Origin of the sequence: Enterobacter cloacae complex sp. IR5412 (genome assembly GCF_049237385.1) — a bacterium.
GTDB lineage: Bacteria > Pseudomonadota > Gammaproteobacteria > Enterobacterales > Enterobacteriaceae > Enterobacter > Enterobacter intestinihominis.
The window spans coordinates 321,948-377,832 of sequence record NZ_JBMKHQ010000003.1; the positions used below are offsets into that span (position 1 = coordinate 321,948).

Annotated in this window: 56 protein-coding genes and 1 pseudogene (1 of these 57 running past the window's edge); 16 read left to right on the plus strand and 41 right to left on the minus strand. The window is 55.1% G+C overall.

Annotated elements, in window-relative coordinates; genetic code table 11:
* Nucleotides 1-235: 235 nt before the first annotated feature.
* The gene (locus ACOTX2_RS07810) at nt 236-994 is read right to left on the minus strand and encodes a DeoR/GlpR family DNA-binding transcription regulator (RefSeq protein WP_063147324.1); all 759 of its coding nucleotides are present in this window, start codon (nt 992-994) and stop codon (nt 236-238) included.
* A gap of 86 nt (nt 995-1,080) precedes the next feature.
* On the opposite strand from ACOTX2_RS07810, the gene ACOTX2_RS07815 reads away from it, so the two are divergent.
* Complete coding sequence (locus ACOTX2_RS07815) at nt 1,081-1,665, plus strand: NUDIX domain-containing protein (RefSeq protein WP_063147325.1); 585 nt, start codon at nt 1,081-1,083, stop codon at nt 1,663-1,665.
* An 84-nt stretch (nt 1,666-1,749) separates the two neighbouring features.
* Complete coding sequence (gene tam / locus ACOTX2_RS07820) at nt 1,750-2,508, plus strand: trans-aconitate 2-methyltransferase (RefSeq protein ID WP_032624253.1); 759 nt, start codon at nt 1,750-1,752, stop codon at nt 2,506-2,508.
* A 6-nt stretch (nt 2,509-2,514) separates the two neighbouring features.
* Here tam and ACOTX2_RS07825 read toward each other — a convergent pair whose 3' ends face one another.
* From ACOTX2_RS07825 to ACOTX2_RS07860, 8 genes and pseudogenes are all read right to left on the minus strand, one after another.
* The gene (locus ACOTX2_RS07825; protein ID WP_063147326.1) at nt 2,515-3,705 is read right to left on the minus strand and encodes a cytochrome c biogenesis protein/redoxin; all 1,191 of its coding nucleotides are present in this window, start codon (nt 3,703-3,705) and stop codon (nt 2,515-2,517) included.
* 135 nt (nt 3,706-3,840) lie between these two features.
* Nucleotides 3,841-5,136: an ATP-binding protein gene (locus ACOTX2_RS07830; protein WP_032624255.1), complete on the minus strand. Its 1,296-nt coding sequence runs from the start codon at nt 5,134-5,136 to the stop codon at nt 3,841-3,843.
* Nucleotides 5,133-5,871 (minus strand): annotated as a pseudogene (locus ACOTX2_RS07835) (response regulator). The gene ACOTX2_RS07830 and the pseudogene ACOTX2_RS07835 overlap by 4 nt, the downstream one beginning before the upstream one ends.
* 44 nt (nt 5,872-5,915) lie before the next feature.
* The gene (locus ACOTX2_RS07840; protein ID WP_063147327.1) at nt 5,916-6,911 is read right to left on the minus strand and encodes an alpha/beta fold hydrolase; all 996 of its coding nucleotides are present in this window, start codon (nt 6,909-6,911) and stop codon (nt 5,916-5,918) included.
* A 145-nt stretch (nt 6,912-7,056) separates the two neighbouring features.
* Nucleotides 7,057-7,284 (minus strand): GNAT family N-acetyltransferase, encoded by a 228-nt coding sequence (locus ACOTX2_RS07845; RefSeq protein ID WP_257393663.1) that lies wholly within the window; start codon nt 7,282-7,284, stop codon nt 7,057-7,059.
* Nucleotides 7,285-7,295: 11 nt separating this feature from the next.
* Nucleotides 7,296-9,503: a peptidase domain-containing ABC transporter gene (locus tag ACOTX2_RS07850; RefSeq protein WP_017382355.1), complete on the minus strand. Its 2,208-nt coding sequence runs from the start codon at nt 9,501-9,503 to the stop codon at nt 7,296-7,298.
* The gene (locus tag ACOTX2_RS07855; protein ID WP_232944530.1) at nt 9,503-10,495 is read right to left on the minus strand and encodes an HlyD family secretion protein; all 993 of its coding nucleotides are present in this window, start codon (nt 10,493-10,495) and stop codon (nt 9,503-9,505) included. The genes ACOTX2_RS07850 and ACOTX2_RS07855 overlap by 1 nt, the downstream gene beginning before the upstream one ends.
* A 666-nt stretch (nt 10,496-11,161) precedes the next feature.
* Nucleotides 11,162-11,494, minus strand: a complete 333-nt coding sequence (locus ACOTX2_RS07860) for a hypothetical protein (protein WP_023300105.1) — start codon at nt 11,492-11,494, stop codon at nt 11,162-11,164.
* Between the two features lie 444 nt (nt 11,495-11,938).
* On the opposite strand from ACOTX2_RS07860, the gene ACOTX2_RS07865 reads away from it, so the two are divergent.
* The gene (locus ACOTX2_RS07865) at nt 11,939-12,487 is read left to right on the plus strand and encodes a GNAT family N-acetyltransferase (protein WP_063147328.1); all 549 of its coding nucleotides are present in this window, start codon (nt 11,939-11,941) and stop codon (nt 12,485-12,487) included.
* Here ACOTX2_RS07865 and ACOTX2_RS07870 read toward each other — a convergent pair.
* The 8 genes from ACOTX2_RS07870 to sad form a co-directional block, all read right to left on the minus strand.
* On the minus strand, nt 12,475-13,389 hold the full coding sequence (locus tag ACOTX2_RS07870) for a bestrophin family protein (protein WP_063147329.1): 915 nt from the start codon (nt 13,387-13,389) through the stop codon (nt 12,475-12,477). The two genes, ACOTX2_RS07865 and ACOTX2_RS07870, sit on opposite strands and share 13 nt — an antisense overlap.
* Before the next feature lie 201 nt (nt 13,390-13,590).
* The gene (locus ACOTX2_RS07875; protein ID WP_045308111.1) at nt 13,591-15,042 is read right to left on the minus strand and encodes a tagaturonate reductase; all 1,452 of its coding nucleotides are present in this window, start codon (nt 15,040-15,042) and stop codon (nt 13,591-13,593) included.
* 116 nt (nt 15,043-15,158) lie between these two features.
* A complete protein-coding gene (locus ACOTX2_RS07880; protein ID WP_032624259.1) occupies nt 15,159-15,686 on the minus strand; it encodes a GNAT family N-acetyltransferase in 528 nt (175 codons plus the stop codon).
* An 82-nt stretch (nt 15,687-15,768) separates the two neighbouring features.
* Nucleotides 15,769-16,734, minus strand: a complete 966-nt coding sequence (locus ACOTX2_RS07885) for a sensor domain-containing diguanylate cyclase (RefSeq protein WP_063147330.1) — start codon at nt 16,732-16,734, stop codon at nt 15,769-15,771.
* A 58-nt stretch (nt 16,735-16,792) separates the two neighbouring features.
* The gene (locus tag ACOTX2_RS07890) at nt 16,793-17,155 is read right to left on the minus strand and encodes a DUF4186 domain-containing protein (protein ID WP_022648114.1); all 363 of its coding nucleotides are present in this window, start codon (nt 17,153-17,155) and stop codon (nt 16,793-16,795) included.
* Nucleotides 17,155-18,081, minus strand: a complete 927-nt coding sequence (gene glsB, locus ACOTX2_RS07895) for a glutaminase B (RefSeq protein WP_063147331.1) — start codon at nt 18,079-18,081, stop codon at nt 17,155-17,157. Before glsB ends, ACOTX2_RS07890 begins: the two co-directional genes overlap by 1 nt.
* 62 nt (nt 18,082-18,143) lie before the next feature.
* A complete protein-coding gene (locus ACOTX2_RS07900; protein ID WP_045308108.1) occupies nt 18,144-19,733 on the minus strand; it encodes a methyl-accepting chemotaxis protein in 1,590 nt (529 codons plus the stop codon).
* 127 nt (nt 19,734-19,860) lie between these two features.
* Nucleotides 19,861-21,243, minus strand: a complete 1,383-nt coding sequence (gene sad / locus ACOTX2_RS07905) for a succinate-semialdehyde dehydrogenase (protein WP_063147333.1) — start codon at nt 21,241-21,243, stop codon at nt 19,861-19,863.
* A gap of 99 nt (nt 21,244-21,342) precedes the next feature.
* Here sad and ptrR point away from each other — a divergent pair, with 99 nt between their 5' ends.
* Nucleotides 21,343-22,221, plus strand: a complete 879-nt coding sequence (gene ptrR / locus ACOTX2_RS07910; RefSeq protein WP_022648110.1) for a putrescine utilization regulator PtrR — start codon at nt 21,343-21,345, stop codon at nt 22,219-22,221.
* Here the strand turns inward: ptrR and ACOTX2_RS07915 are convergent.
* The 3 genes from ACOTX2_RS07915 to ACOTX2_RS07925 all read right to left on the minus strand — a co-directional run bounded on the left by ACOTX2_RS07915 (nt 22,175) and on the right by ACOTX2_RS07925 (nt 24,343).
* Nucleotides 22,175-22,657, minus strand: coding sequence for a GNAT family N-acetyltransferase (locus ACOTX2_RS07915; RefSeq protein WP_032622224.1), 483 nt, complete (start codon nt 22,655-22,657; stop codon nt 22,175-22,177). The two genes, ptrR and ACOTX2_RS07915, sit on opposite strands and share 47 nt — an antisense overlap.
* A gap of 62 nt (nt 22,658-22,719) precedes the next feature.
* Nucleotides 22,720-23,532, minus strand: a complete 813-nt coding sequence (locus ACOTX2_RS07920; RefSeq protein ID WP_063147334.1) for a PhzF family phenazine biosynthesis protein — start codon at nt 23,530-23,532, stop codon at nt 22,720-22,722.
* A gap of 22 nt (nt 23,533-23,554) precedes the next feature.
* Nucleotides 23,555-24,343: a PhzF family phenazine biosynthesis protein gene (locus tag ACOTX2_RS07925; RefSeq protein ID WP_063147335.1), complete on the minus strand. Its 789-nt coding sequence runs from the start codon at nt 24,341-24,343 to the stop codon at nt 23,555-23,557.
* 176 nt (nt 24,344-24,519) lie between these two features.
* Here ACOTX2_RS07925 and ACOTX2_RS07930 point away from each other — a divergent pair, with 176 nt between their 5' ends.
* Nucleotides 24,520-25,716, plus strand: coding sequence for a sugar transporter (locus ACOTX2_RS07930; protein ID WP_022648106.1), 1,197 nt, complete (start codon nt 24,520-24,522; stop codon nt 25,714-25,716).
* A 48-nt stretch (nt 25,717-25,764) separates the two neighbouring features.
* Here the strand turns inward: ACOTX2_RS07930 and ACOTX2_RS07935 are convergent, their stop codons facing one another.
* Both ACOTX2_RS07935 and ACOTX2_RS07940 read right to left on the minus strand, forming a co-directional pair.
* On the minus strand, nt 25,765-26,607 hold the full coding sequence (locus ACOTX2_RS07935) for a lysozyme inhibitor LprI family protein (RefSeq protein WP_063137743.1): 843 nt from the start codon (nt 26,605-26,607) through the stop codon (nt 25,765-25,767).
* A 176-nt stretch (nt 26,608-26,783) separates the two neighbouring features.
* Nucleotides 26,784-27,449, minus strand: coding sequence for a MarC family NAAT transporter (locus tag ACOTX2_RS07940; RefSeq protein ID WP_022648105.1), 666 nt, complete (start codon nt 27,447-27,449; stop codon nt 26,784-26,786).
* Between the two features lie 256 nt (nt 27,450-27,705).
* Between ACOTX2_RS07940 and marR the strand changes: the two genes are divergently transcribed.
* The 3 genes from marR to marB are packed head-to-tail and all read left to right on the plus strand — an operon-like array spanning nt 27,706 to nt 28,789.
* Nucleotides 27,706-28,140, plus strand: a complete 435-nt coding sequence (gene marR, locus ACOTX2_RS07945; RefSeq protein WP_020884159.1) for a multiple antibiotic resistance transcriptional regulator MarR — start codon at nt 27,706-27,708, stop codon at nt 28,138-28,140.
* 20 nt (nt 28,141-28,160) lie between these two features.
* A complete protein-coding gene (marA, locus tag ACOTX2_RS07950) occupies nt 28,161-28,541 on the plus strand; it encodes an MDR efflux pump AcrAB transcriptional activator MarA (protein WP_001303241.1) in 381 nt (126 codons plus the stop codon).
* A gap of 32 nt (nt 28,542-28,573) precedes the next feature.
* Nucleotides 28,574-28,789, plus strand: a complete 216-nt coding sequence (gene marB, locus ACOTX2_RS07955) for a multiple antibiotic resistance protein MarB (RefSeq protein ID WP_023300098.1) — start codon at nt 28,574-28,576, stop codon at nt 28,787-28,789.
* Between the two features lie 38 nt (nt 28,790-28,827).
* On the opposite strand, the gene eamA is transcribed toward marB, so the two are convergent.
* On the minus strand, nt 28,828-29,727 hold the full coding sequence (gene eamA / locus ACOTX2_RS07960; RefSeq protein ID WP_023300097.1) for an O-acetylserine/cysteine exporter: 900 nt from the start codon (nt 29,725-29,727) through the stop codon (nt 28,828-28,830).
* A 193-nt stretch (nt 29,728-29,920) separates the two neighbouring features.
* Between eamA and ydeE the strand changes: the two genes are divergently transcribed.
* On the plus strand, nt 29,921-31,138 hold the full coding sequence (ydeE, locus tag ACOTX2_RS07965) for an efflux MFS transporter YdeE (protein WP_022648102.1): 1,218 nt from the start codon (nt 29,921-29,923) through the stop codon (nt 31,136-31,138).
* Between the two features lie 46 nt (nt 31,139-31,184).
* Here ydeE and zinT read toward each other — a convergent pair whose 3' ends face one another.
* The 8 genes from zinT to ACOTX2_RS08005 form a co-directional block, all read right to left on the minus strand.
* Nucleotides 31,185-31,823 carry a metal-binding protein ZinT gene (gene zinT / locus ACOTX2_RS07970; protein WP_023306187.1) on the minus strand — a complete coding sequence of 213 codons (639 nt, stop codon included), beginning with the start codon at nt 31,821-31,823 and terminating at the stop codon, nt 31,185-31,187.
* 52 nt (nt 31,824-31,875) lie between these two features.
* Entirely contained in the window at nt 31,876-32,574 is a 699-nt protein-coding gene (gene urtE, locus ACOTX2_RS07975; protein WP_023300094.1) for an urea ABC transporter ATP-binding subunit UrtE, read from the minus strand.
* 9 nt (nt 32,575-32,583) lie between these two features.
* Nucleotides 32,584-33,381: an urea ABC transporter ATP-binding protein UrtD gene (gene urtD, locus ACOTX2_RS07980; protein ID WP_421625900.1), complete on the minus strand. Its 798-nt coding sequence runs from the start codon at nt 33,379-33,381 to the stop codon at nt 32,584-32,586.
* A complete protein-coding gene (gene urtC, locus ACOTX2_RS07985) occupies nt 33,381-34,454 on the minus strand; it encodes an urea ABC transporter permease subunit UrtC (protein ID WP_063147336.1) in 1,074 nt (357 codons plus the stop codon). Before urtC ends, urtD begins: the two co-directional genes overlap by 1 nt.
* Entirely contained in the window at nt 34,454-36,028 is a 1,575-nt protein-coding gene (gene urtB, locus ACOTX2_RS07990) for an urea ABC transporter permease subunit UrtB (protein ID WP_063147337.1), read from the minus strand. Before urtB ends, urtC begins: the two co-directional genes overlap by 1 nt.
* A gap of 22 nt (nt 36,029-36,050) precedes the next feature.
* Nucleotides 36,051-37,322, minus strand: coding sequence for an urea ABC transporter substrate-binding protein (urtA, locus tag ACOTX2_RS07995; protein WP_063147338.1), 1,272 nt, complete (start codon nt 37,320-37,322; stop codon nt 36,051-36,053).
* 197 nt (nt 37,323-37,519) lie between these two features.
* Nucleotides 37,520-38,623 (minus strand): cobalamin-independent methionine synthase II family protein, encoded by a 1,104-nt coding sequence (locus ACOTX2_RS08000; protein ID WP_063147339.1) that lies wholly within the window; start codon nt 38,621-38,623, stop codon nt 37,520-37,522.
* Between the two features lie 156 nt (nt 38,624-38,779).
* A complete protein-coding gene (locus ACOTX2_RS08005; protein ID WP_023306182.1) occupies nt 38,780-39,190 on the minus strand; it encodes a rhodanese-like domain-containing protein in 411 nt (136 codons plus the stop codon).
* Between the two features lie 73 nt (nt 39,191-39,263).
* Between ACOTX2_RS08005 and ftrA the strand changes: the two genes are divergently transcribed.
* On the plus strand, nt 39,264-40,262 hold the full coding sequence (ftrA, locus tag ACOTX2_RS08010) for a transcriptional regulator FtrA (protein WP_032624271.1): 999 nt from the start codon (nt 39,264-39,266) through the stop codon (nt 40,260-40,262).
* Nucleotides 40,263-40,410: 148 nt separating this feature from the next.
* On the opposite strand, the gene ACOTX2_RS08015 is transcribed toward ftrA, so the two are convergent.
* Entirely contained in the window at nt 40,411-40,773 is a 363-nt protein-coding gene (locus ACOTX2_RS08015; protein ID WP_063147340.1) for a hypothetical protein, read from the minus strand.
* A gap of 242 nt (nt 40,774-41,015) precedes the next feature.
* Between ACOTX2_RS08015 and ACOTX2_RS08020 the strand changes: the two genes are divergently transcribed.
* A complete protein-coding gene (locus tag ACOTX2_RS08020; RefSeq protein WP_023300086.1) occupies nt 41,016-41,249 on the plus strand; it encodes a DUF2554 family protein in 234 nt (77 codons plus the stop codon).
* Here ACOTX2_RS08020 and ACOTX2_RS08025 read toward each other — a convergent pair.
* On the minus strand, nt 41,246-43,210 hold the full coding sequence (locus ACOTX2_RS08025; protein WP_045622761.1) for a peptidase U32 family protein: 1,965 nt from the start codon (nt 43,208-43,210) through the stop codon (nt 41,246-41,248). The two genes, ACOTX2_RS08020 and ACOTX2_RS08025, sit on opposite strands and share 4 nt — an antisense overlap.
* 80 nt (nt 43,211-43,290) lie before the next feature.
* Nucleotides 43,291-43,818 carry a helix-turn-helix domain-containing protein gene (locus ACOTX2_RS08030; RefSeq protein WP_032624275.1) on the minus strand — a complete coding sequence of 176 codons (528 nt, stop codon included), beginning with the start codon at nt 43,816-43,818 and terminating at the stop codon, nt 43,291-43,293.
* A 92-nt stretch (nt 43,819-43,910) separates the two neighbouring features.
* Here ACOTX2_RS08030 and ACOTX2_RS08035 point away from each other — a divergent pair, with 92 nt between their 5' ends.
* Complete coding sequence (locus ACOTX2_RS08035) at nt 43,911-45,077, plus strand: benzoate/H(+) symporter BenE family transporter (protein WP_063147341.1); 1,167 nt, start codon at nt 43,911-43,913, stop codon at nt 45,075-45,077.
* Here ACOTX2_RS08035 and ACOTX2_RS08040 read toward each other — a convergent pair.
* Entirely contained in the window at nt 45,057-45,929 is an 873-nt protein-coding gene (locus tag ACOTX2_RS08040) for a helix-turn-helix domain-containing protein (protein ID WP_023300082.1), read from the minus strand. The genes ACOTX2_RS08035 and ACOTX2_RS08040 overlap by 21 nt on opposite strands.
* A 174-nt stretch (nt 45,930-46,103) precedes the next feature.
* Here ACOTX2_RS08040 and ACOTX2_RS08045 point away from each other — a divergent pair, with 174 nt between their 5' ends.
* Entirely contained in the window at nt 46,104-47,000 is an 897-nt protein-coding gene (locus ACOTX2_RS08045) for a DMT family transporter (RefSeq protein WP_063147342.1), read from the plus strand.
* Nucleotides 47,001-47,034: 34 nt separating this feature from the next.
* Here the strand turns inward: ACOTX2_RS08045 and ACOTX2_RS08050 are convergent, their stop codons facing one another.
* Both ACOTX2_RS08050 and ACOTX2_RS08055 read right to left on the minus strand, forming a co-directional pair.
* Nucleotides 47,035-47,709, minus strand: coding sequence for a DUF3313 domain-containing protein (locus tag ACOTX2_RS08050; RefSeq protein ID WP_022648086.1), 675 nt, complete (start codon nt 47,707-47,709; stop codon nt 47,035-47,037).
* A 135-nt stretch (nt 47,710-47,844) separates the two neighbouring features.
* Nucleotides 47,845-49,440, minus strand: a complete 1,596-nt coding sequence (locus ACOTX2_RS08055) for an ABC transporter substrate-binding protein (protein WP_022648085.1) — start codon at nt 49,438-49,440, stop codon at nt 47,845-47,847.
* A gap of 111 nt (nt 49,441-49,551) precedes the next feature.
* Here ACOTX2_RS08055 and pepT point away from each other — a divergent pair, with 111 nt between their 5' ends.
* Nucleotides 49,552-50,781, plus strand: coding sequence for a peptidase T (gene pepT, locus ACOTX2_RS08060; RefSeq protein ID WP_023306176.1), 1,230 nt, complete (start codon nt 49,552-49,554; stop codon nt 50,779-50,781).
* On the opposite strand, the gene tehB is transcribed toward pepT, so the two are convergent.
* Nucleotides 50,778-51,371, minus strand: coding sequence for a tellurite resistance methyltransferase TehB (tehB, locus tag ACOTX2_RS08065; RefSeq protein WP_063147343.1), 594 nt, complete (start codon nt 51,369-51,371; stop codon nt 50,778-50,780). The two genes, pepT and tehB, sit on opposite strands and share 4 nt — an antisense overlap.
* Nucleotides 51,371-52,366 (minus strand): dicarboxylate transporter/tellurite-resistance protein TehA, encoded by a 996-nt coding sequence (gene tehA, locus ACOTX2_RS08070; RefSeq protein ID WP_063147344.1) that lies wholly within the window; start codon nt 52,364-52,366, stop codon nt 51,371-51,373. Before tehA ends, tehB begins: the two co-directional genes overlap by 1 nt.
* A 121-nt stretch (nt 52,367-52,487) precedes the next feature.
* Between tehA and ydcK the strand changes: the two genes are divergently transcribed.
* Nucleotides 52,488-53,468, plus strand: a complete 981-nt coding sequence (gene ydcK / locus ACOTX2_RS08075; protein WP_421625901.1) for a YdcK family protein — start codon at nt 52,488-52,490, stop codon at nt 53,466-53,468.
* Here the strand turns inward: ydcK and rimL are convergent.
* Entirely contained in the window at nt 53,463-54,002 is a 540-nt protein-coding gene (rimL, locus tag ACOTX2_RS08080) for a 50S ribosomal protein L7/L12-serine acetyltransferase (protein WP_022648080.1), read from the minus strand. The two genes, ydcK and rimL, sit on opposite strands and share 6 nt — an antisense overlap.
* A 105-nt stretch (nt 54,003-54,107) precedes the next feature.
* Nucleotides 54,108-55,763 (minus strand): glucan biosynthesis protein D, encoded by a 1,656-nt coding sequence (locus tag ACOTX2_RS08085; protein WP_032622222.1) that lies wholly within the window; start codon nt 55,761-55,763, stop codon nt 54,108-54,110.
* Between the two features lie 30 nt (nt 55,764-55,793).
* Between ACOTX2_RS08085 and ACOTX2_RS08090 the strand changes: the two genes are divergently transcribed.
* Nucleotides 55,794-55,885: the beginning of a hypothetical protein gene (locus tag ACOTX2_RS08090; protein ID WP_074136297.1), read on the plus strand. The gene runs 154 nt beyond the window's last position; 92 of the gene's 246 nt are visible here — the first part of the coding sequence; the start codon lies at nt 55,794-55,796; its stop codon lies off the right edge, out of view.

The window sequence follows — 55,885 nt, forward strand, 5'->3', positions numbered from 1 at the left end:
AGAAAACGGCCTTGCGGAATAACGATGACATCGTTCTGTTGAGCACTATTTATGGCCTGCTGAATGGCGGATGTTGCCAGGCGTTGCGCGGTTGGGTCCGCGCCATACGCCAGAATGGAGATCGCTTTCATGGCTTTTCCTTAAACAGATGAAAGCCTTAGTCTAGGAATCCGCGTGATGGATAACCTTTGTCTGTTTGACAGCCACGCAGTCAGGCTGGCAAAAAAGCGGATATTTACTGGCTGGCGATCACCGCAACGCCCTTTTCTTTCATAGCGTTGACCCAGCGTTTATCCGTTGTGTTTTCAACAACGAGCGTATTCACCAGCGACAAATCGCCAATCACAAACGCCGAGGCCGTATTGATCTTTTCCGGTGAGGCCAATACCACCGTTTCCGCCGCTCTGCCGGAAAATGCACGTTTGATGCATGCTTCTTCATAATCTCCGGTGGTCAGCCCGGCCTCAGGATGCACGCCGGTGACACCCATGAAAAACAGATCCGCATGAATATTGTTGATGCCTTCAATAGCGGCCGCGCCGACCGTGACGATGGAGTGTTTATACAAACGACCGCCAATCAGGATCACCTCTATGCACGGATGGTTGACCAGCCCCAATGCAATACCCGGGCTGTGCGTCACCACGGTTACCCGCAAATCTGGCGGCAAGAAGGTAATAAGTTCTGAGGTGGTCGTCCCGCCATCAATGATCACCACCTGCCCCGGTGAAATGAGCTGCGCGCCCCGACGTGCCACGCGTTTTTTTGCATCCATTTTAACGGACTGACGCTCGGCAAAAGGCGCAATCGCTGAAGATGCCGGAAGCGCGCCGCCGTGGACACGCTGCAAACGCCCTTCTGCCGCCAGTTCACGTAGATCCCGGCGGATAGTGTCCTCAGACACCGAGAAAAAGAGGCTGAGCGCAGTTGACTGGACCTGGCCTTCCGCCTCCAGCTTTTCCAGAATCAACTGTTTACGCTGACTTGTGAGCATGAATTATTCCTGATGTTGCACGATAATTATTGTAATTACACGAAAATGCTGTTTATGATGCATACTCTACGAGAGGAGAGCCAAACGTGCAATCAAAACGTGCAGATATACGCATCATCAACAGCGAAACGTTGTCCGACAACTGGTATAACCTGAAAAAATACACTTTTGACCTCCAGCGCAGGGATGGTGACTGGCAGCGGCAAGAGCGTGAAGTGTATGACCGCGGGAATGGCGCGACGATCCTGCTCTATAATCGCGACAGCAAAACAGTCATTCTTACACGTCAGTTTCGTTTCCCTGTGTTTATCAATGGTCACGAAGAGGATCTCATTGAGGCGGCTGCCGGGTTGCTCGATAACCTTGACCCGGAAAGCCGGATTAAGGCCGAAGCGGAAGAGGAAACCGGGTATAAGGTGACGCGCGTAGAGAAAATTTTTGAGGCCTATATGAGCCCGGGCTCCGTTACCGAAAAACTCTACTTCTATCTGGCGGAATATCACCCGCAGGATCGGACCAGCGCGGGCGGCGGCGTTAAAGCAGAGGGGGAAGATATCGACGTGCTGGAAATGACGCTGGACGACGCGCTTCGTGGCATCGAGAATGGCCAGATCGTCGACGGTAAAACCATCATGCTGCTTTATCACGTGGCCCTGAAAGGCATTTTATAATATCACGTTTATCCGGATACCTGCCCCTGCGCAGGTATTTGCCTGTGCTATTCTTGCTGAACACCTCAACATGGAGATGCGAAAATGGCCGACTGGGATCCTTCTCTATATCTACAATACAGCGCAGAACGCACACGTCCCGCCGCTGAGTTACTGGCCCGGGTGCCGCTTGCTGACATAACCTCTGGCGTGGATTTGGGCTGCGGGCCAGGCAACAGCACCGCGCTGCTGAAACAACGCTGGCCTTCAGCGCAGATAGCCGGTGTGGATAACTCCCCGGCGATGCTGGAGGAAGCCCGACAGGCCCTGCCAGACTGCCACTTTGTTGAATCGGATATCCGTCACTACAAACCTGACCAGCCTCTCAGCCTGATCTACGCCAACGCTTCCCTGCAATGGATCCCGGACCATTACCACCTTCTGCCGCATCTGGTTTCACTGCTCCAGTTAAACGGCGTGCTGGCGATACAAATGCCTGACAACTGGCTTGAGCCGACGCACGCCCTGATGCGTGAAGTTGCCTGGGAACAGGGCTACCCCGATCGTGGCCGCGAGCAGCTGCCGGGTATTCATGCCTACTATGATATTCTGACGGACGCGGGATGCGACGTGGATATCTGGCGCACCACCTACTTTCATCAGATGAGTTCTCATCAGGCGATTATTGACTGGGTCAGCGCGACGGGGTTACGGCCGTGGCTACAGGATCTCAACGAGAGCGAGCAGCAAAACTTTCTGAAACGCTACCTCGAGCTGCTGGAAGAGCAGTATCCGCTCCAGGAGAACGGGCAGATACTGCTGGCTTTTCCGCGCCTGTTTATGGTTGCTCAGCGGGTTCCGTAAGCCGAATCAGGAACGCGCTTCCTTGAGCAAATGCTGAATTACAGCCTCCTGCTTGTCGTATTTGCCTTCGCCAAACGAGGTGTAACGCAGTTGCCCTTTCGCATCGAAATAGTAATGTGCTGGCCAGTACTGATTACCGAACGCGCTCCAGATTTTGTAGTTATTATCCGTCACTACGCGGTACGGCAACTGCCATTCGTTGATCGCGTTTTTCACCGATGATAACGGCTTTTCCCAGGGGTATTCAGGGGTGTGGACGCCAATCACCACCAGACCTTGTGACTCATATTTCTTCGCCCAGTCTCGAACATGCGGAAGGGTATGCTGGCAGTTGATACAGTCCCAGGTCCAGAAATCGATAAGCACAACTTTCCCCCGCAAGGCCTTAGACGTGACAGGGTCACCGTTTACCCAGCCCGTACCGCCGCTTAATGTCGGTAGCTGGCTGCTCGGCATTGCGTCAGCGATCGGTCGCAGTTTCACCTGCGTGGAGGTTGGTTGCGCAAGGCTCAAGAGAGCGTTTTCCAGCTGGTCGGTAATACCGCTGGCGCCTTTCAGGACCGACGTCATTCCTGAGGCGTTGAAAGCCACGGCGGCTAACATCATCACCCCTGCGCCCTGACGCAGACGCTCCATCAATGCGGATTTGGCTCTCAGAGGGGTTATCAGCTTACGGCCCCCCGCGACAAGCAGCCCCAGCATCAACGCGCACCCACTGCCGTAAGCGGCTAACAGCGCTCCGGTTGCGATGGCCGAGTGGCCAGTAATGTTAATGCCGAAGATCGCCCCGAGAATCGGTCCTGCACAGGGGGACCACAGAAGTCCAACGGCCAGCCCTGCCAGAAAAGCCGAAACCAGGCCGCGTCGCTGAACGCTGTGGGTGTTGAGAACGTTTCCCGCACTGACCGCCGGACGGGCAATGCGCTGAGCAAACTGCGGGAAGATCAGAGCCAGGGCGGCAATGCTCAGTACCAGCAGCGCAATCCAGCGACCGATAACGGTGGCGTCAGCGATCCACTCGCTGGCAACCGTTACTACCATCGCCACCAACGTGAACATCACAATCATTCCCGCCAGAAGCGCCAGCATGTGTTTGCGCTGCCCCTGAAAGCCGGCGAACAGCAGAGGAATAACGGGAAGCGTGCACGGACTGAGCAGGCTAATCATGCCGCCTAAAAAAGCGATTATCAGAAACATAACGACCTCACGATACAGTTGCTGCGAAGGTGCAGTGAGGTCATTTCACCCTGCGAATGTGTTCAGGCCGTGTGCAAAAAACTGAATTTTGTCTGCCTTCGTATCCGCACGGCGCGCAGATACACAGGCGTACAATTAAACGCGCGGAAGAGTCACGCTTACGGCCAGCCCGCCCTCTGCCCGGTTTGCAAGATGTAATTTCCCGTCAAGCTGGGCGGTGAGCTGCGCGGCAATGGCGAGGCCTAACCCGGTGCCGCCCGTTTCGCGGTTGCGCGACGTTTCAACCCGGTAGAAAGGCTGTAACACCGCCCCCAGTTCTGCCTCCGGGATGCCGGGGCCGTTATCCATAATGCGGATCGCTACCTGCCTTTCATCTTCATCAATCTCTATTACCGCGCTATGGCCAAACTTGAGCGCATTATCCAGCAGATTGGTCATTACCCGGCGCAATGCCTGGGGGCGGGTGACGATCGGCAGACGTGTACTGCGTGCATGAAACTGCACGTTTTTACCAATGTCCTGATAATCACTGGCGATGCTGTTAACCCACGCGTTTAGCTCCAGCTTAAGCGTGGTCTCTTTCAGTGATTCTGATGACCGGGCATAGGCAATACCTTCTCGTACCAGGCGCGACATATTATCCAGGTCGCTCAACAACTTATCGTGGAGTTCGGGCTGATCCGCCATTTCGACCCGCAGCTTCATACGCGTGATGGGCGTCTGAAGATCGTGAGAAATGGACGCCAGAATCTGCGCGCGTTCACGCAGATAAGTTTGTATCCGCGACTGCATCTCATTAAAAGCCTGCGCCGCCTGTCGCACCTCAACCGGACCTTTTTCAGTCATAGGAGAATGGGCCGCAGGATCGAGGGAATCAACCGCGCGCGTGAATTGCAGGAAAGGCCGGACAACCTGGCGCACGGCAATCCAGGAGCAGAGCGCGACAAGTAACAACTGAAGAACCAGCACCACGGGTAACCAGCTGGCGACTGGCGGCATGCGCGGGATCAGATCGATAGTGAGCGGTGCGCCGTCGCGGAGCGTCAGATGGGCCTGAATGTGGGAAACAGGCCCCGGCACTGCCGTAAACTGGAGCGGATATTGAACTGAAAGCGTCTCTTTCAGGGTGCGAATCGCATCCCGCGAGCGCTTGTCCGTTGGCGCAGCGCCTGCCTCGCCGGGACCAAGGATATAACGATAATTACCGCGACCGAGCCGTTCCAGCCACTCTGGCCGCTCTTTGGCCGGAAGCCGGTCGAGAATGGCCACGCTGGTCGCCACGTCATTCTCAAGATTGCCCAGCATAACCGTGCGCGCGCTGTGCATTCGCTCAACCATGACCAGCGTCAGGCTGAGCGCGTTAGCCAGCAAGAGTCCAAGCAGCACAATGATCAGCAGCCGGGCCAGTAAGGTGCGGGGCCACAGCGTCATTCATTGGCCTCGACGATGGTCACCGGCATAGTAAAAACGTAGCCTTCGCTGCGAACGGTTTTAATGTAGGCTGGCGAGCGGGCATCTTCATTCAGGCGCTGTCGCACGCGGCTCACCAGGAGATCAATCGAACGCTCAAACAGCTCGGCATCACGTCCCTGCGTCAGGTTCAGCAGTTGATCGCGGGTCAGCACCCGTTGAGGATGATCGAGAAATACACGCAGAAGGCGATATTCCGCCCCGCTGAGCGCCACAACCATCCCCTCGTTATCAATCAGATGACGCGCCACGGTATCCAGCTGCCATTCACCGAACACCACCAGGCGCCCTGCCTCGGTCACCTGAAGATTAGGCGGCATAGTACGAAAACGGCGCAGGATAGTTTTGATACGCGCCAGCAGTTCGCGGGCCACAAACGGTTTTACCACATAATCGTCGGCGCCCATCTCCAGTCCCAGGATCCGGTCCATGTCCTCGTTGCGCGCGGTGAGCATCAGGATCGGCAGATCCTTATGCCTGCTGCTGCGCAGCTGTCGACACACCGTCAGGCCATCATCCCCGCATCATCACGTCCAGCACCACCAGGTCGATATGCTGTTTGTCGAGCACTACGCGCATCTCTTTCCCGTTCGCCGCGCCAGAGGCGTGGTAGCCGGATTTCACGAGGTAATCGACAATCAGTTCACGAATATCCCTGTCGTCATCGACGACAAGGATGTGATCAATATGCTCCACCGCAGGCTCCTGATTAAGAGGTAACGGATTGAAAATAGCACATATCAGAGCTTATCCGCGTCGACAACGGCTTTAACAAAGTCCTGCGGATCTTCCTGCGGCGGGTTGTGGCCAACCGTTGCGCCGAAAGTACGGTGCTCATATTTTCCGGTGAATTTCCCCGCATAGGCTGCGGGTGCAGGATGTGGTGCTCCGTTGTTACCACCCTCGATGGTGATGGTCGGCACCGTAATATTCGGCAGCGTAGCCAGCTTTTGTTCGTAGGCGTCATATTTCTGCTCACCCTTCTCCAGCCCCAGACGCCAGCGGTAATTACTGAGCGTGACGGCAACGTGGTCTGGGTTATCGAGGGATTTGGCGCTGGCATTGAAGGTGGCATCGCTGAATTTCCAGTCAGGCGAAGCCTGGGACCAAATTAACCGGGCAAAATCGTGCGTATTTTTAGCATAGCCCTCCGCCCCGCGCGGCGTGGCGAAATAGAACTGATACCACCACTGTACCTCTGCCTTCGGCGGTAAAGGCTGTTTGCCAATCGCCTGGCTGCTGATCAGGTAGCCACTTACCGAGACCAGCGATTTCACCCGTTCCGGCCAGAGCGCCGCAACGATATCCGCCGTACGTGCACCCCAGTCATAACCGGCAAACACCGCCTGTTTGATATCCAGGGCGTCCATCAGGTTGACGATGTCTTTCGCCATTGCCGAAGGCTGGCCGTTTCGCGGCGTTTTATCAGAAATAAAGCGCGTGGTGCCGTACCCGCGCAGGGATGGCACAATGACACGATACCCCTTCGCGGCCAGCGCGGGGGCAACTTCCGCGTAGCTGTGAATATCGTACGGCCAGCCATGCAGCAGGATCACTGGTTGCCCGTCTTTCGGCCCGATATCGACATAACCGACGTTCAGATCGCCGGCGTTAATTTGTTTTACCTGGTTAAAAGCCGACGAGTAACCCTTACCCATCGCTTCTGCCTGACAGGACATTAAGGTGCCAAGCGAAACGGTCAATGCGACTGCTGAATATGCGAGTTTGTTAAACATGATGTTATCTCCGGGTGAGTTCAGTTGACGGAGATATAACACCATGGGTTTGTATAGGGGATGTGTGCGGAGGCGGTTTTATTGCATACCTGTGTATGTATCACAGAGGCAGATACAGTGTGATACAAACCCAGGTATTAAACGACTAAAGCGAGATTCGGTACCGGACGTAATCGTCGGCTTCACCATAGTGATCATACAGCTTACGCGCCGGATTGTTCATGCGGGTTACCCAGTAGAGTTTTGACCACCCTTCCCGCTTGCCTTCATCGATCAGGGCGTCGATAAGCGCTTTACCCGCCCCTGCGCCACGTTCGGCAGCGTCAACAAATAGATCTTCCAGATAGGGGTAAGTTTGGATATCGAAAATTATGTACGTTAAGGTTAATTTTTTGCCATCACGTCATTAGTATATTCACAAACAGACTCGCCATTATTGACTGTATGCTGGAGATTCAGCTCCGTTAAGTAGCCGTCTGCCAGATACAAAACCCGGTCTGCAGAGGCTATGGTTTCCGGGCGATGGGCTATCAGCAGAACAGGAAGCCCCAGTTGACGTAAGGTCTGGCTTATCCGGATTTCACTCTCAACATCAAGGTGGCTGGTCGCTTCATCCAGTAACAGGAATCCCGGTTTCTTGTACAACGCCCTTGCCAGCAGAATGCGTTGTTTTTGTCCTCCGGAAAGCCCTCCGCCGGTTTCACCAATCAGCGTCTGATACCCCATCGGCATTGCCATAACATCGCTGTCGATAAGTGCCAGTCTTGCGCACTGGATCATTCGTTCATAATTTCGGTCATCACTGAAAAAAATAATGTTATCTGCTACAGAACCTTTGAAAAGATGGTCATCCTGCAGTACGGTACCGATACGCTGACGAACCTGAAAATAATCCGGATGCGTATGCAATATGCCAAATGCCCTGATCCTGCCCTCATCAGGGATGTGGATCCCAAGGATAAGCTTCACCAGTGTCGTTTTCCCGCATCCGGATTTACCTGTAATGGCAACGACTTCTCCGGGATTGAGTGTCAGCGACACCCCGCCGATTATCGGATTTTCCCCTCCCTTGTGGCTGAAGATGATGTGCTCAAGTACTAGAGGAGCATGAGCATATTCATCCATCTCCCTGCGGGATACAGAAGGAATGTGCGAAGCGTTGTTATGCTCACGAAAAGGCTGTTGCTGAAGGCCTTCTGTCGGGGTCAGTACAATATCAGCCAGTCGTTCGTTGTAAACATCGAGCATACGCCAGGAAAAAAACTTATCAGTCAGGCTACTGATACTGGAAGAAAAACGCGTCTGATAGGATAAATAAGCAACCAGCATGCCGACGGTGAAGGTACCATTCAATACCTCCCCGGCGCCTTTCCACAAAATGATTGCTGATACCACGCTGCCGGTAAGAGTGTGAGCAATGTCATAGCACATCAGCAGACGGCTCTGACGCAACTGCGTATTTCTGCGGGCAACGTTGAGATTCAGCCAGGCGGCCTCACGATGTGCCGTCACACCGTTAATTCTCAGGCTGAGGATCCCGTTGAGTGTTTCAAGAAAATGCCCGGACTCCTTGGCACCTGCATCCCAGGCATCTTCTGCCGACTGTCGAAGGGACGGATACCACAGTGCCCTCAACACACCATAGAAAATGGCTGCAAGTACGGCGATCAATGTCATTTCAGGACTGTACAGCAGCATCATGCAAAGCGCAGTCACCACGAGCAACACATCCAGAATACCTTCCAGCACTTGCGTAGTCAGCGCCTGCTGGATGGTATCTACCGCCTCAAAACGAGCATTAATACTCCCCTTACTGCGTGCATCAAACCAGGCCAGAGGAAGATGGACCAGATGATGGAAAACCCGTGCTGTCCACTGCATGTTAAAATTGACGGACAGTGTAATACTCGCCCACTGGCGGGCCAGTGACAGCAGCATCTGGGTCAGTGACATCAGCAGAAGCGCAATAATAATGACGGTCAACAAACTCTGGTCGGCAGCCACCAGGACTTCATCAATCACCAGCTGGTTGAGAAGCGGGCTTCCCAGTGTCAGGATTTCGAGTGCCACGGCAAAAACGATAATTCGCGACATTGCCGACAACAGACCCGGTGTTTTACCTGTCAGTTGGCGCAGATGGATTTTTTTCCTTTCATCCCGAGCGGTAAAATCACTGGCTGGCATCAGCTCCAGCGCGACGCCGGTGAAATGTTTTCCAGCATCCTGTAGGGAGAGCGTTACTTTTCCCTTTTCCGGATCATGAATAACCAGCCTGCTTCCGCGAACTTTATGTAGCACAACAAAATGATTCATGTTCCAGTGGAGAATACACGGGAGAGAAAGGGATCTTAGGTCCTCAAGCTCCAGCCGAACTGCCCGGCTGGATAATCCGATACCGGCCGCACATTCAGTCAGTCTCTGCAGGGTCATCCCTTGTGAGCTGATACTGAAACGTTCGCGCAGTGTGGGTAAGTCTGTTTGCAGACCATGCCAGCAGGCCATCATGACCAGGCATGCCAGACCACATTCCGCTGACTCTGTCTGTCGGGTGAGAGGAAGCTGTTTTCTCCCGGTCCATTTGAGTGTATCCATCACAGCTTTCCTTTCAGGCTCCAGAGCGGCTCAGTCAGCCACTCCCACAAATTGCGGGTATCCAGGCTGACATCCCCCTCAAGAACCATGCCGGGGCGCAGGGCTTCCTGTTTCCCATAAGCCAGAATAAAAGTATTTTCAGGTTCAACGATGACGCGGTAATGACCTTCATTCTCCTTCCAGGTCACAGGAGATACGGAGAGTAAATCAGAAGATGTCAGCGTTGTATGGCTTATTTCACGGATAGTCCCGTACTGCACACCAAACTTCTGATAGGGGAAGGCAGAGAACCGCAGGGCAACACGCTGCCCCGCCTGAATAAAGCCAGCATTCTGACTGGTAGCATAGAGTTCTATCTGCAAACGGGCATTGTCGGGAATGAGGGTCATGACAGGTTCAGATGCCCTGACAGACTGTCCCTGTCTGACCAGCACGGCAGCAACGGTTCCGGATACCGGTGAAGTCAGCGTGAAATTTTCCTTACCTGCCAGTTCGTCCTGCTGTTGCCTGATAACCTGCAACTGCCTGTCCTTTTCAGCCTTCCGGCTTTCACCCTGAACGATGAGATGGTCAAGGTCGTCTTTAGCAGCCTCCATCGCGGTGTGCAGTTGCAGAAGCCCCTGACGCTGATCCTCAACGTTTTGCTGTGACGTTGAAACGTCAATCTGCTTCTGCTGGTATTCGATATCTGATACGTAATGCGTATCAGCAAGTTTCTTATAGCGCTCCATAACAGACACGGCCAGCGCAGCCTGATGCACGGCAAGTGACAGACGCTTTTCTGCACTTTTAACCTGAGGTTTCAGGGAAACTATTCGCTGTTGTATGGCATGCTGCTGCTGACTGTTGTCACGCAATTCCAGGGTCTGTTGAGAAGTCAGCATTGTAAACTGAGTTTGTAGGGAAAGTCTTATAGCAGCGAGTGTACCTGCCCCCTGTTCGTTGAAATGTTCAAACTTCCTTAAGTAAAAAAATATACAAGAAAAATGCAATTGAAAATTCCGCAATAAACAATAAGAAAAATGACACATCGAGAGTAAGATAGCGGAGGGTTATGGATGGCGATAACGTAATTATTATTGAGATAACAGACGCAATAAAAAGAACAATTACGTTTTTCTTACTATAAATGAATGGATAGACATGCCTAAAGATTATCATGTTCAACCTATTATTAATTCATATTTTATATAAGAATCAACAAATATGGTTATGATATCGTAATCATTTTTTGATATCATGCACTTTAACTTCAGTGAACATTTGTAATGATTCCATTCTGCAACACAACAATTTTTATCGGAGTGTACTTTATTTACTTTTAAACCTATTCATCAAGTTAACGCCCCATCGAGTTACTGCTATTAATACAATCAACGCAATAAGAAACCTTGATATAATCCCTGGCCGTGATACTTCGTCAAACTCAAGAACTTCAGCGTATTTCAAAAGGGTAAATGCGATAATGAAAAAAAATAAGTAAATTAGGAAATTTAAAAATTGTTTCATGCTTAACCCGATACTTGTGATTACATTAACTTTATCAAAAATAATAGCTCGTCATGACTACTTCGAATAATCATTAAATATCGAAACACCTAGAATAACATTCAGTTATAATGAGCTTTTAAATTATTATCACACACAACTCAAATTACTTACCAACGGCATTGTCCGGGGCCGTTGTAATTATTACTTTTATCTTTACTACCACGATCTGAAAAACTATCTTTTGTGCACTGGCCAGCTATAGCTCCACCAATTACCCCAGCGGTCATACCCACTGGCCCCCCAGGAGAGCCGGCGATTAGACCACCGATGATTCCTGCGCCGCATGAGTCAACGCCCTTGTAAATAGAGCCATTGTTTCCTTTTGAATTACCAGATTTAGAGCTGGTGTTACGACTACCGGCACCTTCATAATTACCGCTTCCATTGCCGCCACTTACTAATGCTATCTCATTAAGGCTTAATGCTCTTATATTCGACATAAATCATCTCCATTTAATTTAGTTTTGCATTTTGTGCTAAAAAAATATCTTACATTACTTAATGTAAAGAAAGTGTGTTTATGTAAGCAAATGTAAATAAGCTATTGAACTTCGTAAACCGTAGCTCCATTTGGGAGCAGTTCAGCTCCTGCATGGGCAGGCCTATAACACGAAATCGACCTGGAGGTACGGTAATGTTCAGGCATCTTTTCTGACGTCCAGCGCGCAATCACTTCTGCGTCGTAACAGATTTTACAGCCATGGCGCATCGCTTCGTTACGGACGTGCCAGAGTGTTTCGGCTTCTTCGGGCCTGGCTTTTCTTGGCATTACATACTCCTTTATGGATAAATCTGAATAACAAAAGCACGACCAACTGGAATGTGATATTGATGAAATATCAGAACCCAAACAAATGATAACGCTCAAATATGGAGATCACCGGATGACGATACCCACGCTTACGACAGAACGCTTATTACTTAAACCCCTTGTTGCCGCCGATGCCGTCCAGATCCAGCAACGCTTTCCGCGCTGGGAGATTGTCCGCTATATGGTGGCTTCAGTCCCCTGGCCCTACCCGGAAAACGGTGCAGAAAATTATGTCAACAACGTTGCACTGCCCGACATGGCCAAAGGGATTGCGTGGTTCTGGACGATTCGCAGCCGTGAAGCGCCTGATGAACTGATGGGGTTAATTTGCCTGTACGACGTCGAAGACAACAACCGGGGCTTCTGGCTCGCGCCGGAATTTCAGGGACAGGGATTTATGCGTGAGGCGAGTATCGCGGCAACGGATTACTGGTTCAATACGCTTAACAAAGCGGTGTTACGCGCGCCGAAAGCGGCGGCCAACAGCCGCTCCCGACGTATTTCAGACAGCAGCGGCATGCGACTCATCAGGACAGAGAAGAAAGCCTATGTCAGCGGCCTGCTGGATTCGGAGCTGTGGGAAATCACCCGCGACGAGTGGAATGCCCATCAGGTCAGCTGATAATGCTTATCCGGCATTAGCCTTTCAGGGATGTTCTCTTCATCGTTCATCTGCAACAGATCGCGCTCCATCATGTTGCAGATGGCGTCCAGCGGCAGATCGTTATCTTCCGTCCCAAACGGATCTTCCAGCTCTTCCGCCAGCGTATCAAGCGAGATAAAAGTGTAGGAAATCAGCGCAGAGACAAAGGGCGTCATGTAATGCAGATCAACAACCAGCGCAAACGGCAGCATGATGCAGAACAAATACACCGTCCGGTGCAGGATCAGCGTATAGGCAAACGGGACTGGCGTATTGGCGATACGCTCACAGCCTGCCAGCACGATGGACATATCGTTCAGGCGGTTGTTGAGGCTGTGAAACAGGATGTCTGAAAGGTGCCCGCTGCGCCGCCGCACGGCCAGCCACTCCCCCATGAACAGCAGGATACGGTTCGCCGGCGAGTTGGCATCCATCACTTTGCGTAAATCGTCTGGAGCCAGATAGCGGGACAGCTGATCGGCATTGGTTTCTCTGCGCAGTGTCATACGCAGACAGTTAGCAAACGCGATTTGCAGGCGGACAAACTCTCCAAGATGTTTATCATCCGGCAAGGTATTTTTTACCTCGCGAAACAGCGAGCGCGCCGCTATCATCAACTGCCCCCAAAGCAGACGCGCCTCAACGTAGCGCGAATAACAGGCGTTATTGCGAAATCCCAGGAAGATGGCGATAGCCACGCCCAGAATGCTGAACGGCGCGACGGTAAAGCGGATACCCAGCGAGGTGTACCACGGCAGCATGACAATCACGGTGATGGAAAGCAGGAAGTTAAGCAGCAGTCGTGTATAAATTTTGGGAAGTACCGAACCATGCCAGACAAAAATCAGTTGCAGCCAGTGCTGTTGAGGACGAACAATCATAATCAGCTTCAGAAAAGTAAAGAGCGCGGCTATTAAACGTGATCCTCATCACGGTTGCAAGCATGTTAATAGTTCATTGCATTTTCTGACCTGTTAAGCCCTGATCGCACGGTGCTGCCTGTGCTTTTTAAAAAAAGGACGTATAGTATGTTGTAACTAATAATGGTCTGTAAAAAACCCGGCAAACGCCGGGCATTATGATTAGCAGAGCGGTTTCACCGCCTCGCGCATGCCTTTGCTTAAAATTGCATCCAGATCCTGCGCAACCTGGTCTACCAGTCCGTTCACCAGAGTGAGATCCTGTTCCCAGTGCTCGCTCACGCTTAACACAGACGATACCAGTTCACGGGTAGTGACTTGTTTGTCGTGATGTTGCGTCCACAGCTGCTGGTAACGTTCAAGCCAGTGCGCATCGTCCTGCACCGGATAGCGCTCACCGTTGCGCTCGGCACGGTAAAATGCAATTAGCGCCGCCAGGGCAAAGGTCAGACGTGCTGGCAGTTCACCGGTCGCCTTCTGCCCTGCCAGCAGTTGCGGCAGAATGCGGGTGCGGTACTTGGTCATCCCGTTCAGTGCAATCGACAGCAGCTGATGCTTAATATACGGATTACGGAAACGCCCCGTTACGGCACTGGCGAAGGAGTGCAGCTCATCGCGCGGCAGATCCAGGACCGGAATAATCTCCTCATAAATAGCCTTCTCTACGAACGCGCAAATCTCCCCGTCGTTCATGGCTTCCCCTACCGTATCCAGCCCGGCCTGAAAAGCGACCGGAACCAGCGCCGTGTGTGCGCCGTTGAGGATCGCCACCTTACGCTCTTTATAAGGTTTGATGTCGTCAACAATCAGGACGTTGAGCGGGTATTTATCCAGGCGCAATTCAGCTGAAAGTGATTTTGGCCCCTGAATAACAAACAGGTAGAAATGTTCTGCCGTGTCGAGGAAGCTGTCGTGATAGCCCAGCCCGGCTTCCAGCTCTGCCACCTCATCACGCGGATAGCCGGTAACAATGCGGTCAACCAGCGTCGAGCAGAAGGTGTTAGCGTTATTCAGCCACGCAATGAATGCCGCTGGCAGCGCCCACTCCTGTGCATAGCGCAGCACCAGTTCACGCAGGGCATCGCCGTTATAGTCGATAAGCTCACAAGGAATGATGATCCAGCCTTTATCCGCAGCCCCGTTAAAGTGGGTAAAGCGTTCGAACAGCAGACGCGTCAGTTTGGCCGGATAGCTGACAGCTGGCGCATCGTCAAACTTATCGCCCGCGTGATAGCCGATCCCCGCCTCCGTGGTATTGGAGAAGACAAACCGCATCTCCGGGTTATGGGCGAGTTTCAGGAATTCATCGTACTGGCTATAGACGCTGATTTCACGATTCACGGAACGAATAAGACGCGCATCGCTTACCGCTTCCCCCTCCTCATTCAGACCACGAATAATCGTGGTATACAGACCATCCTGGGTGCTCAGCGACGGCGGAAAATCACTCTGGATCGGCCGTACAATCACCACACCTGCATTGAGATCGGTATGCTCGTTTAAGAGGTCGATTTGCCAGTCAACGAACGCGCGGAGGAAGTTACCTTCGCCAAACTGGATGATACGTTCAGGGTAGCGCGCACCGGGGAAATCACGACGGTTGAGTGTGTTCACAATGGAGGTCCTTTATGATTAGTCATACAGCCTGATAAGATTGGTGTGATAACTTATCAAAACTTCAGGACCAGAACCCCTGTCTGGATCAACTCAGGACGCGATGGTGAAAAATATCAAAGAAATTTATAGAACACCGAGGTCGCCGTCATGTCCCCGTTCGGCATCAGGGCGTAGCGTGGGATCTCCCCCGCCTTTTGCCAGCCCGCTCTCTGATAAAATGTCTCCGCGCCGCTGCCGGTCGAGGTATCAAGCACCAGCACCGTAAGCGCTTTTTCACGCGCAACCGCCTCCAGGGCTTCCATCAGCGCCATTGCCGCACCTTTACGGCGCGCCTTCTCATGAACCAGAAGTTTCGCGACATCTGCGCGGTGCGGCTGGTTTTCCGGCTGGTCGGTGATCAGCTGGACCGTGCCAACCAGCCCCTGCTCCGCGTCAAAACAGCCCAGGACGGTACGCTCGTCGCGCCCGACGCTGTCTGCGACGCCGAGCCAGAAGGTTTGGGCTTTCTCGGGAGAAAAAGGCAGCATAAAGCTGACGGAGGCGCCGCCGTTTACACAGTTGACGAGGATATCGCTCAGGGCATCAATGTGGCTGAGGATGTCCTGTCGGGAGAGAGGTTTAATCAGCATGGGAGAGTTCATTGCGCGTCCTTAGGTTGAATCTCTCCACTTTGCTATTAACATTTTTGTTACGCAATAAGCGATGACATAGGATTTCGTTATGTCATTTTTCGCCGTGATGTTGCCGCTTCATGGCGTACATTTGCGCATCCGCGTGTTTTAACCATGCCTGCATATCGTTGCGGTGATGATCGAACTCGCTCAGCCCCCAGGAGAACTGTAACGACCAGGGATGCAGCTGACGCGCGTTATACTTCTCCGTTTGTTCGACAAGATACTGCATGGCGATCCAGGCGCCAGGCTCATCGGTATCCGCAAACAGCACCGCGAACTCATCTCCCCCGAAACGCACCAGCATGTCGGCCTCGCGGAATGAGGAGCGCATCAGGGCGGCCATCGCTTTCAGGGCCTTGTCGCCCTCCTGATGCCCGAAGCGATCGTTAATGGTTTTGAAATGGTCCAGATCCAGCCAGCCAAGCGTTAACGGTTCTGCCCTACGCTGCGAAACCGACAGTGCAAACTGCGCAAACTGGTTAAACCCGCGTCGGTTAAACAGGCCCGTGAGTTCATCGGTCGTGGCGGCGCTAACGGCTGCAAATTCATCTTCTGCCAGCGCGCTGAGATCGGCCAGTACGGCGGAATCCGCCGCGGTAAACTCACGCGGTGCGTAATCAATGAGACACAACGATCCTACGCACGCCCCGTCACGTAAACGCAGCGGGAAACCGGCATAAAAGCGCACGCCCGGATCTCCCGCCACCTGCGGATTATCCGCAAAGCGTTCGTCCAGCAGCGTGTCAGCCACCACCAGCGGCGCGTCACCCAGGATCGTATGACCACAAAACGAGAGATCGCGAGGCTGGCTGGCGAGTGCCCGGCCGTCGGCAGATTTCGCGATCGCAGCGTGGTCATCCACCAGCGTAATCATCGCCAGCGGCACCCTGAAAAAGCGTGTTGCCAGCCGCGTGAGACGATCAAACGCGGGATAATTGTCGATCTCAAGCAGACCGGACTCGCGCAGCGCATTCATGCGCTCCGTTTCATTCACGGGAATTAGAGGTGCTTTCATGACGTCTCCTGACGCTGAGCATTAGTAAAAGCGTAGCTTAAACAGAGACATTGTCAGTTCAGGAGGCACGATTTACCTCAATGACCAGCCAATGATGGATCACGTTGACGATATACTGTTGCTGCTGCGCACTCAGCGGCACGCCCTGCGGGATAGCATGCCACTTAGCCAGACAGCCCCGACAGCAGGTTGCCGTGGCATGCTGGGCGATAAAAACCGGATGGCCGCGCATCGGCGTCTGCTTACCGTCATTCACCGGGTGTGCAGGCGCCAGCCGCGCGGCGACAAAATCAGCGGCATGCTTATCGATAGTGTCCGCGCCCTTATCCCAGCAGTATTGCCGCTCTTTCATCCCTAAATGAAATCGTGAACGAAACGTGGAGCGAGCCAGGCGCGTGAACAGAGGATCTAACGTGGACATCAGTATACGGACCGTCCAAGGCGTTTGGTCAGCTGTTCCAGCGCCGCGACGCCCGCCAGTGAGTTGCCGGTCTCGTCCAGTTCCGGGCTCCAGGCGGCAATCGCCATCTCGTGCGGAACAATGGCCACAACGCCGCCGCCAACGCCGGATTTAGCCGGCAGCCCCACGCGCCAGGCAAACTCCCCGGCATTCTGATACATTCCGCTGGTTGCCATTAAGGCGTTGATCTGCCGGGCCTGCATCGGGGAGACAACGTCCTCGCCCAGATGCGGGGCATGGCCCTGATGCGCCAGAAACAGAAAAGTCTGCGCCAGTTCAACGCAGTTCATCTTCAGCGCGCAGTAATGAAAATAGTTTTGCAGAACCGTGGCGACATCATTATGAAAGTTGCCGAAGGACTTCATCAGCCAGGCGATGGCGGCGTTACGTGCAGAGTGTTCAAACTCAGAGCGCGCTACCACCGGATCGTAGGCGATGTCCTGCACGCCGGAAAGCTGCCGCACAATCTGGAGCATACGCTGGCGCGGCGCGCTCAGCCGGCTTTGCAGCATATCGCACACCACCAGCGCCCCGGCGTTGATAAACGGGTTGCGCGGCTTACCCTGTTCGATTTCAAGCTGGAGAAGGGAGTTGAAGGGCTGACCGGAGGGATCTTTGCCCACCCGCTGCCAGATCTCCTGCTCGTCATACTGGCGCATGGCGGCAACGAGGCTAAGCACTTTTGAGATCGACTGAATTGAAAAGCGCTCCAGTGCATCTCCCGCCTGAAAACGCTGCCCGTCGACAGTACAAATGGCGATGCCGAGCTTATTACCGCTGATCGAGGCCAGCGCGGGAATGTAATCGGCAACCTTACCCTGCCCCAGTAACGGACGAACCTGCGCCAGAATCTCGTCCAGCATCTCATTATGGATGACCGCAGCCACACTTTGCTCCTTGCCCTCAGGCTAAAACGGGCTGCGAGTATAACAGAGGCTTATACGTCACGTCAGGCAGGGAGACGAAAACGCGAGACGGCCTGCAACAAAAGATCTGACTCCCGATGCAGGCGCTCAGAGGCATTCGACGCTTCGCTAACCAGCACATCTGTCTGACGCGATACCTGATTCAGCGCCTGAAGTTGGCGCGTCATCTGATGAATGCTTTCCCCCTGATTTAGAGTGGCCAGCGAAATATCATTGAGCAGGCTACTCAGATTGGCCACCAGCCCGGTGACCTGCTGGAGATTTTCTTCCAGACGGTTTACCACCTGAGAACCTTCTTCAATGCCCTGTAGCGAGTGGTTAATTAGCGACTGGATAGTTTGCGTAGAGTGACTGCTTTTTCTGGCCAGCAGCCCCACTTCACGGGCGACCACCGCGAACCCGCGCCCCTGTTCTCCCGCATGGGCGGCTTCAATGGCAGCGTTGAGGGCCAGAATATTGGTCTGAAACGCCACGCTGTCGATCATGGCGACGATCCCACGCATCTCTGAGGATCGGTCGACGATCGTCTGCATTGAGCCATTTACCGCTGTCATCATTTGCTCCCCGCCGACGGCAGCCTGTCGGGCTTCATCCGCGCGCGAGCGGGCGAGTTTTGCATAACCCGTGTTCCCCTCAACGTGGGTTTCGAGATCGGCGATATGCGCGGTCACCTCCTCCAGCTCTTTGGCCTGTCGCGTGGACTGCTGATAAAGCTTCTGGTTCCCCTGCGCAAGTGACCCGATATTTTCGACCATAGAGGTAGTGGCCTCGCTGACCTGAGTCACCAGTTGCTGGAGCCCGCGCTGCATGGCGGTAATACTGCCGCTGAGCTGGCTGATTTCACGGTTAAAACGCACAACGTCAGGGGGTATTCCCGACAAATCCCCTGCCGCAAGCTGGTTAATATGGACAATCAGACGGCGTAGCGGGGATATCACCCATTTCGCCATTGCAAACCAGACGGCAATGGCAATAGCCAGCAGCACCAGCGGCGCAAACAGGAACAGCCGTTGCAGGCCTGAGAGTTGTTCCATGAGCGACTGACGCCCCTGTATCGCCTGCTTCTCACTCCGTTGCTGATAACGTGCAAAGTTGTCATTAAAATCGGTCTGAAACGCCTGGGCGGGTACGGCGAAAAAGAGGTCGATGCTGTTGGTTTTCACCAGCCCTTCCGCCTGCTCGCTAATGGCACCGAAGAACAGCTTATAGCTATTAACAAGCCCCTCGTCCTGCGGAGGATTAAGCGCGAGCCAGGCTTGCCATGCCTGCTGAGACGCCGCCAGGGATTTTTGCGCCTCGTCCATCAGGCTATGCCAGCTCCCTTCCGAACCGGTCTCTTTATCCTGCATAAAGTACACCCCGGAGCGGTTGAGCAGATCGCTCGCCGCAAGCAGCGAAATACGCGCCTGATCCAGTCTGCTCTGTTGCTGCCAGGCCAGCTGATTGCGCTGTTCGTTACGCTGGGCTTGATTCAGGGAAGCGGTAAGCAGGAAGGAGGATGAAAGTTGCAGGGCGGAGAAAAGGCCGATAATACAAAAGATGCCGGTCAGCAGGCCAAACTGACGAGGAAAAAAGCGCTGCGCAAGACGACGAAAAATTTGCGTTAGGTTCATAATTTTCTTCTGTAACAATACGTTAGACGCGAGCGAGTCTACGAAACGAAAATGACAGAACCATTGCAAAATAATGACAGGAAACGTGAATTGCCGGGTAGCGGCCTTGCCCTACCCGGCATCAACATTACACGCGATCCTTCCAGACCGTCTGAACGTTACAGAACTCATGCAGACCGAAATGTGAAAGCTCTCGCCCGAAGCCGCTCTTCTTCACTCCGCCAAACGCAACGCGCGCATCGCTTGCGCTGTAGCCATTGATAAAGACTCCGCCGCACTCCAGCTCGCGAGAGAAGGTTTCAGCCAGCGCATCGTTCGCGGTGAAGACCGTCGCTGATAAGCCAAAGTCGCTGTCGTTAGCCAGCTGCAACGCGTGCGACGCATCATTGGCGACGGTAATCGCAGCCACCGGGCCAAACAGCTCCTGACGGAAGGCCGTCATCTGTGGGGTGACGTCGCCGAGTACGGTTGGCGCATAAAAGTTACCGGTCCCGGCAAGCTTCTCGCCGCCGAGCAGCAGGGTCGCCCCTTCCGCCAGCGTAGCCTGTACCTGCTGATGCAGTTCATCGCGAAGATCAAATCGCGCCATCGGGCCAATAGAGTTATCTTCCTCATCCGGTGCGCCCATTTTCAGCGCCTTGACCGCGTCAACAAAGCGTTGGGTAAAGGTGTCCGCCACGCCCGCTTCCACAATAAAGCGTTTCGCCGCCGCGCAAACTTGTCCGGTATTCTGATAACGTCCGGCCACGGCCGCGTTGACAGCCAGATCCAGATCGGCATCATTCAGAACGATAAACGGATCGGAGCCGCCCAGCTCCAGCACGCATTTCTTCAGCGCCGCGCCCGCCTGCGCGCCAATTGCCGCACCAGCCCGAACGCTGCCGGTTACGGTCACCGCCGCGATACGCCGATCGTTAATCGCCTGGCTGACGCCGTCATTTGTCGCGTTCACCCAGCCAAAGATCCCCTCCGGGAAACCGGCATCCGCGAACACCTTCCCGATAAGCTCCGCCGAGCCGAGCACATTTGGCGCATGTTTAAGAAGATAGCTGTTCCCTGCCAGCAGGATGGGCACCGCACCGCGCAGCACCTGCCAGAGCGGGAAGTTCCACGGCATCACCGCCAGAATAGGCCCCAGCGGACGGTACTCAATCACCGCATTGTCGACCTGGGTAGATTCCGGGCGCAGCATTGCCGGGCCGTATTCAGCGTACCAGTCGCAAAGGCTGGCGGACTTAGCCACCTCCGCACGCGCCTGCCCAATGGGCTTGCCCATCTCCCGGGAGATAGTCTGCGCCATCTCTTCCGCACGGCTACGCAGCGCCGCACCCAGATCGCGAAGTTTTTGCGCCCGGTGCGCCACGCTTTCGCGTCGCCACTGACGAAAACCGGTATCCGCCTGCGCAATGGCACGTTCAACGTCACCGGACGTTGCCCACGGGTAAGCAGCCAGCGTTTCGCCGGTAGCCGGGTTGACAGAGTGGGCATGGGTAGCAGATGAATACGTCATGAAGTTCTCCATGTAATAACAGTTGATTGATTGTGGCCCACTCTGCTATTTCTTAAAAATGAATAATACTCACCACCTTGTTCACGAATCGAGAATGTTATGGACTTAACACAGCTTGAGATGTTTAACGCCGTCGCACTGACCGGCAGCATTACCCAGGCGGCGCAGAAGGTACACCGGGTGCCGTCAAACCTCACCACCCGCATCCGACAGCTTGAAGCGGATCTCGGTGTGGAGCTGTTTATTCGAGAGAATCAGCGCCTGCGGCTTTCCCCCGCCGGGCACAATTTTTTGCGCTACAGCAAGCAGATCCTGGCGCTGGTCGACGAAGCGCGAATGGTCGTCGCCGGGGATGAACCGCAGGGATTATTCTCACTCGGCGCGCTGGAAAGTACCGCCGCCGTACGCATTCCGGAAAGTCTGGCGCGGTTTAATCAGCGCTATCCGCGCATTCAGTTTGCGTTATCCACCGGGCCTTCCGGTACGATGATTGACGGCGTGCTTGAGGGGACGCTCAGCGCCGCCTTTGTCGACGGGCCGCTCTCACACCCCGAACTGGAAGGAATGCCGGTTTACCGGGAAGAGATGATGCTGGTCACCCCTGCGGGTCACGCGGAAGTGTCAAAAGCCACGCAGGTGAGCGGTAGTGAGGTTTATGCCTTTCGCGCCAACTGTTCCTACCGGCGTCATCTGGAGAGCTGGTTTCATGCTGACCGCGTAACGCCGGGAAGGATCCACGAGATGGAGTCCTACCACGGGATGCTCGCCTGCGTGATTGCCGGGGCAGGCATTGCGCTGATGCCCCGCTCCATGCTGGAGAGTATGCCGGGGCATCATCAGGTGGCGGCGTGGCCGCTGGCGGAAAACTGGCGCTGGCTCACCACCTGGCTGGTGTGGCGACGCGGGGCGATGACCCGCCAGCTTGAGGCGTTTATAGGGCTGCTAAACGAACGTCAGCCACCAGTGTCTTCTCCATAAACAGGCTCAGCGGATCCTCGTTGTAGGGGGCAAACGCGGGGCGCCGTTCGTATCCACACTGTTGATACAGACGAATGGCGGCGTGTTGTTTGATCCCCGTCTCCAGCCGGACGGTGTGGCAGCAGCGGCTGAGGGCTTCATCTTCCAGCGCCGCCAGTAATTTATCACCCAGCCGTTGCCCGCGATGGGTTGGATCAATATAGACCCGTTTCATTTCCCCGGTCCCGTCCCCGTTCAAAACAACAGCGCCACACCCGACGGCGTTAAGCTGAGTGTCACGAATAATCATCAGGATCAGCGAGTCGTCCGGCAGTTCGGTTAAATCCAGCAGATGATTACTTTCCGCGGGATAGAGAACGCTTTGATAACGGTCCAGCGCCGTAATCAGGGCGAGAATATCTGGATGATGGGCGGATTCAGCGGTAATAGAATACATGGCAGGCTCCTTGTCGTTTTCGTTCAACATACCGCCCGCCCTGTATACCGGCGTCATAGTTTTTAATGATGACCGTAATCCTGGAGACGAAGGAAAATTTTCCCCTTCATATACAGCGTGGCCTGGCCGCCAATCAGCACACGGTCGCCTTTCAGCTCACAGCGCAGATCCCCGCCACGGGAGGAGACCTGGCGGGCCAACATCTGCGTTTTTCCAAGCTTTTCGCTCCAGTACGGGATCAGCATGCTGTGCGCTGATCCCGTCACCGGATCCTCCGGTACCCCTTCCCCCGGGCAGAAGAAGCGGCTGACGAAATCATACTCATCTCCCGGCGCCGTAACGCAGACCATTTTCCCCAGCGGGAGCATAGCCGCGATATCCGGCGTCAGCGCTTCCACCTGCCGCTGGCTGTCGAGCACCACCATGTAGTCACGCCCCACACGCACCTCGTCTGCTGCGTTAATGCCCAGCGCGCTGAACAGCACTGCGGGTGGAGTATCAACAACCTCGGTTGACCACGCCGGGAAATTAAGCGTCAGCCAGTCGCCGCTGCGTTGTACCGTCAGTTCGCCGACAAAGCGCGTGGTGAAGGTGATTTCCGTATGTGGATAATCCAGGTATTCGAAAATAACGTGAGAAGCCGCGAGGGTTGCGTGGCCGCAGAGGTTAATTTCATCCTGCGTGGTAAACCAGCGCAGTTCAAACCCGTTATCCGTTCGGACAAAGAACGCCGTCTCTGACTGATTATGCTGCTTCGCCATCTTCAGCAACGTCTCATCCGGCAGCCACGCTTCCAGCGGACACACCGCCGCCGCATTGCCGCCGAACGCCCTGTCGCTGAAGGCATCCACCAGATAAAAATCAATTTCCTGCATCGTTGGTTCCTCTTAGATTTATTCAGCGCAGAAATACTGTGCCCTTCAGATACAGCGCCGCCTGCCCGCCCATCCGCACGCGGTCGCCTTTCAGTTCGCAGCGTACGTCGCCACCACGGGCAGAAACCTGACGGGCAAACATCTGTGTTTTGGCAAGCTGTTCACTCCAGTAAGGGATCAGCATGGTGTGCGCGGAGCCGGTGACAGGATCTTCCGGCACGGCCACGCCCGGCGAGAAGAAACGACTGACAAAGTCGTATTCCCCCTCGTCCCGGGCGGTGACGGCCACTTTATGCTCCCCCGGCGTCATGGCGGAGAAATCCGGATTAATGGCTTCCACCTGCTCGCGGCTCTCCAGTACCAGCACCCAGGCGCGGCCTTTTCGCGCCTCGACGTAGTGGCTGATACCGAGTGCGGTGAGCATCTCCGGTGGCGGCGTCTGTGCCTGCGTCGGGCAGGCCGGGAAGTCCAGCGTCATCCAGTCACCTTCACGGCTGACGGTCAGGCGACCAGAAGCAGTGTCAAAATGAAGGCGTGAGTCCGGATAATCCAGTTCGTTATACAGAACATACGCCGCGGCAAGCGTCGCGTGACCACACAGATTAACCTCGGTGAGCGTGGTGAACCAGCGCAGCTCAATCCCCCCTTTGGTGCACACAAAAAACGCGGTTTCCGACTGGTTATGCTGTTGTGCCATCCGCAGTAACGTCTCATCCGGTAGCCACGCGTCGAGCGGGCACACCGCCGCCGGGTTGCCGCCAAAGGAGGACTCGCTGAACGCATCTACCAGATAAAAATCAATCTCCTGCATTGTGTTACCGCCTGTTTTTGTTGTGTTGTTCTTTATCTTCAATGAAAACAACCGCGTTCGCTACCGCTGCATGAAGGTAAATTTTGTGATTCACATCACATAACGGTTGAGTTTTCGCCGTTTAAGGCTTTAAGATCGTCTCCTCATCTTTCAGGCAACGAATCCCAGATATCCCTATGACAACACACACGGTTTCCCGCAGGGTCGCGTGGCTACGCGTGGTCACGCTCGCCATCGCAGCGTTTATTTTCAACACTACGGAATTTGTTCCGGTTGGGCTGCTGTCCGACATTGCAGCCAGCTTCCATATGGAAACGGCACAGGTTGGCATTATGCTGACCATCTATGCATGGGTGGTAGCGCTGATGTCGCTGCCGTTTATGCTGCTGACCAGCCAGATGGAACGTCGTAAGCTGCTGATTGGGCTGTTTGTGGTGTTCATAGCCAGCCATGTGCTGTCATTTATGGCATGGAACTTTACGGTGCTGGTGATCAGCCGCGTCGGCATCGCGTTTGCCCATGCCGTTTTCTGGTCGATCACCGCATCGCTCGCCATTCGTCTCGCCCCGGCGGGGAAACGCGCCCAGGCGCTGAGCCTGATTGCCACCGGAACGGCGCTGGCGATGGTGTTAGGCCTGCCGATCGGGCGCATTGTGGGCCAATACTTCGGCTGGCGCACCACCTTCTTTGCCATCGGCATGGGGGCGCTGATCACCCTGGTGTGTCTGATCAAACTGCTGCCAAAACTGCCCAGCGAACACTCCGGCTCGCTGAAAAGTCTGCCGCTGCTGATGCGTCGACCAGCGCTGATGAGCATCTATCTGCTGACCGTGATTGTGGTGACCGCCCATTACACGGCCTACAGCTATATTGAGCCGTTTGTTCAGGTTGTGGCGGGCTTTAGCGCTAACTTCGCCACCGTTCTGCTGCTGATCCTGGGCGGCGCGGGGATTATCGGCAGCATCCTGTTCGGGAAGCTGGGCAATAAGCACGCGTCTGCGCTTGTAAGCAGTGCGATTGGCCTGCTGCTGGCGTGCCTGCTGTTACTGATGCCTGCGGCAGGCAGCGAGAGTCATCTGGCGATCCTCAGTCTGTTCTGGGGCGTGGCGATCATGATTATTGGTCTGGGAATGCAGGTCAAAGTGCTGGCCCTGGCCCCGGACGCCACGGACGTGGCAATGTCGCTGTTCTCGGGAATTTTTAATCTGGGAATTGGGGCCGGTGCGCTGGTGGGAAATCAGATCAGCCTGCATGTATCGATGTCGGCCATTGGCTATCTCGGGGCGATTCCCGCGCTGATTGCGCTGATCTGGTCGGTGCTTATCTTCCGTAAATGGCCGGTCGCGATGGAAGAACAGACCAGCCACGGTTGACGTTTGTTATGCCGGGTGGCGGCTTCGCCTTACCCGGCCTACGAAGCATTAATATCCGTGTTCTTCATCACCGCCAAGATAACGGAATCTTTCATCTGTCATTTTGGTCTGACAATCATAGATACCGATTCTCGTTGCCAGAGGAGTGGTTGCAGAAGACGCATCGCTTATTTTGCCGCATTTTTTAGCTTTTTCATTGATCCACATGTTCTGCTCCTTTTTCATCGAAGCTTTGACGGAATCAGGAAGATACTTCCATAGTTCGTTTAACTGGCGATCGCTCTCGGAATAATTATGTGCGGCAATATTTAATTTATTATTGAGTTCAGCCTTTTGAAGTTCATCTTTATTCATGGCGAGAGTAGCCATCGCCGCTATTGATTCAGAAATATAATCTTTATTATTGTATTCATATGAAACTGAAATATCTTTTCCGTTATCCGCCATCGCTAACGAGTAGGTAAACTTGTCCCATTGAACGTTATTGTTAAGCACCTTTCCACCATCGTTAATTATACGTCTCAGTCTGTCTGGGTAGGATGCAATGTAACCCATGATTTCAGAAGGCACCGTGAGCGTGACGGTCGCGCTACAGCGCCGCGCCTGCGCTTCGTCATCAGACGATTTTGTTGTGACATTCGCCATTACAATTGCGATTTCATTAGCTTTTGCAATGTAGTCCTTCAGCGGTTTACCGTAGAAATCTGAGGGGTTAGCGAGATAAGCTACCTGTAACTTACTGACTGCATCATCTCTTATTTTTGACTGAGCAGCAGAGATGGCATCATCGCGACCGCATTTGAAATCTGGCGTGGAATCGAACAACCCAGCATTGGCATTTAATGAAAAAAGCAGTGTGCTCACTGCGATAAATGAATATTTTTCTCGCATGTCTATAACCCGAAAAGAAATGAGTGCTGAACGTTACTTTAAGCGGTAATACACAGCAAGGCAGTGGATAATATTAATGCTGAAAAAATTCGATTTTCAGAATGCATTTATATTCATAAGAATTATATCCATTGCGAGTAGGCCGGGTAAGGCGAAGCCGCCACCCGGCAACGTTCTCAATGATACGTCTTAATGATCTCCAGCACGCCGTTAATAATAAACTGCACGCCCATACAGACCAGCAGGAAGCCCATCAGACGGGAGATAGCTTCAATTCCCCCCTTGCCCACCCAGCGCATAATCGCCCCGGAGCTGCGCAATGACCCCCAGACGATAATGGCGATAAGCGCAAAAATGATCGGCGGCGCAACGGTAATAACCCAGTGCGGAAAAGTAACACCATCACGCACCGTTGAGGCGGAACTGATGATCATCGCAATCGTTCCCGGCCCCGCCGTGCTCGGCATGGCTAACGGCACAAACGCGATATTGGCGCTCGGTTCGCTTTCAAGCTCCTCCGATTTGCTTTTGGCTTCCGGCGATTCATGCGCTTTATGCGCCGGGAACAGCATCCGGAAACCAATAAACGCCACAATCAGCCCACCGGCGATACGCAGACCGGGAATCGAAATACCAAAAGTATTCATCACCAGTTGTCCGGCGTAATAAGCCACCATCATAATCGCGAAGACGTAGACGGAGGCCATCCTCGACTGCTGGTTGCGCTCCGCGCTGTTCATGTTACCCGCCAGCCCCAGAAAGAGCGCCACGGTCGTTAACGGGTTCGCCAGCGGAAGCAACACCACCAGCCCAAGCCCCACTGCTTTAATCAAATCCAACATAATGCACCGCAGTCCTTATCCTTATTCATTACCGCAATTATAGGGGGAAAGTCTCGTCCTGAGCTATCCGCGCAACGTAACCATAATTGTCCGGCGTAACTAATAACCCCAGATTATCTATATGATTTAAAAGCGTACAGAAAAAGTTCCTGAAGCGTTTTAGCAATTCGTGGCATCAGCTGATCCATTCAGTTGACTTATACTTGCCTGAGCAATAATATCTGCCGTGACTAAACTACTTGCCAGGGCAACCATTGTGAAAAGCACCAGTGATCTCTTTAACGACATAATCCCACTGGGTCGTCTTATTCATATGGTTAACCAGAAAAAAGATCGCCTGCTCAATGACTACCTGTCACCGCTGGATATCACCGCAACACAGTTCAAAGTGCTGTGTTCCATTCGCTGCGAAGTGTGTATTACGCCGGTTGAGCTGAAAAAGGTGCTCTCTGTCGATCTGGGTGCGTTAACCCGCATGCTGGATCGTCTCGTCTGCAAAGGATGGATAGAACGAAGCCCTAACCCGAATGACAAACGTGGCGTACTGGTGAAACTGACCAGCGATGGCGCGGCCATGTGTGAGCAATGTCATCAATTAGTAGGACAAACACTGCACCAGGAACTGACAAAAAACTTAACGGCAGATGAAGTGGCAACGCTTGAGCTTTTACTCAAGAAAATCCTGCCGTAAACAGAAAAAGAGGTATGACGATGTCCAGACGCAATACTGACGCTATCACCATTCATAGCATTTTGGACTGGATCGAAGATAACCTGGAATCTCCACTTTCCCTTGAGAAAGTGTCTGAGCGTTCAGGTTACTCAAAATGGCACCTGCAACGGATGTTTAAAAAAGAGACTGGCCATTCATTAGGACAATATATTCGCAGCCGTAAGCTGACGGAGATTGCCCAAAAACTGAAAGAAAGCAATGAGCCGATCCTCTATCTGGCGGAACGCTACGGATTTGAATCGCAACAAACCCTGACGCGTACGTTCAAGAACTACTTTGACGTGCCGCCTCATAAGTACCGTATTACCAGTATGCCGGGTGAATCCCGTTATCTGTATCCGCTAAAACATTGCAGTTAATCATCGCCTGTTAAGACGTAACCGAGGAAATCATGAAATTTATCGTCTCCGCCGCCCTCACCTTGCTGGTGCTGGTTTCCGGCCAGAGCTTCGCGGAGCAAACCCCCAGTGCGGGGCAGCAAAATAATCGTGACACCATGATTATGCCGTCCACGCAAAACCAGTCGCCCTGGGACTTCAATCACATGGGCGCTGGCAGCGACAAATCCGACGAATTAGGCGTGCCGTATTATAATCACGACCTGTAATTCGTTTTTGCCCCGCTAATGCGGGGCTTTTTTCTGCCTTAACTCCGCACCCGCGTCGCCCGACGCACCCGCAAGCCAAAGACGTTGATATACAGCCCGGCCATAATCAGCCCTGCGCCACACAGTTGCAGCGCGCTGAGCGTTTCATCCAGCAACAGTGCGGCGCTGGCAAGCCCGACTACCGGTACCAGCAGCGATAACGGCGCCACGCGCCAGGTTTCATAGCGTCCGAGCAGCGATCCCCAGATGCCGTAGCCAATGATTGAGGCGACTAATGCCAGGTAGATCAGCGACAAAATGGTCGTCAGGTCGATCTCCACCAGGCTTTTCAGCATCACCTGCGGTCCATCCAGAATAAACGACGCGACCATAAACGGCACAATGGGGATCAACGCGCTCCAGACCACCAGCGACATGATCCCAGGACGCGACTCATGCTGCATTATCAGCTTGTTAAAGATGTTGCCGCACGCCCAGCTCAGCCCTGCCGCCAGGGTGAGCATAAAGCCCAGCAGCGCGACATGCTGACCGTTGAGGCTGCCTTCTATCAGCACCAGCACGCCAAAGACCGCAAGGCTAATACCCGCCAGCTGTTTGCCCTGCAAACGTTCGCCAAAGACAAACGCGCCGAGAATAATGGTAAAGAAAGCCTGCACCTGAAGCACCAGCGAAGCCAGACCCGCAGGCATACCGAATTTGATGGCGCAAAAAAGAAACGCAAACTGACCAAAGCTGATGGTGAGGCCGTAGCCCAGCAGAAGCTTCAGGGGAATCTTTGGGCGGGCAACGAACAGCAGCGCCGGGAAGGCCACCAGCAGGAAGCGCAGACCCGCCAGCATGAGTGGAGGCATGTTGTGCAACCCCATTTTGATGACCACAAAATTGAGTCCCCACACCACGACAACCAGTAACGCTAACAGCCCGTCTTTCCGCGTCATTTTCCGCCCCTGAATTATTAAATTTTTGTAAACACTTCAAGGTAACAGAAAAAATACCCCCGCGAGAAGATCATTAATTCTGGTACTGAGGAGAAGCACTTGCGGATAAATTGGGTGCTATACAAGCTGCCGATGCCATGATAATCCTGTAATAACACAACAAAAAAAGCATAAGCATTTGTCGGGCAGGAAAATGAAACCATCAATCAGGCGCTCAACCGCAGCGCTACTGGCATCGTCATTGTTATTAACAATTGGCCGCGGGGCAACGCTGCCCTTTATGACCATATATCTCACACGCGTGTACGATATGAGCGTGGAGAATATTGGCTATGCCCTTACCGTGGCGTTGACCATTGGCGTGGTGTTTAGCCTGGGGTTTGGCATCCTGGCGGACAAGTTCGACAAAAAACGCTATATGCTGGTCGCCATCGTGGCCTTTATCGCCGGGTTTGTGGCCATTCCGCTGGTGAATAACGTGACGCTGGTGGTGTTGTTCTTTGCCCTGATTAACTGCGCCTATTCCGTCTTCTCAACGGTGCTGAAAGCGTGGTTTGCCGACGTGCTGACCTCCAGCGAAAAGGCGCGCGTTTTCTCACTCAACTACAGTTTCCTGAACATCGGCTGGACGATTGGGCCGCCGGTTGGCACTCTACTGGTGATGTACAGCCTGCAACTGCCGTTCTGGCTGGCGGCCTTCTGCGCCGCACTGCCGCTCGGGTTTATCCATTTCTTTGTGCAGAAAAGCGTAGCGTCTGACAGCGTGGAGGAAAAAGCGCCGTGGCAGCCCTCGGTGCTGCTGAAGGACCGGGCGCTGTTCTGGTACACGCTCTCCGGCCTGCTGGCGTCCTATGTGGGCGGATCGTTCGCCAGCTGCATTTCCCAGTATGTCCTCGCCGCGTATGCGGACAGCGATTTCGCAGAAAAGGTGGTGGCCGTTGTGTTGCCCGTCAACGCGGTGGTGGTGGTCACCCTGCAATACGCGCTTGGCCGCAAGATCTCCGCCAGCAACATCCGCCCGCTAATGACAGCCGCAACGCTCTTTTTCATCCTCGGGCTGGGCGGGTTTATGCTTTCCGGCGAGAACCTGCTTTACTGGGGGATTGCGGCGGCGATTTTCACCCTGGGTGAAATTATTTATGCCCCGGGTGAATACATGCTGATCGACAATATCGCCCCGCCGGGCATGAAGGCGAGCTACTTCTCCGCCCAGGCGCTGGGCTGGCTGGGCGCAGCGGCGAACCCGATGATCACCGGGCTCATCCTGACCCATCTGCCGCACTGGTCGTTATTTATTATTATGATGGCCGCCATTATTGCGGCGTGGCTGATGGTTTTGCGCGGGATGCGCGTGAAAAGTGAAGATAGCGTGTCGGGTGGCGCTGCGCTTACCCGACCGGGAAAACCCTAATCCCACGCCGGGTAAGGCTAAGCCCCCACCCGGCAAATCCAACAGCCTAGTGGTGCAACATCTCCTCCACCACCTGCTCTTTGTACATCTCGTTCGGGTAGTAGGTCGGCCAGTTATCCATCTCTTTCAGCAGCGCCTCGTGGGAGGTGTTGCCCATAAAGATATGGAAGTGTGAAGAGGCTTTCGGCCCGATGGTATGATCGCTGAACTGCACAAACTTAGGCGCCTGGCTTGCCTTATCCTTACATTCAAACAGGTAGCGCACGCCTTTTTTCCCCGACGCATAGGTCAGAATTTTATAGCCGCTGTAGTCGTAGCGGCAGCTGCTCACCGTTTTGCCTCTGTGGAATTCCATCACGTTGTTTTCAATGCCGATGGCGTCCACGTCCGTCGCGTAGCCCTTACGGTAGTAGGCTTTCACCTCGGCAGCGGATTTTTCCCCCTTCTGCGCTTTCTTTTCGAAAACCGGATCCAGCGAACCATCAAGCAGGAACGGGTAAACAGACTGCCATGTCCCGTCCCAGTCAGACAGCGTCCTGTCCCTGACGTCTTTATCCTCAAAGACGCCGTTTGCCGCCTTCTGTTCCGCCTCCGTCATCTGATGACCGTGCGAATGGGCAAAAAGCGAGCCGCTTACCAGCAGCGTTCCCAGAGTCAGCGCAATTTTTCCAAGTTGTGCAGCCACAGCAAAACCCTCATTCCGTGTTATAAGAATGAGGATGTTATAGTATAACATTTCAGATCGCAACCAGTCCGCGAACCCCCTCCTGCTCCATGTTCTCACCGCGCCCCTGCTGGACGATGCTGCCGCGCGACATCACCAGATAGCTGTCGGCCAGCTCCGCCGCAAAATCATAAAACTGCTCCACCAGCAGGATCGCCATATCCCCCCGGTTCGCCAGGCTGCGGATCACCTGCCCAATCTCTTTAATTACCGACGGCTGTATACCTTCCGTGGGTTCATCCAGGATCAGTAACCGTGGACGGCTCGCCAGCGCGCGACCAATCGCCAGCTGCTGCTGCTGACCACCGGAAAGATCGCCTCCGCGACGGTGTTTCATCTCCTTCAGCACCGGGAAAAGCTGCCAAATCTCCTCCGGCACGCTCCTTGCGTTTCCCGCGGAGAAGCGCGACAGTCCCATCAGCAGGTTTTCTTCTACGGTCAGACGCGGAAAAATCTCCCGCCCCTGCGGAACATACGCCACGCCGGACTGCACCCGCTGGTGCGGTTTACTGTGAGTGATGGTCTTTCCCTGCCAGACCACCTCCCCGGCTTTCACCGGGATCAGCCCCATCAGGCACCTCAGCAGTGTGGTTTTCCCCACCCCGTTGCGCCCCAGCAGGCAGGTAACTTCCCCGACCACCGCCTCAAAGCTCACCCCGCGCAGAATATGACTTCCGCCGTAGTACTGATTCAGCTCGTTAACCTGTAACATCCCCTCTCCTTAGCGTCCCAGATAGACGTCGATCACCTGCTCATTGGCCTGTACCTCGCGAAGCGAGCCTTCTGCCAGTACGCGCCCCTGATGCAGCACCGTGACGTGGTCGGCGATGGTCTCGACGAAGCCCATATCGTGCTCAACCACCATCAGCGAATGCTTGCCTGCCAGAGTTCGGAACAGCTCGGCTGTGTATTCCGTCTCTGCGTCGGTCATACCGGCGGCGGGTTCGTCCAGCAGCAACAGATGCGGATCCTGCACCAGCAGCATGCCGATCTCCAGAAACTGCTTCTGCCCGTGGGAAAGCAGCCCGGCGCGGCGATCGCGCTCGCTGCCAAGCCGCAGCAAAACCAACATCTCGTCAATGCGGTCGCGCTGCTCGCCGCTGAGTGTTGCCCGCAGGCTCGCCCAGACGGACCTGTCGGCTTTCATGGCGATTTCGAGGTTTTCCCCTACGGTCAGCGCTTCAAACACGGTCAGCTTCTGGAACTTACGGCCAATGCCCTGACGGGCAATGGCCGCCGGTTCAAGGGCTGTCAGATCGATGGACTGATCGTAAATAGCCTTCCCGCTTTTTGGCCGGGTTTTGCCGGTGATCACGTCCATCAGCGTAGTTTTACCGGCGCCGTTAGGGCCAATGATGCAGCGCAATTCTCCAACGCCGATATTAAGTGAGAGATCGGTCAACGCCTGAAAACCATCGAAACTGACGTTAATGGCCTCAAGCTGCAACACAGGATCGGTCTGCTCACGGTAACGATCGCCCGGTAGCTGGCGGGTAAAGAGTCCTTCAGAGGGCTGCATTAATTATCTCCCTTACGAAACAGACCGAACACGCCGCGCGGTAAAAAGAGCGTCACGGCGATGAAAATCAGCCCAAGAAACAGTTGCCAGTACTCCGGCATCGCCACGGTGAAAACGCTCTTCGCACCATTGACCAGCGCCGCACCAATCACCGGGCCTACCAGGGTGCCGCGCCCGCCCAGCGCCACCCAGATGGCCGCTTCAATCGAGTTGGTCGGCGACATTTCACCCGGGTTGATAATGCCCACCTGCGGAACGTACAGCGCTCCCGCCAGGCCACACAGCACGGCGGAAAGCGTCCAGACCAGCAGCTTGAAGCCGCGCGGATCGTAGCCGCAGAACGTCAGACGGTTTTCGGCATCGCGCACCGCCGTTAAAATGCGGCCAAACTTACTCTTCGCCAGCGCGTAGCCTGTGCCCAGGGCCAGAAGCAGCAGCATGACCGTTGCGAGAAACAGCGCGATCCGCGTGGTAGTCGCCGTAACGGAAAACCCGAGCAGCGTGGTAAAGCCGGTAAAGCCGTTATTGCCGCCAAAGCCGGTTTCGTTGCGAAAGAACAGCAGCATGCCCGCATAGGTCAGCGCCTGGGTCATGATGGAGAAATAGACCCCTTTGATCTTCGAGCGGAAAGCAAACCAGCCGAAGACCAGCGCCAGCAGGCCGGGGATCGTCACGATTAACACCAGCGCCCAGGCGAAATGCTGCGTTCCCCACCAGAACCAGGGCAGTTCGCTCCACGAGAGAAACGACATAAACGCGGGCAGCCCGTCCCCGGCCGCCTGGCGCATCAGGTACATGCCCATCGCATAGCCGCCCAGGGCGAAGAATATGCCGTGCCCCAGCGAGAGCATACCGGCATAGCCCCAGACCAGATCGAGGGCCACGGCGACAACCGCGTAGCAGAGGATCTTGCCGATAAGCGTCAACATCCACGTCGAAACGGCCAGCGGATGGGTGGCGGGTAACAGCGCGAGAAAAGGCAGCACCAGCAGCGCCGCAACCAGCAGACTGCCGAAGATTTGCGCGGTGCGCGGTGCCCTGCGCGCCAGAGTTAAGGTCAATGGCTGGCTCATCAGTCTGTCACCCTCCCTTTAAGTGCGAATAACCCCTGCGGACGTTTCTGGATAAACAGAATGATCGCCACCAGAATCAGGATCTTGCCCAGCACGGCGCCCATCTGCGGTTCAAGAATTTTATTGAAGATCCCCAGACCAAAGGCCGCCGCGACGCTACCGGCCAGCTGGCCGACGCCGCCGAGCACCACCACCAGGAACGAATCGATGATGTATCCCTGGCCCAGCTCCGGCCCCACGTTCCCCAGCTGGGACAACGCCACGCCGCCCAACCCGGCAATGCCGGACCCGAGGCCAAACGCCAGCATATCTACCCGTCCGGTGGGAACACCGCAGCAGGCCGCCATGCTGCGGTTTTGCGTCACCGCCCGCACGTTGAGACCCAGACGCGTTTTGTTCAGAATGAGCCAGGTGAAGAACAGCACCAGCAGTACAAAGCCGAGCACCACAATACGGTTCCAGGGCAGCGTCAGGTTGGCGAAAACCTGCATCCCGCCGGACAGCCAGGCCGGGTTAGCGACCTCAAGGTTCTGGGCGCCAAAGGTCATTCGCACCAGCTGGATAAGCATCAGGCTGATCCCCCAGGTGGCGAGCAGGGTTTCCAGCGGGCGGCCATACAGATGGCGTATCACCGTGCGCTCCAGCACCATTCCGATGCCTGCGGTCAGGCAAAACGCCACCGGCAGCGCCACCACCGGATAGAGCGCCAGCCACTGAGGCATCCACTGCGCCATTGCCTGCTGCACCATCCAGGTGGCATACGCCCCGAGCATCAGCATCTCGCCGTGGGCCATGTTAATCACCCCCAGCAGACCATAGGTGATAGCCAGCCCGAGCGCGGCCAGCAAGAGTACCGACCCCAACGACAGGCCCATGAAGGCCTGCCCCAGCAGTTCGCCCCACATCAGCCGGTGCTGAATACGCTCCAGGCTCTCAGCGGCGGCGGCACGTACCCGTGCGTCCGGCTCGGTTTGTGTCCGGGTGAACGGCGTCAGCGTGGCCTGCACGTCCGGATCGTCAGACTGTCCCAACAGCTCAACAGCCTTGAGCCGTACTTCAGCCTGTGGGCTCGTCAGCTGGAGGTTTGCCAGCGCCAGCATCAGCGAGTGTCGGGTGACGTCGTCCGTTTCGCTACTGGCCCGCTGTTGCAGAAAGCCGAGCATATCCGGCTGTGCGTCACGCTGAAGTTGCCGCGCGGCATGACGCCTTTCGGTGACACTGTCACTGACAAGCTGATGCGTCGCCAGCGCCGTGACGGTTAACACGCGCAGTCGGTTGGTCAGCCGCACGGCTTTGGTCGTGCCTTCGGCGCTCTTTGCCGCGCCCAGGGCAACCATTTCGCCGTCGATGCGGGTAAATGCCTTCTTCTGGCTGTCGGTATAAAGGTTCTCCTGTTGCAGCGCCTTAAGCAGCGGCAAACGTGCAGGTTCCGGCGTGGCTGCCCAGCGGATCAGCATGGCGGTTTGCTGGCTGCGGCTAGCGGCAACGAAATCATCGGCATCCGATGCCTGCGCCATCCCTGGCAGCAGTCCGGTAAGCCACACAATCGCAATCATCATGCGTATGGCGTTCATGACGTCTCTCCCTGGTGGTGGCTTAGTTGCTGGCGGTTTTCATCGGCTGGTCAGGCTTTTTGTCATTCCCGGCGATAAACGGGCTCCACGGCTGAGCGCGTACCGGCTGTTCGGTTTGCCAGACGACGTTGAACTGGCCGTTGCCTTCAATTTCACCAATCATGACGGGCTTATGCAGGTGGTGGTTGGTGGCGTCCATGGTCAGCGTAAAGCCGGACGGCGCGTTGAACGACTGGCCCGCCATTGCCGCGCGCACTTTGTCCACGTCGGTTGTTCCCGCTTTTTCAACCGCCTGCGCCCACATATGCAGGCCAACGTAAGTCGCTTCCATCGGATCGTTGGTGACCACGGTATCGGCATTCGGCAGCTTATGGGCTTTCGCGTAGGCTTTGTAAGCCGCGACAAAGGTCTGGTTGGTCGGGTTGTCGACGGATTCAAAGTAATTCCACGCCGCCAGGTTACCCACCAGCGGTTTGGTATCAATGCCGCGCAGTTCTTCCTCGCCCACCGAGAACGCCACCACCGGCACGTCCGTGGCTTTCAGCCCCTGGTTCGCCAGTTCTTTATAGAAAGGCACGTTGGAATCACCGTTGATAGTGGAGACCACCGCCGCTTTGCCGCCCGTGGAGAACTTTTTGATACTGGCGACAATGGTCTGGTAATCGCTATGACCAAATGGGGTGTAGACCTCTTCAATATCTTTATCTTCAACGCCTTTCGAGTGCAGGAAGGCGCGCAGGATCTTGTTAGTAGTGCGCGGGTAAACGTAGTCCGTACCCAGCAGGAAGAATCGCTTCGCGCTGCCGCCGTCCTCGCTCATCAGGTACTCCACCGCCGGGATCGCCTGCTGGTTAGGCGCCGCGCCGGTATAGAAGACGTTAGGTGACATCTCTTCCCCTTCATACTGCACCGGATAGAACAGCAAACCGTTCAGCTCCTCAAAAACCGGCAGAACCGATTTACGCGATACGGAGGTCCAGCAGCCAAACACCACGGCGACCTTATCCTGGCTCAGAAGCTGGCGGGCCTTTTCGGCAAACAGCGGCCAGTTGGATGCCGGGTCAACCACCACCGGCTCCAGCTTTTTCCCGAGCACGCCGCCTTTAGCATTGATTTCATCGATGGTCATCAGGGCGACATCTTTCAGGGGCGTTTCTGAAATGGCCATCGTGCCGGAGAGAGAGTGCATAATCCCGACTTTAATGGTCTCTGCGGCCTGGACGCCAAAGCTCATTCCCATGGCGATGACGGAGGCGGACAAGGTGAACGCTTTAATTAAGGTACGACGGTGCATATTTTCACTCCTGAAAAGAAAGCTGTGCGAAGACGTCCGTTACCGCCGGACGCAGAAAAGTAACGCCAGTTTCAAGAGAGCAAAAACAGTGCCAGGTTGCAGAGACAGGATTTTAAAGGGATCGAAGAGAGGAGTAACGGGAAACGACTCAGAATGGTACAGCGCTGCACTGTAATAATGCAGCGCTGTAAACGGCGTTACCAGACGTCGCTGGCGATTTTCGTCACGAGGCGAACTTTATCCCACTGCTGGGCTTCGCTCAGGCTATTACCCTCTTCCGTAGAAGCAAATCCGCACTGCGGGCTGAGGCAAATCTGCTCTTTCGCCACGTAGCGCGCAGCCTCTTCCAGACGCGCTTTCACCCCTTCCGGGTTCTCCAGTTCACCGTGTTTGGTGGTGATCAGCCCCAGAACCACCTGCTGTTTACCCGGGCGCACAAAACGCAGTGGCGCGAAGTCCCCGCTACGGTCGTTGTCGTACTCCAGGAAGAACGCGTCGACGTTCACCGTGCCGAACAGCACCTCCGCCACCGGCTCATAGCCGCCCTCGGAAATCCAGGTTGAGCGGAAGTTGCCGCGGCAGACGTGCAGCCCGACGGTCAGATCGTCCGGTTTGCCCTCCAGCGCCTTATTCAGCACCCGGGCATAGGTCCGGGCAAGTTCGTCTGCATCGTCACCGCGCTCGCGGATCTGGCGGCGCTGGTCCTCCGAACAAAGATAGGCCCAGACGGTGTCATCCAGCTGCAGATAGCGGCAGCCTGCATCGTAAAAGGCCCGAATGGCATCGCGCCAGGTGGTCGCCAGATCGTCAAAGTAATCCTTCAGATCCGGGTAGACCGTAGCATCAATATCATTGCGGCCACCGCGGAAGTGCAGCACGCTCGGGCTCGGAATGGTCATCTTCGGCTGTGCATTACCGCTAATGCTTTTGAGGTAGCGGAAATCTTCCAGCATAGGATGATCGCCGAAGCCCAGTTTGCCCGTTACGCGCACGCCATGGGCTTTAGTCTGCACCCCGTTGAACTGAATGCCCTGCTGGGAATCATAACGCTCCACGCCCTGTAGCCCGTCAAAGAAGTCAAAGTGCCACCAGGCGCGGCGGAATTCACCGTCCGTTACCACATGCAGACCGCAGGCGCACTGCTGCTCGACAACATGACGAATGGCCTCGTCCTCAACCGCGCGAAGCTGCCCGGCATCGATTTCACCGCTGGCAAATTGCAGACGGGCCTGTTTAATGGCATCCGGGCGTAAAAAACTGCCGACTACATCGGCGCGGTACGGGGCATGGTGTCGCTGCATGGAAATCTCCTCTGTCTGTCGGCGTTAATTGCCCACAGTGATAATTCATCTCTTGAATCTTTAGACTTCTGGATGTCTAAACGTCCTGAAAAGATGTCATACCGGCTCGCCGCCGACAAACGAGAAAATTTCATCTGTGTTGAAATAAATTCATGTTCACAGAGCGGGTGATGAAGATCCTGCAAACGCGAACCGCTCATCTTCCCAGCCGGTCATGCCCCCGAGCATAATCTTAACCGGCAGACCCAGACGCGCCAGCTTCAGCGCCGCCCTGTCCGCCCCGTTGCAGTGCGGGCCTGCACAATAGACGACAAACAGCGTGCCCTCCGGCCACGCTTTCATCCGCTCTGCGGTGATCTGGCTCCAGGGTAAATGCAGCGCGCCGGGCAGATGCCGCCGGGCAAAATGTTCAGGCTTTCCGACAACGTGCAGCAGAACAAAGTCCTGCTCACCGCCGGATACCGCGTGATGGACATCGGCGCAGTCCGTCTCGACACTCAGACGACGCAGAAAATGTCCCACAGCTTCCTGCGGCTCAGCAGCCGGAAATTCAGTAACATAGCTCATGAATCTTCCTCATTTGTGGTGTTTGTGTTAACACTACTCTATCCCTTAACTCAGCCCATGAATGCGTCCACCTATGCCAGAAAACAGCAAAAAGATGACAAACTTAAGACATCCCTCGCCGCGCGCGGTCGTGCTGGCATATGACGGTTTATGTACCTTTGAGTTTGGCGTGGCGGTAGAAATCTTTGGCTTGCCGCGCCCGGAGATGGGCGATGACTGGTATCAGTTTGCCGTGGCGAGCGTGGATGATGGCGAACTCCGGGCAACGGGCGGGATCCGTATTCTGGCCGATGGCGATCTGGGTCTGCTGGAGACGGCGGATCTGGTTGTCGTTCCCGGCTGGCGAGGGCTGGACGAACCCGTACCGGAAGCGCTCTGCCAGGCGCTCCGCGCGGCGCATGCCCGCGGCTGCCAGCTACTCTCGATCTGTTCTGGCGTTTTCGTTCTGGCAGCCTCAGGCCTGCTTGACGGGCGGAAGGCAACCACCCACTGGCGCTACACGCAAGCGCTGAAAACACGCTATCCCGCCATTACCGTGGTCGAAGATGTGCTCTACCAGGACGAAGGCGACATTCTCACTTCCGCCGGAAGCGCCGCGGGGATTGATCTGTGCCTGCACGTGGTGCGCCGGAATTATGGTATGGAAGTGGCAAACCGCGTGGCGCGTCGGCTGGTGATCCCGCCCCATCGGGACGGCTCGCAAACCCAGCAGCTTAGCCGACCGGTGGCTCAGTTGCGGGAGAGCCAGCGCCTCGGCCAGTTGTTTGATTATCTTCACCAGCATCTGGCTGTTTCCCATACCGTCGAATCGCTGGCCCTGCGGGTGGGTATGAGTCAGCGCACCTTTCTGCGCCGTTTCCAGGACGCGACCGGAACAACGCCCGCGCGCTGGTTATTGACTGCGCGATTGCAGCGGGCAAAAGATTATCTCGAAAACAGTCGGCTCAGCATCGACAATATTGCGGAACAAACCGGATTTGGACAAAGCGCCACGCTGCGCCACCATTTCCGGCAGCAATTTGCGCTTTCACCCGCGCAATATCGCAAACAATTTTTACAGCCGGTACGATAAACGGGCAAAAAAAAACCGCCATAATCTGGCGGTAAATGCTTGCATGGATAGATTTGTATTTTGGTATCTACGCTCCGGTATTCCATACCGGGATGTGGATCACCTGCAATCTACCACTGTGAGCCTCAACGAAGCATAAACGAATCGATTAACCCGCTTTAGTATTAATTTGCAGATAACGCATCAGCCCCTGCTCTGCACTCTGGCGGGCATCATCATTAATCGCTTCGAGATAAAACGCACGAGAGACCCCATACGGCGCCTGCTCGGATGGGTAAACAGCGAACTGGAAGGTTTTGCCCCTCGCCTTATTGGTACAGCCCAGCTCCCAGCGTTCTTCACTTACCTGGGTGCTATTACATTCGACACGTCCGTAATCGCTGGTTAAATACGATCCGACACGGCTTTTTGCTGACTGAATATATTCTGGTTCTTCATTTGAATAGATGCTGGCCGCAGCACCCACCGCAACCACTACGCCCAGAAGTGATAGCACGATTATTTTTTTCATTTATTCGATCCAATCCTTAGCCAGAAAAATCTTATTGTAAATGATTTCCCAATAAATCTAGCTTCTCTTTGCATACCAGAAATGGGAGTTTACAATGGCGATATTGCTTTTAAGAATAGTCTTAAGTGAGTTTTATGGCGACCACAATTTTTGACAGTCTATTTTCTCAAATTTAAAGAGTCGAATAATTACTCTATGAAATTATCCCTACGATGACCGTAGCGTATTTTCGGGGGTAAAAGATGTTCAGAAAAGGCTTTTCGCTACTGCTGCTGATTAGTGCACTGTTCTCGGGGCAGATTATGGCGGAGCACAAAGGGCATGAATTTGTGTATGTGAAAAACGCCGACCATCAGCTTCGTCATGAAGCTGACAGCGACGAGTTACGTAGCGCGGCAGAGGAGTCTGCGGAGGGGTTGCGCGAGCACCATGCCTGGCAGAAATCGCGCAAACCGGATACCCACTCTGCGGGTTAGCTGCCTTTACGCTTCGGCAGGGTCTTCATCAAATCGTCAGGGCTGACGGAGGCCACAATACTGCCCGGAGACGGCATTTTGAAGATGTGATTCTTCATCTTGCCGATAACGTGCATTTCACACGGACGGCAGTCAAACTTCAGCGTCAGTACTTCATCGCCATTCACCAGCTGCATCGGCGTCGCTTTCCAGCTTTTAATATTCCCTTTCGCCTGTTTCGGACAAAGGTTAAAGGCAAACCGCAGGCAGTGTTTGGTGATCATCACCGGCACATCGCCCTTCTCTTCATGCGCTTCATACGCGGCGTCAATCAGTTGCACGCCGTGACGATGGTAAAACGCACGCGCTTTGTGGTTGTAAACGTTCGCAAGGAAAGAGAGATGCGTGTCCGGGTAGACCGGCGCAGGCACCGCTTCGGCCTTACGACTGCCGCGCGGATAGTTTGCCAGGCGTGCTTCATCCAGCATCTCAGCCGTTTCACGGCGGAACTGGTTCAGCAGGCTGTTCGGCACGAACAGCGCATCAGGCAGATTCACCTCAATATTGCGCGCATAATAAATGGTCTGCCCGAGCTTCGCTACGCCATCCTTGAGGTTGCTGAGCGCTTTCTCCGCATTGTTCGCCACCTCGAACAGGCCGTCGAGCGTATGCGTTACGCTGATGCCGTCTTCGCAGGTCATGGTCAGGATCAGCTGCTCTTCCCAGCCACCCAGCGCGATATCCACCGCAATGCGACGCTCGCTGGAGGTCTTGAGCAAGGCCTGCTGCCAGTTGTGATCCAGGTTACGGTTCAGCGCCGCATTCGGGCGGGCTTTGTAAAGGTCGGCAGGCATTTCGTTCGGCCAGACGCGATAACGATTTTCGCCGGTTTTCTCCACCGTATTGGCGCGAAAACCAACCACTTCACGTTTGATCATCACGTTGAGGCCATCGCCGTTCGCCAGCGGCTCTGTAACCTGAACGTCAAGATGATCCTTCGCCACTTTCAGCACTTCACCCACCGGCAGACCAATAAACTTCGGTGAATCGAACGCGCCAATATCCCCTTTGCGCGCATTAACGAAATAATCCGTACTGCCGCGGTGGAACGTTTTGTCCGTCGACGGAATAAAGAAATGCTCTGTACGACCGGCGGACGCGCGCGCCAGGTCACCGCGATCCTCGATGATGGCATCCAGCATCTGACGATAATGGGCGGTGATATTTTTCACGTAGCTCATGTCCTTGTAGCGGCCTTCAATTTTGAAGGAGCGTACGCCGGCATCGATCAGCGCGCCGAGGTTTGCCGTCTGATCGTTATCTTTCATCGACAGCAGGTGTTTCTCGAATGCCACCACGCGGCCCTGATCGTCTTTCAGGGTATACGGCAGACGGCAGGCCTGAGAGCAGTCGCCGCGGTTAGCGCTGCGCCCCGTCTGGGCGTGAGAGATATTACACTGCCCGGAATAGGCCACGCAAAGCGCACCGTGGATAAAGAATTCAATGGTCGCGTCGGTGGCCTGGTGGATATCGCGGATCTGGTTCAGGTTCAGCTCACGCGCCAGAACAATCTGCGTAAACCCGACGTCTGAAAGAAACTTCGCCTTCTCAACGGTGCGGATATCGCACTGGGTGCTGGCGTGCAGCTCAATTGGCGGGATATCCAGTTCCAGAACACCCATATCCTGAACGATCAGAGCGTCAACGCCGGTCTGGTAGAGATCGGTAATAAGACGCTGCGCGGGCTCCAGCTCATCATCATGAAGAATGGTGTTCAGGGTCACGAACACCTTCGCCCCGAAACGGTGGGCGAACGGTACCAGTTCGGCAATGTCGCGCAGGCTATTGCTGGCGTTATGACGGGCACCAAAGCCTGGGCCGCCAATGTAGACGGCATCCGCACCGTGAAGAATGGCTTCACGGGCAATGGCGGCGTCGCGGGCCGGGCTTAGCAGTTCAAGATGATGGGGGTGCAGGCGCATACTTCGTCGTTATCCGTTATGGTCAAAATGGCGGCTATTGTAGTCAGAAGTCTGTGCCAGTGAAACCGTTTTGCAACGCTTTAGCGGGGATAATGGATCAGAGAGTGAAAATGCACAGTCCGGGTGCTGCTGTTACGGTACGCGTGCGGTTTATCGCCGGCAAAACGCACGCCTGAATCAGCGTATAGAGTGCGCCAGACACCGTCGATATGCATATCCAGCTCACCGCTTATCACCACCACGTGTTCAATCACCCCGGCTTCGTGCGGCGTGGACTCACTCAGCGCGCCGGGCGACAGGGTGATGGAGAAATGGTCGAACTTAAGCTGTTCATCCCAGGGGAAAAGCGGTTTCACCACCATCGCCTGCTGCTGCGGATCGAACACAGCCTGCGGTTCGCTCTCTGGAGTGATAAACGCCGAAAAAGGTACGTTCAGCCCGGTGGCAATTTTCCACAAGGTTGAGACCGTCGGGCTGGACTCATTGCGTTCGATTTGCCCAAGCATCGCTTTCGACACGCCCGTCTCTTCCGCCAGTTTCGACAGGCTCCAGCCCCGCGCCTGACGCAGCGCTTTCAGTGTGGTTGCCAGATGTTGAGTGATATCCATAGTTCCTCCTGTTGGGGCAAAGCATACCACTTGTACGCTATAGCGCACAGTGATACCTTATCCCGGACGTTATAACGCACAACGGAGTTCACATGCGATCGACTGCCTCTCTCTTTCCTGCCGTGCTGGCTGGTTTTGTTGCCGTTCTGGTGGGCTACGCCAGCTCTGCCGCCATTATCTGGCAGGCGGCTGCGGCGGCGGGCGCCAGTACACAGCAAATCGCCGGATGGATGACCGCGCTGGGGCTCGGGATGGGGATCAGCACGCTTGCATTGTCGTGGTGGTATAAAGCCCCGGTGCTGACCGCCTGGTCGACTCCTGGCGCGGCGCTGCTCGCCACCAGCCTGCAAGGCGTGACGCTGGCGGAAACCATAGGGGTATTTATATTTGCGAATGCGCTGATTCTGCTGTGCGGCGTCACTGACCTGTTTGCCCGGTTGATGAAACTGATCCCGCACTCGCTTGCCGCCGCTATGCTGGCAGGCGTGCTGTTACAGTTTGGCCTGAAGGCATTCAGCAATCTTGAGGGACACGTGCTTCTTTGCGGCAGTATGCTGGCCGCCTGGCTGGTGGCTAAAGCCGTGGCGCCCCGGTATGCCATTGTCGCCACGCTGCTGGTGGGGGTGTTCGTGGCCTGGGCTGGAGGTGACGTTGTCACGAATAAAATGACGTTATCGGTGATCATGCCGGAATTCATTGCCCCTGCGTTCACCTTCACCAGGCTGATCAGCGTCGGCTTACCCTTCTTCCTGGTGACCATGGCGTCGCAGAATGCGCCCGGCTTCGCCACCATGCAGGCATCGGGCTATCCGCTGGCGGTCTCACCGCTGATCGTTGCCACCGGCGGGCTGGCGCTGCTGTTGTCCCCCTTCGGCGTCTATTCCATCTGTATCGCCGCCATCACCGCCGCCATCTGCCAGAGTCCGGACGCCCACCCGGATGCCAGTAAACGCTGGCTGGCTGCGGCGGCCGCAGGTGGGTTTTATCTGCTGGCGGGGGTGTTCGGCGGGTCGATTTCGGGGCTGATGGCCGCCCTGCCGCTGAGCGGCATCCAGACGCTGGCCGGGCTGGCCCTGCTCGGCACTATCAGCGGGAGTTTGTATCAGGCACTGAATCATGAAGCAGAGCGCGACGCGGCGATCGTCACCTTCCTGATGACCGCCAGCGGCGTCACGCTCCTGGGAATTGGCTCCGCTTTCTGGGGGCTGGTGCTGGGTGGGATCTGTTACGCTGTCTTCTCACGCCTTCGCCGCGCGTAGCTGTGACGGCGTGATGCCGGTCATGCTGCGAAAACGGTTACTGAAATGGCTGGCGGAGTTAAATCCGCAGGCCAGCGCGATGTCGGTGAGCGGCGTGGTCGTGTGCTGAATCAGCGCTTTGGCCTTCTCCATGCGGCGCTGCATGACGTACTGATGCGGCGCCAGCCCCATCGACTGGCGGAACATCCGCGCAAAGTGATACTCACTGAGTGCGGCCTGGCCCGCCAGTTCCGCCAGCGTTAAAGGTTGCGCCAGATTTTCCTCGATAAAGGCCAGCACGTTGCGCAGCACAAACGGCGATAGCCCGCCGGTGACCACCGGTAACTTCCACTGGACGCTGGAATAGTGCTGGACCAAATGCGTCAGTAATAAGGTCGACGCAGTGCTCAAGGTGAGCTGATTGGCGTTTTGCTGCCAGTCGCAGCCGAGCAAAAACTGGCGATAAAGGGTGGTGATTTTCGGATCGCTGCCGAAGATTTTTTCCTCCAGCGTCAGCGATAGCGGTCGTTTATCCCAGATTTTCTCCCCCACGTCCCGCAGGTGTTCATCGGTGCAGTAGAGGTGCACGAACGACAGGTCATCACGAATATCCCATGTGGATTCGCTCTCTTCCGGCATCAGACAAAAACGGTCCGGCCCACCGCCATTTTTCCAGCCACCCGGCGTTTTTTGATAGCTTTCATAGCCATCCGCCACGTACAGGCTAAGGGTGTGATGGTTGCTTTTCACGGTGATCGTGTCGTGCTTGTTGTACCACGCCGCCAGTTGAATGCCAGTATTGAGCGCGACGGTTTCCCGCAGCACTGCATTTTTTTGGCGTAACGTTTCAAAGGTGTCGTAAACGAGAGACATGGCCGTAAACAGGTGATTAATCAGACTATCAGTCTAAGAAGTGTTGCAGCCTGTTACCAGCCATTGTGCGAGAAAAAAGCGCAAGAATTTGCAAGTCCGGCGCAAGGCGATGAAAGCCGGGGCCCCCTTCTTTCGCCACACTGTTGTTTTCCGCGGTATGAGAAGAGAGACACCATGAACGCATTACTCTATGGGCTGGTTGTTGTTATCTGGGGCACGACCTGGATCGCCATTTTTTTACAACAGGGGCCGGTTGCAGCGCCGGTCTCCATTTTCTGGCGCTTCGCCGTGGCCAGCGCCACGATGATGATCGTCCAGGTCGCCCTTCGTCGCCTGCGCAGGCTGGCGCTGCGGGATCATCTCTATTGCATGCTTCAGGGTTGCTGCGTTTTCTGTTTCAACTTCTGGTGCTTTTATACCGCCGCCGCCCATATCAATACCGGCCTTGAGTCGGTGATTTTCTCGATGGCCGTACTGTATAACGCCATCAACAGCTTTATCTTCTTCGGCCAGCGTCCACCCGCGCGCTTCTGGACGGCGGCAGCGCTGGGGCTTATCGGGATCATTACCCTGTTCTGGAACGATCTGCTCGCCAGCGGCTGGAGCGCGTCATTGCTGACGGGCATCGGGCTTTCCGCCCTCGGCACCTACGGCTTCTCGCTGGGGAATATGATCAGCATGCGTCATCAGCGAAACGGGCTGGAAACCATGACCACCAACGCCTGGGCGATGCTGTATGGCACCGTCGTGATGGGCCTTATCGCTCTCTTCAGGGGCGAAAGCTTTATGCCGGAATGGACGGTGAGCTATATGGGGGCGCTGCTCTATCTTGCTCTGTTTGGCTCGGTGATTGCCTTCGGCGCCTACTTTACGCTGGTAGGCCGCATTGGTCCCGGTAAGGCCGCGTACAGCACCCTGCTGTTCCCGCTGGTGGCGCTGTCGATTTCAACGGTGTACGAGGGTTACGTGTGGCATATCAACGGGATCGTCGGCCTGCTGTTGATTTTAGGGGGAAATATGGTGATGTTTACGAAACCGGAAACCTGGTTCCGCCGCCTGCTGACGGCATAAAATAACGGCCTGCGTAGATGCAGGCCGTTTTTTATTATTTTGCTGTCTGATGGACATCAAACATGGTGGCATCGGTCGCCATATCATCCACAACCTGTTTCAGTGTGGCGAATCCCAACGGCGTGTTCTCGTTGGCAAGCTCTTTACCTTCGCCTTTACGAACAACTTTAACTACCGGTTTGTTCGTGGCGGCATCAATCAGCTCACCTTCAAAGAAAAGATGCGTATCCATGGTGCGATGGCCAGTTGCCATCTGCGTCCCCGCAACCAGCAGCGCGACGGGCACCACTTCATAGAACTGCAAACCTTCTTTCTCTGAGCTCACACCCGTGATGGCGCCGCGGAAGATCAGGCTATGTTTGCCCGGCGTCGTCACAATTGGCTTACGCTGGCCAATCGCGTTTTTTAATGTGTTATTGGTGTAACTCAACAATTCATCAAGCGTTTTTTGCCCAAGCTGTGTGGTTGGCTTTGGTGTCGGATAATAGGTTATCGGGGTCCAGATAATACTGTCGTAGTTCGCCGGATCATAGGAAGGATCGACCCAACGCAAGGTTGGTTTCCCGGTTGCTGATGTCATCTCCTGCAAGTCAGAGTAATCTTTTAAAAAGCCTGAATATTGATCGGGGGCTGCGACTTTTGACGCACAGCCAGAAAGGGCCAACAGGCCAGAAAGCACTGCAACTTTAAAAAAAGTGGAAGTACGCATGATGGAGTTCCGAGTTATCTGCAAGTATGCACTTGAAGTTATAACAAAAAACAGAGGGAAATGTTGTGGCAAAAAATGACGGGGAAGGCACAAATTGTAAAAATAGTGCCCGGACGGGATCCGGGCAGAAAAATATTACTGTTTTATATCTACCTGCCAGAACAGATGTTTGCCGAAGGGATCGATTTCATAGCCCGTGACCTCTTTTCTGACTGGCTCAAAAATGGTCGAGTGGGCAATCATAACCGCCGGCATTTGATCGTGCATCATCTGCTGCGCCTGCTTGTACAGCGCCACGCGTTTTTCGCGATCGGTTATCGATTTTGCTTCGGCAATCAGGTTATCAAACGGCTTATAGCACCATTTGGCCGAGTTCGACCCGCCGTTGGCGGACGTACAGGTAAACAGTGGTCCGAAGAAGTTATCCGGATCGCCCGTCGCCGTTGTCCAGCCCATCAGCGCAGCCTGATGCTCCCCGCCCTTCACGCGCTTCAGATATTCGCCCCATTCGTAGGTCACGATTTTGGTCTGCACGCCTACTTTCGCCCAGTCCGCCTGGATCATTTCAGCCATACGCTTCGCGTTCGGGTTATACGGCCGCTGCACGGGCATAGCCCACAGATCGATGCTTACGCCGTTGGCAAATCCCGCCTCCTTTAACAGCGTTTTCGCTTTTTCTGGATCGTAATCGTAGTCTTTCAGCTCGCTGTCGGCACTCCAGACGCCAGGCGGCAGCAGGTTTTTCGCCGCCGTGCCGGTGCCGTGGAAGACCGCCTCAATGATGGCCGGTTTGTTAATCGCCATCGCCAGCGCCTGGCGCACTTTTACGTTATCCAGCGGCGGCTTTTGCGTGTTAAATGCCAGGAAACCGGTATTCAGACCGGCCTTGCTCATCAGGTTGATGTCTTTATTAGCCTTCATACGCGGCAGATCCGCCGGGTTTGGGAACGGCATCACCTGGCACTCATTCTTCTCGACTTTGGCAAAACGCACCGAGGCGTCCGGCGTGATGGTGAACACCAGTCGATCCAGCTTCGATTTTCCCTGCCAGTAGTCCGGGAAGGCGGTAAAGAGGATGCGGGAATCCTTCTGATATTGCGCCAGTTTAAACGGCCCGGTGCCAATCGGCTGCATATCAACCTTTTCAGGCGTGCCCGCTTTCAGCATGGCATCGGCATACTCCGCCGACAGGATGGAGGCAAAATACCACGCCAGATCGGCAACAAACGGCGCTTCCGGGTGCGCCAGGGTGAAGCGCACGGTGCGATCGTCAACCTTATCAATGGCGGTAATCAGGCTGCCGAACTCCAGACTTTCGAAGTTGGAATAACTGCCGTTGGATACGTTATGGTAGGGATGATTCACATCCTTCTGGCGCATAAACGAGAAAATCACGTCATCCGCGTTGAAGTCGCGCGTCGGCGTGAACAGTTTATTACTGTGGAATTTCACCCCTTTGCGCAGGTGGAAGGTGTAGACCTTACCATCCTCGCTCACCTCCCAGCTTTCCGCCAGGCTCGGCACCAGTTCGGTAGTACCCGGTTTGAAATCGACCAGACGGTTATAAACCGGTACGGCGCTGGCGTCCACGCTGGTTCCCGACGTGTAGAGCTGAGGATTGAAATTTTCCGGCGATCCTTCGGAGCAATACACCAGCGTTTTTGCCGCGACGGTGGAACTGACCGTCAGCGCAGCAAGCGCCAGCGTTATCATTGTGAATGTGCTTTTCATCATTTATTCCTGTCTTTTTAATTCGACGGCTAATTACTTCTTTTGCCATTTCATAAATAACATTAAAGTGATGGCGCAAACACATGAAAAATAAATACAGAAGGAAACACTATGGGCTCAGAACTCTCCAGACAATTAACCCAACGCTTTTTCCGCTATCTCGCCATCACCAGCCAGAGCGACCCGAAAGTCAAAACCCTGCCCTCCACCCCGGGCCAGCACGACATGGCGCGGGAGCTGGCGAAGGAGCTGGAAACGCTGGGGTTAGACGATATTGTGATTGATGAGTTCGCCACCGTTACCGCCGTGAAAAAAGGCAATATTCCCGGCGCGCCGCGGATTGGTTTTATTACCCATATCGATACCGTTGACGTCGGTTTATCCCCGGATATTCATCCACAAATATTAACCTTTACAGGAGATGATCTCTGCCTGAATAAAGAAAAAGATATTTGGTTGCGCGTAAATGAGCACCCGGAAATTCTGGCTTATCCTGATGAGGAGATTATTTTCAGCGACGGAACCAGCGTATTAGGCGCAGATAATAAAGCGGCCGTCACCGTGGTCATGACGGTGCTGGAAAACCTCACCGCTGAACATAAGCATGGCGATATTGTGGTGGCGTTTGTGCCCGATGAAGAGATTGGTCTCTGTGGCGCGAAAGCGCTGGATTTGAAGCGCTTCGACGTCGATTTTGCCTGGACCATCGACTGCTGCGAGCTGGGGGAAATTGTTTACGAGAACTTTAACGCGGCGGCGGCTGAAATTCGCTTTACCGGCGTCACGGCGCACCCGATGTCCGCCAAAGGGGTGCTGGTCAACCCGCTGCTGATGGCAACGGATTTCATCAGCCATTTCGATCGCCAGCAAACCCCGGAATGCACCGAGGGGCGCGAAGGTTATATCTGGTTTAACGGCATCCAGGCCGGGCAAAACGAAGCGGTGCTGAAAGCCAACATTCGTGATTTTGACAAAGAGGGTTTTGCCGCCCGCAAGCAGCAAATTGCCGATGTGGCAGCGCGGATTGCTGCGCAGCATCCCACGGCAAACGTGGAGTATCGCATTGAAGATACCTACAGCAATATCAGCAATGCGATTGGCGAAGACCGCCGCGCGATCGACCTGATGTTCGAGGCGATGGAATCGCTCGGTATCACCCCAAAACCGATCCCCATGCGCGGTGGCACGGACGGGGCGGCCCTGTCAGCCAAAGGCTTGCTCACCCCGAACTTCTTCACCGGCGCCCATAACTTCCACTCGAAGTTTGAGTTTTTACCGCTGTCGTCGTTCGAGGCCTCCTGTCGCACGGCCCTGCAACTCTGTCTGCTGGCCGCGCGTTAAGCGGGCTTGCGTGCGATCATGGTGGCGAAGCGCAGCTTGATACGGTTGCCGTTGGCATCGGTACGGTGGAGTTCCCCCACCTCTTCGTTGTACTTGATCAGCTCCCAGCCTTCGTAGTAGTGGCTCAGTTCACCGGTCTTGAAGGCAAACGGGAAACCGACGGTACACGGATAGTCCTCCGTATCCATGGCGGCAACGATCAGGTTATAGCCGCCTGGTTTAGTGCAACGCTGCATATTGGCGATAAGACCAGGGATGGTTTTCGCTTCGAGAAACATCAACACGACGGTGGAAAGAATAAAGTCGTATTCGCCGTCAAAAGTCAGGTTGTTCAGGTCCTTTATCGCCGTTTGCAGATTCGCGATCCCTTCCGCCGCCTTAATGCGCTCGATGTTATCGATGCTCATCGGGTTTTTATCCCACGCCGTCACGTCATAGCCGTTGGCAGCGAGGTAGAGGCTGTTACGGCCATTTCCGCAACCGAGATCGAGCGTTTTTCCCGACTTAACAATGTCCGCGCAGAGCAGGACCTCTGAGTGCGTGCGGGTCAGCCCATATTTCTCAGTAAAGTAGTTTTCATCGACAGTCATTATTTTTCCTCAGATTGCATTAGCAGTGCCTTATCAGCGCGCACCAGAAGTTTGCCCTGCATCAGCAAGATAAAAGTACGGACCAGCAGCATCGCGATGATGACGTTGGTGAAAATAAACAGGGGAACCGCGAGGGCATGAAAGAACCCTGACGGACTGCTCTGCCCCAGATGTAAACCGGTGGTCGCCAGCGCCGACACCCCGAACGAGAAGCTCCAGAACGACACGTTGAACGGCTGCGACAGATACCACGGCATCAGACGCAGCATAAACAGGAGTTGCAACAGACCATAGCCGAAAAGCATTTTGGCGAAGGTGTCCGCTTCGCCGCCGTTGACGCTAAACCAGGCGCTACAGGCCACCAGGGCAGGCGCAAGCTGGATCCCGAGCGAAGTACGAAGCGCCGCGGGCAGTTCGCCCGCGCTGCGCAGGCGTTGCAGAATGACCGGCTCGAGGCTCAGCCAGGAAAAGACCCCGGCACCAAGGAACACCAGCCCCGCATCGTGGAAACCCAGCGCACCGCAGGCCATGGCGCTGATAAAATTGTTCGCTACCGTCGGCAGATACAGTCCCGGCGTCGTGGCCTCTTCCGGATGCTTACCGCGCCACAGCCCGGCGCTTTGCCAGGCGGCATACGCAAGCTGGATCACCACGCCTACGCTAAACAGCACCAGCGACACTGGTCGGCACCACGGCACAAAGCCAATGGCCACCAGTAGCGTTGTGGCAGGAAACAGGCTGACAAAACTGCTCATTACCGGATGCCGCATCTCGGCCAGCACGCTATGTGGAAACCGTACCGCACGGGTAAGAAACGCCACGCTCAGCAGGAACCAGATCGCCACCGCCAGCGCCACCAGGATCTCGCCCGGCCAGCGCGTCACCGGCCAGATAGTACCGGCATAACGCCAGGCGAACCCCATACCTATGGTACCCAGAACCATACCGAAATAACCGGCGGGCAAGTTAAGAACGCGTTGGTTTTGGTTATGCATTTTTTTTAAACTTTAAAATGTATTTTAAATGCCATTTTAAGGGGTTTACCGTGCAGACGCCAGCACTTCGAAACGCCAAAAGTTTGCTACGTTTAGTGAATGGCTTTTCAGGGAAAACACGATGACAAAATACAGGCTTGGCAATGAAACGCGTCTCTGGCGCTGGCAGGATGGATCAACGCCGTGCACAACCCTACTCAGACAGATTATTGCCGCAAAGGATTTTAACGATGTGACCAGCGGGACAAAAGGTGGTTGGGTTGAGGATGAACACGCGCTCGCCCAGGACGGGGATTGCTGGGTTTATGATGAAAACAGCGTGGTGTTTGCCGGGGCCAGGATATCCGGCAACGCCCGCCTCACCCAACCCTGCATCGTAAGCCACCGCGCACACGTAGGCGGCAACAGCTGGCTTGACGCGGCAGAGGTGAGTCATGGCGCGGCAATAAGTGACAACGTCACTATCCAGCACTCCACCGTACGCGGGGAATGCCGTATCGCGGGTGACGCGCGGGTGCTGCATAACAGCATGGTGATTGCAGCCAAAGGGCTGACACCCGACCGTGAGCAGATCCTGCAGATTTACGACAGAGCCACGGTCAGCCAGTCGCGTATTGTGCATCAGGCGCAAATCTACGGCGATGCCATGGTGACCTGGGCCTTTGTTGAGCACCGCGCGGAGGTGTTCGACCGCGCCATTCTTGAGGGCAACGCGGTTAATAACGTCTGGGTGTGCGACTGCGCCAAAGTGTACGGCAACGCCCGCCTGCTGGCCGGTTTAGAGGATGATGCGATCCCGACCGTGCGGTACAGTTCACAGGTCGCGGAAAACGCCCTCGTCGAAGGTAACTGCGTGATTAAACACCACGTATTGATTGGTGGCGAGGCGTGGTTACGCGGCGGGCCGATCCTGATTGATGACAAGGTCGTTATTCATGGGCGCGCGCGTATCAGCGGCGATGTCCTGATTGAGCATCAGGTGGAGATGACAGACGATGCGGCGATCGAGGCGCTGGAGGGTGAAAGCATTCACGTCCGGGGAGCCAAAGTGATCAACGGTGACACGCGGATCACCCGGACGCCGCTGCTGGGGGCGCTATAGCGGGAATAACCTGGCGTACAGGTTTACGTCATCGAAGCGGCCGTTGAGCATTTCAGCTTCCCGCAAACAACCTTCCAGCGCAAAACCGTTGCGCTGCGCCACGCGGTTACTGTTATGGTTAGCCACGCGACATTTGATCACAAAGCGGCGGATCTCGCCGCGCTCAACGTAATAGCGCATAAACGCCTGTAGCGCCTGAGAGAGAATGCCCTGTCCCTGATGCGCTTTGTCAAGCCAGTAGCCGATGTACCCGGCCTTATTCGCAGGCTCTATCGCGTTAAAAGAAAGCACGCCCACCAGCTCGTCCTTCATGAAAATCAGGAACATTTTGGCGTAGCCGCGCTGGTGCAGCATCTGGTTGCTCTGCACGTTACGGCGCGTGTCCTCTTCAGTGCCGACATGCTGCGCCCAGTCGAAGGCGGTTTGCAGCCAGGTTTTGTTTTTAATAACGAGGTTATGCAGATCGGTGGTATAGCGCTCTTCGACGGCGCGAAGCTCGATTTCCTGGGTTACGGGGATAATTTCTGAAGACATAGTGCCTCTTAATTGCCGGGTGGCGCTAACGCTTACCCGGCCTACAAATGCGTCCGGATCAGGCCGGGTAAGGCGAAGCCGCCACCCGGCACAAACCCATAAGGACTAACGCATGATCCGGTCGTCAACGTAGTTACGTTTGTCCGGCGCGGGCGGGAAATACTGGTACAGCCAGGTCTCGCTGATGGCGTCGCCCTGACAGCGCAGGAACAGACGCATATCGACCGGCTCGGTGGAGTCAGAGGTTGGATACCAGTCAAACAGAATGCGATACCCGTCGAACGGCTCGACGTAGAGGATCTCCACCTGCTTCGCTTCACCGCTGGACAGGGTGATCACCGGCTCAATGCCCTTCGGTGCGGCGGCCTTCAAATCGCCCCCGACGAAGTCGATGGCAAAGCGACGGGCCCACACTTTCGGGTAATTTTCACCAGGCGCCCAGCCCTCCGGGAAGCCGCCCATACCGGTACGGGTAGCGTAGACGTTTGCCAGCGGTGAACGCACCGGCGGCTGCGCGCTCCAGTAGAGACGGTATTTGAAGTCCAGTTCATCACCCGCCTGCACCGGTTTTTCCGGCTGCCAGAAGCAGACCACGTTATCGAGCGTCTCGCCGGTTGTCGGGATCTCCATCAGGGCGATGGATCCTTTACCCCAGTTGTTGCGCGGCTCGACCCACAGGCTTGGTCGCTTGTTATACCAGCCCATGACGTCCTGGTAATGGGAGAAATCACGGTCAAGCTGCAACAAACCAAAGCCTTTCGGGTTTTTATCCAGATAAGCGTTAAATTGCAGCTTTTGCGGGTTGTTCAGCGGTCGGCAGATCCACTCTCCGTTACCGCGCCACATTGCCAGGCGGTCTGAATCGTGGATCTGCGGATGAATGGTGTCGCACATGCGGCGTTCGTTGTTGCCGCAGCTGAACATGCTGGTCATCGGCGCGATGCCGAGCTGCTTGATGTCTTTGCGCGCATAGAGATGGTTTTCGACGTCCATGATCACCTGGCTCTTCTCACAGTGGATCACAAACTTATAGGCACCGGTAATGCTCGGGCTGTCCAGCAGCGCATAGACGGTAAAGGTGGTATCGCCCGGCTTAACGGTTTCAAACCAGAAGGAGGTGAAATCCGGGAACTCTTCCGGGGTGTCAGTAAAGGTATCCACCGCCAGCCCGCGCGCGGAAAGGCCGTACTGGTAGGTATCATCCACTGCGCGGAAGTAACTCGCGCCCAGGAACGAAACGATATCGCGTCGCGCCAGTTCGGGCGCTTTAAAGACGCGGAATCCGGCGAAGCCGAGGTCACTCTGACCTTCAAGCTGTTTGGTATCCACGCCCGTATCGCCGTAGCTGAACAGCTCTGGACGGAAGTGGATCTCACGCGCCTGAGAGGTGCTTTGATCCAGCGAGAACATGCGCACGCGGCGGCGGAATCCCATTCCCATATGGAAGAACTGGGCGTCCAGCTGGCGACCTTCAATGTTATTCCACAGCGACTGTTTCTCATCGTAACGGATGGCGTTGTACGCCTGCGGCGTCATGGTGGCCAGCGTTTCCGGCAGCGGACGCGGCGCACCACCCCACGGGGTTTTCGCCAGATCGTGCGCCATGGATTGCAGAACAGAGAAGTCAAAGCGACGGCTCTGACCGTCGGCAATGTCGGAGTCAGCAGCATACGCCGCCTGGGAAAACAGAGAAGCAAGGCCAGAAGTGCCGCTCAGGGCAGCCATTGCCAGGGAACCTTTGAGAAAACGTCTGCGATTCATGCCTGAGAAAACGTCCTTATGGTCGTGTGAATGAGTTTCGCGCGCAGCGAAATGACGGCAAGAAAGAACGCACAGCCTAAACAAAAACGGTTAAGAATCCAATTGTTGGCGGGTGATTATCT

What these genes read in the sequence shown, in the direction of transcription:
- ACOTX2_RS07810 (WP_063147324.1), bottom strand. Translation starts at nt 994, where the DNA reads ATGCTCACAAGTCAGCGTAAACAGTTGATTCTGGAAAAGCTGGAGGCG.
- tam (WP_032624253.1), top strand. Translation starts at nt 1,750, where the DNA reads ATGGCCGACTGGGATCCTTCTCTATATCTACAATACAGCGCAGAACGC.
- ACOTX2_RS07825 (WP_063147326.1), bottom strand. Translation starts at nt 3,705, where the DNA reads ATGTTTCTGATAATCGCTTTTTTAGGCGGCATGATTAGCCTGCTCAGT.
- ACOTX2_RS07830 (WP_032624255.1), bottom strand. Translation starts at nt 5,136, where the DNA reads ATGACGCTGTGGCCCCGCACCTTACTGGCCCGGCTGCTGATCATTGTG.
- ACOTX2_RS07840 (WP_063147327.1), bottom strand. Translation starts at nt 6,911, where the DNA reads ATGTTTAACAAACTCGCATATTCAGCAGTCGCATTGACCGTTTCGCTT.
- ACOTX2_RS07850 (WP_017382355.1), bottom strand. Translation starts at nt 9,503, where the DNA reads ATGGATACACTCAAATGGACCGGGAGAAAACAGCTTCCTCTCACCCGA.
- ACOTX2_RS07860 (WP_023300105.1), bottom strand. Translation starts at nt 11,494, where the DNA reads ATGTCGAATATAAGAGCATTAAGCCTTAATGAGATAGCATTAGTAAGT.
- ACOTX2_RS07865 (WP_063147328.1), top strand. Translation starts at nt 11,939, where the DNA reads ATGACGATACCCACGCTTACGACAGAACGCTTATTACTTAAACCCCTT.
- ACOTX2_RS07870 (WP_063147329.1), bottom strand. Translation starts at nt 13,389, where the DNA reads ATGATTGTTCGTCCTCAACAGCACTGGCTGCAACTGATTTTTGTCTGG.
- ACOTX2_RS07880 (WP_032624259.1), bottom strand. Translation starts at nt 15,686, where the DNA reads ATGAACTCTCCCATGCTGATTAAACCTCTCTCCCGACAGGACATCCTC.
- ACOTX2_RS07885 (WP_063147330.1), bottom strand. Translation starts at nt 16,734, where the DNA reads ATGAAAGCACCTCTAATTCCCGTGAATGAAACGGAGCGCATGAATGCG.
- ACOTX2_RS07890 (WP_022648114.1), bottom strand. Translation starts at nt 17,155, where the DNA reads ATGTCCACGTTAGATCCTCTGTTCACGCGCCTGGCTCGCTCCACGTTT.
- ACOTX2_RS07900 (WP_045308108.1), bottom strand. Translation starts at nt 19,733, where the DNA reads ATGAACCTAACGCAAATTTTTCGTCGTCTTGCGCAGCGCTTTTTTCCT.
- sad (WP_063147333.1), bottom strand. Translation starts at nt 21,243, where the DNA reads ATGACGTATTCATCTGCTACCCATGCCCACTCTGTCAACCCGGCTACC.
- ptrR (WP_022648110.1), top strand. Translation starts at nt 21,343, where the DNA reads ATGGACTTAACACAGCTTGAGATGTTTAACGCCGTCGCACTGACCGGC.
- ACOTX2_RS07915 (WP_032622224.1), bottom strand. Translation starts at nt 22,657, where the DNA reads ATGTATTCTATTACCGCTGAATCCGCCCATCATCCAGATATTCTCGCC.
- ACOTX2_RS07920 (WP_063147334.1), bottom strand. Translation starts at nt 23,532, where the DNA reads ATGCAGGAAATTGATTTTTATCTGGTGGATGCCTTCAGCGACAGGGCG.
- ACOTX2_RS07925 (WP_063147335.1), bottom strand. Translation starts at nt 24,343, where the DNA reads ATGCAGGAGATTGATTTTTATCTGGTAGATGCGTTCAGCGAGTCCTCC.
- ACOTX2_RS07930 (WP_022648106.1), top strand. Translation starts at nt 24,520, where the DNA reads ATGACAACACACACGGTTTCCCGCAGGGTCGCGTGGCTACGCGTGGTC.
- ACOTX2_RS07935 (WP_063137743.1), bottom strand. Translation starts at nt 26,607, where the DNA reads ATGCGAGAAAAATATTCATTTATCGCAGTGAGCACACTGCTTTTTTCA.
- ACOTX2_RS07940 (WP_022648105.1), bottom strand. Translation starts at nt 27,449, where the DNA reads ATGTTGGATTTGATTAAAGCAGTGGGGCTTGGGCTGGTGGTGTTGCTT.
- marA (WP_001303241.1), top strand. Translation starts at nt 28,161, where the DNA reads ATGTCCAGACGCAATACTGACGCTATCACCATTCATAGCATTTTGGAC.
- marB (WP_023300098.1), top strand. Translation starts at nt 28,574, where the DNA reads ATGAAATTTATCGTCTCCGCCGCCCTCACCTTGCTGGTGCTGGTTTCC.
- eamA (WP_023300097.1), bottom strand. Translation starts at nt 29,727, where the DNA reads ATGACGCGGAAAGACGGGCTGTTAGCGTTACTGGTTGTCGTGGTGTGG.
- ydeE (WP_022648102.1), top strand. Translation starts at nt 29,921, where the DNA reads ATGAAACCATCAATCAGGCGCTCAACCGCAGCGCTACTGGCATCGTCA.
- urtE (WP_023300094.1), bottom strand. Translation starts at nt 32,574, where the DNA reads ATGTTACAGGTTAACGAGCTGAATCAGTACTACGGCGGAAGTCATATT.
- urtD (WP_421625900.1), bottom strand. Translation starts at nt 33,381, where the DNA reads ATGCAGCCCTCTGAAGGACTCTTTACCCGCCAGCTACCGGGCGATCGT.
- urtC (WP_063147336.1), bottom strand. Translation starts at nt 34,454, where the DNA reads ATGAGCCAGCCATTGACCTTAACTCTGGCGCGCAGGGCACCGCGCACC.
- urtB (WP_063147337.1), bottom strand. Translation starts at nt 36,028, where the DNA reads ATGAACGCCATACGCATGATGATTGCGATTGTGTGGCTTACCGGACTG.
- urtA (WP_063147338.1), bottom strand. Translation starts at nt 37,322, where the DNA reads ATGCACCGTCGTACCTTAATTAAAGCGTTCACCTTGTCCGCCTCCGTC.
- ACOTX2_RS08000 (WP_063147339.1), bottom strand. Translation starts at nt 38,623, where the DNA reads ATGCAGCGACACCATGCCCCGTACCGCGCCGATGTAGTCGGCAGTTTT.
- ACOTX2_RS08005 (WP_023306182.1), bottom strand. Translation starts at nt 39,190, where the DNA reads ATGAGCTATGTTACTGAATTTCCGGCTGCTGAGCCGCAGGAAGCTGTG.
- ftrA (WP_032624271.1), top strand. Translation starts at nt 39,264, where the DNA reads ATGCCAGAAAACAGCAAAAAGATGACAAACTTAAGACATCCCTCGCCG.
- ACOTX2_RS08015 (WP_063147340.1), bottom strand. Translation starts at nt 40,773, where the DNA reads ATGAAAAAAATAATCGTGCTATCACTTCTGGGCGTAGTGGTTGCGGTG.
- ACOTX2_RS08020 (WP_023300086.1), top strand. Translation starts at nt 41,016, where the DNA reads ATGTTCAGAAAAGGCTTTTCGCTACTGCTGCTGATTAGTGCACTGTTC.
- ACOTX2_RS08025 (WP_045622761.1), bottom strand. Translation starts at nt 43,210, where the DNA reads ATGCGCCTGCACCCCCATCATCTTGAACTGCTAAGCCCGGCCCGCGAC.
- ACOTX2_RS08030 (WP_032624275.1), bottom strand. Translation starts at nt 43,818, where the DNA reads ATGGATATCACTCAACATCTGGCAACCACACTGAAAGCGCTGCGTCAG.
- ACOTX2_RS08035 (WP_063147341.1), top strand. Translation starts at nt 43,911, where the DNA reads ATGCGATCGACTGCCTCTCTCTTTCCTGCCGTGCTGGCTGGTTTTGTT.
- ACOTX2_RS08040 (WP_023300082.1), bottom strand. Translation starts at nt 45,929, where the DNA reads ATGTCTCTCGTTTACGACACCTTTGAAACGTTACGCCAAAAAAATGCA.
- ACOTX2_RS08045 (WP_063147342.1), top strand. Translation starts at nt 46,104, where the DNA reads ATGAACGCATTACTCTATGGGCTGGTTGTTGTTATCTGGGGCACGACC.
- ACOTX2_RS08050 (WP_022648086.1), bottom strand. Translation starts at nt 47,709, where the DNA reads ATGCGTACTTCCACTTTTTTTAAAGTTGCAGTGCTTTCTGGCCTGTTG.
- ACOTX2_RS08055 (WP_022648085.1), bottom strand. Translation starts at nt 49,440, where the DNA reads ATGAAAAGCACATTCACAATGATAACGCTGGCGCTTGCTGCGCTGACG.
- pepT (WP_023306176.1), top strand. Translation starts at nt 49,552, where the DNA reads ATGGGCTCAGAACTCTCCAGACAATTAACCCAACGCTTTTTCCGCTAT.
- tehB (WP_063147343.1), bottom strand. Translation starts at nt 51,371, where the DNA reads ATGACTGTCGATGAAAACTACTTTACTGAGAAATATGGGCTGACCCGC.
- tehA (WP_063147344.1), bottom strand. Translation starts at nt 52,366, where the DNA reads ATGCATAACCAAAACCAACGCGTTCTTAACTTGCCCGCCGGTTATTTC.
- ydcK (WP_421625901.1), top strand. Translation starts at nt 52,488, where the DNA reads ATGACAAAATACAGGCTTGGCAATGAAACGCGTCTCTGGCGCTGGCAG.
- rimL (WP_022648080.1), bottom strand. Translation starts at nt 54,002, where the DNA reads ATGTCTTCAGAAATTATCCCCGTAACCCAGGAAATCGAGCTTCGCGCC.
- ACOTX2_RS08085 (WP_032622222.1), bottom strand. Translation starts at nt 55,763, where the DNA reads ATGAATCGCAGACGTTTTCTCAAAGGTTCCCTGGCAATGGCTGCCCTG.